This is a genomic window from Algoriphagus sp. (assembly GCF_030694375.1).
GTDB lineage: Bacteria > Bacteroidota > Bacteroidia > Cytophagales > Cyclobacteriaceae > Algoriphagus.
In genome coordinates this window covers 173,015-230,685 of record NZ_JAUXYL010000026.1, presented here as the reverse complement: position 1 = coordinate 230,685, position 57,671 = coordinate 173,015, and the positions used below count along the sequence as shown (strand labels likewise).

42 protein-coding genes and 1 pseudogene (2 of these 43 running past the window's edge) are annotated in these 57,671 nt (G+C 44.4%); 16 read left to right on the top strand and 27 right to left on the bottom strand.

The features are described 5' to 3' along the window. A protein-coding gene (locus Q8M62_RS10400) for a C25 family cysteine peptidase (RefSeq protein ID WP_304902651.1) crosses the window boundary here: on the top strand, positions 1-3,921 show its 3' portion. 1,104 nt of this gene lie to the left of the window's left edge; 3,921 of the gene's 5,025 nt are visible here — the last part of the coding sequence; its start codon lies beyond the left edge, outside the window; its stop codon occupies positions 3,919-3,921. Here the strand turns inward: Q8M62_RS10400 and Q8M62_RS10395 are convergent. Further along, the gene (locus tag Q8M62_RS10395) at positions 3,918-4,613 is read right to left on the bottom strand and encodes a VTT domain-containing protein (RefSeq protein ID WP_304902650.1); all 696 of its coding nucleotides are present in this window, start codon (positions 4,611-4,613) and stop codon (positions 3,918-3,920) included. The two genes, Q8M62_RS10400 and Q8M62_RS10395, sit on opposite strands and share 4 nt — an antisense overlap. A gap of 128 nt (positions 4,614-4,741) precedes the next feature. Between Q8M62_RS10395 and Q8M62_RS10390 the strand changes: the two genes are divergently transcribed. Continuing rightward, positions 4,742-5,887, top strand: a complete 1,146-nt coding sequence (locus Q8M62_RS10390) for a cystathionine gamma-synthase (protein ID WP_304902649.1) — start codon at positions 4,742-4,744, stop codon at positions 5,885-5,887. 1 nt (position 5,888) lies between these two features. Here the strand turns inward: Q8M62_RS10390 and Q8M62_RS10385 are convergent, their stop codons facing one another. The 4 genes from Q8M62_RS10385 to Q8M62_RS10370 are packed head-to-tail and all read right to left on the bottom strand — an operon-like array spanning position 5,889 to position 13,588. Further along, a complete protein-coding gene (locus Q8M62_RS10385) occupies positions 5,889-6,722 on the bottom strand; it encodes a hypothetical protein (RefSeq protein WP_304902648.1) in 834 nt (277 codons plus the stop codon). A gap of 3 nt (positions 6,723-6,725) precedes the next feature. Next, positions 6,726-7,676: a DUF2027 domain-containing protein gene (locus tag Q8M62_RS10380; RefSeq protein ID WP_304902647.1), complete on the bottom strand. Its 951-nt coding sequence runs from the start codon at positions 7,674-7,676 to the stop codon at positions 6,726-6,728. Next, positions 7,673-8,971, bottom strand: a complete 1,299-nt coding sequence (locus Q8M62_RS10375) for a deoxyribodipyrimidine photo-lyase (RefSeq protein ID WP_304902646.1) — start codon at positions 8,969-8,971, stop codon at positions 7,673-7,675. The genes Q8M62_RS10380 and Q8M62_RS10375 overlap by 4 nt, the downstream gene beginning before the upstream one ends. Before the next feature lie 42 nt (positions 8,972-9,013). Then, positions 9,014-13,588: a translocation/assembly module TamB domain-containing protein gene (locus Q8M62_RS10370; RefSeq protein WP_304902645.1), complete on the bottom strand. Its 4,575-nt coding sequence runs from the start codon at positions 13,586-13,588 to the stop codon at positions 9,014-9,016. 29 nt (positions 13,589-13,617) lie between these two features. Between Q8M62_RS10370 and tsaD the strand changes: the two genes are divergently transcribed. The 6 genes and pseudogenes from tsaD (at position 13,618) to Q8M62_RS10345 (ending at position 17,175) form a co-directional block, all read left to right on the top strand. After that, a complete protein-coding gene (gene tsaD, locus Q8M62_RS10365; protein WP_304902644.1) occupies positions 13,618-14,631 on the top strand; it encodes a tRNA (adenosine(37)-N6)-threonylcarbamoyltransferase complex transferase subunit TsaD in 1,014 nt (337 codons plus the stop codon). A 1-nt stretch (position 14,632) separates the two neighbouring features. Next, positions 14,633-15,100, top strand: a complete 468-nt coding sequence (gene smpB, locus Q8M62_RS10360) for an SsrA-binding protein (protein ID WP_092728894.1) — start codon at positions 14,633-14,635, stop codon at positions 15,098-15,100. Beyond that, positions 15,063-15,857, top strand: coding sequence for a hypothetical protein (locus tag Q8M62_RS10355; RefSeq protein WP_304902643.1), 795 nt, complete (start codon positions 15,063-15,065; stop codon positions 15,855-15,857). The genes smpB and Q8M62_RS10355 overlap by 38 nt, the downstream gene beginning before the upstream one ends. Positions 15,858-15,863: 6 nt before the next feature. After that, the gene (locus Q8M62_RS10350) at positions 15,864-16,376 is read left to right on the top strand and encodes an HNH endonuclease (protein WP_304902642.1); all 513 of its coding nucleotides are present in this window, start codon (positions 15,864-15,866) and stop codon (positions 16,374-16,376) included. A gap of 126 nt (positions 16,377-16,502) precedes the next feature. After that, positions 16,503-16,637, top strand: a pseudogene (locus Q8M62_RS21565) (DUF1016 domain-containing protein); the annotation flags it as partial. A 142-nt stretch (positions 16,638-16,779) separates the two neighbouring features. Beyond that, positions 16,780-17,175: a hypothetical protein gene (locus Q8M62_RS10345; protein WP_304902641.1), complete on the top strand. Its 396-nt coding sequence runs from the start codon at positions 16,780-16,782 to the stop codon at positions 17,173-17,175. Between the two features lie 716 nt (positions 17,176-17,891). Here Q8M62_RS10345 and Q8M62_RS10340 read toward each other — a convergent pair. The 12 genes from Q8M62_RS10340 to Q8M62_RS10285 form a co-directional block, all read right to left on the bottom strand. Continuing rightward, positions 17,892-19,370 (bottom strand): sodium:solute symporter, encoded by a 1,479-nt coding sequence (locus Q8M62_RS10340; protein WP_304902640.1) that lies wholly within the window; start codon positions 19,368-19,370, stop codon positions 17,892-17,894. Positions 19,371-19,500: 130 nt separating this feature from the next. Further along, positions 19,501-20,433: a dihydrodipicolinate synthase family protein gene (locus Q8M62_RS10335; RefSeq protein ID WP_304902639.1), complete on the bottom strand. Its 933-nt coding sequence runs from the start codon at positions 20,431-20,433 to the stop codon at positions 19,501-19,503. Positions 20,434-20,457: 24 nt separating this feature from the next. Continuing rightward, a complete protein-coding gene (locus Q8M62_RS10330) occupies positions 20,458-21,459 on the bottom strand; it encodes an exo-alpha-sialidase (RefSeq protein WP_304902638.1) in 1,002 nt (333 codons plus the stop codon). 278 nt (positions 21,460-21,737) lie between these two features. Continuing rightward, positions 21,738-22,925 (bottom strand): acetylxylan esterase, encoded by a 1,188-nt coding sequence (locus Q8M62_RS10325; protein ID WP_304902637.1) that lies wholly within the window; start codon positions 22,923-22,925, stop codon positions 21,738-21,740. 68 nt (positions 22,926-22,993) lie between these two features. Next, on the bottom strand, positions 22,994-24,445 hold the full coding sequence (locus Q8M62_RS10320) for a PhoPQ-activated pathogenicity-related family protein (protein WP_304902636.1): 1,452 nt from the start codon (positions 24,443-24,445) through the stop codon (positions 22,994-22,996). 445 nt (positions 24,446-24,890) lie between these two features. Continuing rightward, a complete protein-coding gene (locus tag Q8M62_RS10315; RefSeq protein WP_304902635.1) occupies positions 24,891-25,502 on the bottom strand; it encodes a chemotaxis protein CheB in 612 nt (203 codons plus the stop codon). 214 nt (positions 25,503-25,716) lie between these two features. Then, entirely contained in the window at positions 25,717-26,094 is a 378-nt protein-coding gene (locus Q8M62_RS10310) for a hypothetical protein (RefSeq protein WP_304902634.1), read from the bottom strand. 141 nt (positions 26,095-26,235) lie between these two features. After that, the gene (locus Q8M62_RS10305) at positions 26,236-27,240 is read right to left on the bottom strand and encodes a Gfo/Idh/MocA family protein (protein ID WP_305668082.1); all 1,005 of its coding nucleotides are present in this window, start codon (positions 27,238-27,240) and stop codon (positions 26,236-26,238) included. Positions 27,241-28,259: 1,019 nt separating this feature from the next. Then, positions 28,260-28,766, bottom strand: a complete 507-nt coding sequence (locus tag Q8M62_RS10300; protein ID WP_304902115.1) for a heme-binding domain-containing protein — start codon at positions 28,764-28,766, stop codon at positions 28,260-28,262. A 402-nt stretch (positions 28,767-29,168) separates the two neighbouring features. After that, complete coding sequence (locus Q8M62_RS10295; RefSeq protein ID WP_304902114.1) at positions 29,169-29,366, bottom strand: hypothetical protein; 198 nt, start codon at positions 29,364-29,366, stop codon at positions 29,169-29,171. Positions 29,367-29,551: 185 nt separating this feature from the next. Beyond that, a complete protein-coding gene (locus tag Q8M62_RS10290) occupies positions 29,552-30,592 on the bottom strand; it encodes a zinc-dependent alcohol dehydrogenase family protein (protein ID WP_304902113.1) in 1,041 nt (346 codons plus the stop codon). Positions 30,593-30,807: 215 nt separating this feature from the next. Further along, on the bottom strand, positions 30,808-32,274 hold the full coding sequence (locus Q8M62_RS10285) for a Gfo/Idh/MocA family protein (RefSeq protein WP_304902112.1): 1,467 nt from the start codon (positions 32,272-32,274) through the stop codon (positions 30,808-30,810). Positions 32,275-32,622: 348 nt separating this feature from the next. Here Q8M62_RS10285 and Q8M62_RS10280 point away from each other — a divergent pair, with 348 nt between their 5' ends. The 4 genes from Q8M62_RS10280 (at position 32,623) to Q8M62_RS10265 (ending at position 36,150) form a co-directional block, all read left to right on the top strand. Then, on the top strand, positions 32,623-33,762 hold the full coding sequence (locus tag Q8M62_RS10280) for a Re/Si-specific NAD(P)(+) transhydrogenase subunit alpha (protein WP_304902111.1): 1,140 nt from the start codon (positions 32,623-32,625) through the stop codon (positions 33,760-33,762). Between the two features lies 1 nt (position 33,763). Further along, positions 33,764-34,051 (top strand): NAD(P) transhydrogenase subunit alpha, encoded by a 288-nt coding sequence (locus tag Q8M62_RS10275; RefSeq protein ID WP_304902110.1) that lies wholly within the window; start codon positions 33,764-33,766, stop codon positions 34,049-34,051. After that, on the top strand, positions 34,048-35,433 hold the full coding sequence (locus tag Q8M62_RS10270) for an NAD(P)(+) transhydrogenase (Re/Si-specific) subunit beta (RefSeq protein WP_304902109.1): 1,386 nt from the start codon (positions 34,048-34,050) through the stop codon (positions 35,431-35,433). Before Q8M62_RS10275 ends, Q8M62_RS10270 begins: the two co-directional genes overlap by 4 nt. A gap of 276 nt (positions 35,434-35,709) precedes the next feature. Then, a complete protein-coding gene (locus Q8M62_RS10265) occupies positions 35,710-36,150 on the top strand; it encodes a hypothetical protein (RefSeq protein ID WP_304902108.1) in 441 nt (146 codons plus the stop codon). Positions 36,151-36,277: 127 nt separating this feature from the next. Here the strand turns inward: Q8M62_RS10265 and Q8M62_RS10260 are convergent, their stop codons facing one another. Both Q8M62_RS10260 and Q8M62_RS10255 read right to left on the bottom strand, forming a co-directional pair. After that, positions 36,278-36,883, bottom strand: a complete 606-nt coding sequence (locus Q8M62_RS10260) for a ribonuclease HII (RefSeq protein ID WP_304902107.1) — start codon at positions 36,881-36,883, stop codon at positions 36,278-36,280. Then, on the bottom strand, positions 36,855-39,527 hold the full coding sequence (locus Q8M62_RS10255; protein WP_304902106.1) for a glucosidase: 2,673 nt from the start codon (positions 39,525-39,527) through the stop codon (positions 36,855-36,857). Before Q8M62_RS10255 ends, Q8M62_RS10260 begins: the two co-directional genes overlap by 29 nt. 339 nt (positions 39,528-39,866) lie before the next feature. Between Q8M62_RS10255 and Q8M62_RS10250 the strand changes: the two genes are divergently transcribed. Both Q8M62_RS10250 and Q8M62_RS10245 read left to right on the top strand, forming a co-directional pair. Then, positions 39,867-40,235 carry a BlaI/MecI/CopY family transcriptional regulator gene (locus Q8M62_RS10250; RefSeq protein ID WP_304902105.1) on the top strand — a complete coding sequence of 123 codons (369 nt, stop codon included), beginning with the start codon at positions 39,867-39,869 and terminating at the stop codon, positions 40,233-40,235. Beyond that, positions 40,232-42,487, top strand: coding sequence for a M56 family metallopeptidase (locus Q8M62_RS10245; protein ID WP_304902104.1), 2,256 nt, complete (start codon positions 40,232-40,234; stop codon positions 42,485-42,487). The genes Q8M62_RS10250 and Q8M62_RS10245 overlap by 4 nt, the downstream gene beginning before the upstream one ends. 7 nt (positions 42,488-42,494) lie before the next feature. Here Q8M62_RS10245 and Q8M62_RS10240 read toward each other — a convergent pair whose 3' ends face one another. The 3 genes from Q8M62_RS10240 to Q8M62_RS10230 form a co-directional block, all read right to left on the bottom strand. After that, positions 42,495-43,634, bottom strand: coding sequence for a glycosyltransferase family protein (locus Q8M62_RS10240; RefSeq protein WP_304902103.1), 1,140 nt, complete (start codon positions 43,632-43,634; stop codon positions 42,495-42,497). Between the two features lies 1 nt (position 43,635). After that, entirely contained in the window at positions 43,636-44,505 is an 870-nt protein-coding gene (locus Q8M62_RS10235) for a UDP-2,3-diacylglucosamine diphosphatase (protein WP_304902102.1), read from the bottom strand. Between the two features lie 235 nt (positions 44,506-44,740). Beyond that, complete coding sequence (locus tag Q8M62_RS10230; protein WP_304902101.1) at positions 44,741-44,965, bottom strand: hypothetical protein; 225 nt, start codon at positions 44,963-44,965, stop codon at positions 44,741-44,743. Positions 44,966-45,167: 202 nt separating this feature from the next. Between Q8M62_RS10230 and Q8M62_RS10225 the strand changes: the two genes are divergently transcribed. Further along, the gene (locus tag Q8M62_RS10225) at positions 45,168-47,642 is read left to right on the top strand and encodes a DPP IV N-terminal domain-containing protein (protein WP_304902100.1); all 2,475 of its coding nucleotides are present in this window, start codon (positions 45,168-45,170) and stop codon (positions 47,640-47,642) included. 870 nt (positions 47,643-48,512) lie between these two features. Continuing rightward, positions 48,513-49,559: a putative zinc-binding metallopeptidase gene (locus tag Q8M62_RS10220; RefSeq protein ID WP_304902099.1), complete on the top strand. Its 1,047-nt coding sequence runs from the start codon at positions 48,513-48,515 to the stop codon at positions 49,557-49,559. 61 nt (positions 49,560-49,620) lie between these two features. Here the strand turns inward: Q8M62_RS10220 and Q8M62_RS10215 are convergent, their stop codons facing one another. The 5 genes from Q8M62_RS10215 to nrfH all read right to left on the bottom strand — a co-directional run. Further along, entirely contained in the window at positions 49,621-51,150 is a 1,530-nt protein-coding gene (locus Q8M62_RS10215; RefSeq protein ID WP_304902098.1) for a glycosyltransferase family 39 protein, read from the bottom strand. Between the two features lie 347 nt (positions 51,151-51,497). Beyond that, positions 51,498-54,599: a cytochrome c biogenesis protein gene (gene ccsA / locus Q8M62_RS10210; protein ID WP_304902097.1), complete on the bottom strand. Its 3,102-nt coding sequence runs from the start codon at positions 54,597-54,599 to the stop codon at positions 51,498-51,500. 23 nt (positions 54,600-54,622) lie between these two features. After that, a complete protein-coding gene (locus tag Q8M62_RS10205; RefSeq protein ID WP_304902096.1) occupies positions 54,623-55,942 on the bottom strand; it encodes an alginate export family protein in 1,320 nt (439 codons plus the stop codon). 12 nt (positions 55,943-55,954) lie between these two features. Continuing rightward, positions 55,955-57,448 carry an ammonia-forming cytochrome c nitrite reductase gene (nrfA, locus tag Q8M62_RS10200; RefSeq protein WP_304902095.1) on the bottom strand — a complete coding sequence of 498 codons (1,494 nt, stop codon included), beginning with the start codon at positions 57,446-57,448 and terminating at the stop codon, positions 55,955-55,957. A 1-nt stretch (position 57,449) separates the two neighbouring features. Further along, positions 57,450-57,671, bottom strand: the final stretch of a protein-coding gene (nrfH, locus tag Q8M62_RS10195; protein ID WP_304902094.1) for a cytochrome c nitrite reductase small subunit. The gene runs 420 nt beyond the window's last position; 222 of the gene's 642 nt are visible here — the last part of the coding sequence; the start codon falls outside the window, past its right edge; it ends in the stop codon at positions 57,450-57,452.

Genomic DNA, 57,671 nt, shown 5'->3' with positions numbered 1-57,671 from the left:
ATCTGGATTCAGCCTGAGGGAACTGTGATCGCTGTGGGGACCATGCAAAAAGTAAAATTTCGAAATTACCTGACCCAAGCCTCGAATTACATCATTGTAGGTCATAGGGAATTGGAAAAGGCAAGTTCAAAATATGCCAATCCATTAAAAATGTATGCCCAGCATCGTGCCTCTGCCTTAGGGGGTGGATTTGATACGCTTACTGTGAGAATGGAGGAGCTCTATGATCAGTTTGGATATGGGGAAAAATCTCCGGTTGCCCTGTACGAATTTCTGAGAGCCTACTATCCTGTCCATAAGCCAACGCATATGTTGTTGGCTGCAAGATCAATTGCTGTTTTTTCCCAGGGTAGACTCAATAATCAGAACGTTTTCTACAGGAAATCTCCGGAGGCCTTTGCCTTCCAGGATCTGGTACCTGTGGGAGGGTATCCCTTTTCTGACAATGTGTATGTCTTAGGCTTAGATGCCGAAAATCCTGAGGTTCCCGCAATGGCAGTAGGCAGGATCCCAGGCAAAAACGCGCAGCAACTCTCCGATTACCTGGACAAAGCAATCGAAAAAGATCAGGTGGGAGTGAGCGAGCCCTGGCAAAAAGAATTGATCCACCTCAGTGGAGGAGTCTCTGAATTTGAATTGGAGCGCTATTTCAGTTTTTTGAATGGTTTTAAAGCCCTGGCTGAGGGGCCATTTTTGGGAGGAAAGGTGACGACCTATCGTAAACGGTCCAATTCAGTAGTGGAAGTGATCGATATCTCAGGGGATCTCAATGAAGGGCGATCCATGTTGACCTTCTTTGGCCATGGTGCACCGACCATCATTGATATTGAGATTGGGTTTGCCTCTGACCCCACCTTAGGCTATGCCAACAAAGGGAAGTATCCTATTATGCTTTTCAATGGCTGTGACTATGGAAGTGCATATTCTACCGTGTATACACAAGGGGAAGATTGGATTATCACACCGAATAAAGGTGGGGCAATTGTTATGGCAAATACCTCAATCGGCGTGGACGTGTACTTGAGAAGGTATTCCGATTTGTTTTACTCATCAGCGTTTGCAGACAGCACGCTCATCTACCGAACCATCGGTGAAGTGAAAATGGAGGCAGAAAAGAACTTTATTAACCTCTATGGCACCAACCCGCTCAACTACTCTCACATGGAGCAGATGGTTATGCTCGGAGATCCTGCAATACGGATTTTCCCTGCCAATAAAGCCGACTACGCCCTCAAAGTGGAGGAAGTAAGTTTAGGTACTTTTGACGACTCTCCCCTTTCTGCAATTTCGGATAGCCTAAAACTTTCTTTCTTGGTCAGAAATCTCGGAATTGTCAATCCGGATTCCCTGAATTTCAAAATTGACAGAAGACTTCCCGATGGGACGATGCTAAGCTTTGATCCGGTCAAAATCTCCTCGATCTCCAGATCTGATACAGTCGTTTTTTCTATTCCAAACTTCCTCCTGGATGCCGCAGGGGAGAATCAGTTTACCATCGCGTTAAATACCGAGCGCACTGTCCCGGAGATGACGTTTGCCAATAATGTCATCACATACACCGCATTCATTCCTTTGAGTGGCACAGTCAATTTGTTTCCGACCGATTTTGGGATTGTCAACCAAAAGGAGCTCAAGCTGATCACTCAGGCACCGGGAAAGCTGACGGAAAGCAGAACCCTGATCGTTCAAATGGATACGACGATTAACTTCAATTCAGCTTTCAGAAAGGAAATCCGATCGACTACCTCGGGGCTTGTGGAGTGGCCTGTCAGCTTGTTGGCGGGAAATGATTCCACCACCTACTATTGGAGATCCCGCTACCAAGATCCAAAAGTGGGAGAAACAGATGCTTGGACAAATTCCAGTTTTTCATTTATCCCGAATACAGGAAACGGCTGGACACAGCGAGTGGAAGATCAGCTCGATCAAAGTCAGCTGGAAAATCTGGAGTTGGACCAGGCGAGGAAGTCATGGCAGTATGTCCAACAGAAATCAAGTATTGAAGTGTTCACGGTAGGCTCAGGTGTCGATTCGCTCAATTTTAGAAACACGCAATTTTATCTTGACAATATCCCGCAGATCATCGACAACGTCAACAATGCCAACAGCCGACTTTGTCCCAATGGATCGATCGGATTAGTGGCGATCGATCAAAAAACCTTGCTTCCATACCTAGCGGTCCCTGTGCCGGGATTTGATATCCTTGATTCCAGAGCTTGCGGTAGGGTGCCTCAAATGATCCAAAGTATCCAAAATGCCTGGATTACAACTCCGGGGAATACCATCCTGCAGGATTATGTCAGAGGGGTGAAAGAGGGTGATTATGTCGTCATTTTCACGGTTGGGAGTGTCAATTTTGATGCTTGGCCTGATCGAGCCTATCAAAGTTTGAGAGCATTTGGGGCAAATGAAGCCACACTCAGAGCACTGAAAACCGGTGATCCGTACATCCTCTATGGACGAAAAGGAATGCGGGCAGGCGAATCTATTGAGATCGTCGGCAACCCAAATTTCACCCAACCTGCCTCCAAGCAGACTCTCAGCTTTACAACAGCCCTTGAAGGCTATTTCACCAATGGCGTGATCCTCTCTCCGAGAATTGGCCCAGCATCATCTTGGGAGCGATTTTTCCAAAATGTAAATGCCAGAAACTGGATCAATGAGGAGGAGTTTACCCGCTTTGATATCCTTGGAGTAGCTGAAGATGGCCAGCAACGGGTGTTGGTGGAAAATACCTTGGATAAAGAAATCGATCTCTCTTTCATCAATCCGCTTAGCTACCCTTATCTGCGGCTGAGGTATTCGATGAAAGATGAGAAATCTACAAAGCCCGCCCAGCTGGATAAGTGGCAGGTCAATTTCGAAGGAGTGCCTGAGGGGGTTCTTTTGGAGAAAAATCCCGGAGATCGAATCCGCCTAAGAGAAGGGCAGAGCGCCAAAATTGATTTTATTTTCAAAAATATCTCCCTGTATAACTTTTCGGATTCAATTCAGGTGGATTGGAAAATGACCAATATAACCACCAAAAAATCGGAAAACTTTACCAAAAAATTCCCTGCGCTGAAAGCCGGCGAGCAGTTTGAATTTACTGTAGAATTTAACAGTATCGGCAGAGCGGGAGAGACCGAATTGGAAGTATTTGCCAACCCAAGAATTCAGCGGGAGCAGACCTTCCGAAATAACATGATTGACCTGGGGGTAGCATTTGTAGTCGAAGGAGATAATTCCACCTCACTTTTGGATGTGAATTTTGATGGGATTTATATCATGGATGGGGATTTAGTGTCACCAAATGTCATGGTCACAGCGCTTCTTAAAAATGATCAGACTCTACTTTATAAGAGGGATACCTTGGGGATGGAAATATTCCTGAAGAAGAACTGTGAGGGTTGTCAGTTTGCCAAAGTCAATTTCTCCAATCCAAATCTTACTTGGTCACCTGCTTCGGCGAGCGAAAGTTTTAGAGTTTCATTTATTCCGGGGCCGCTTGAAGACGGACTTTATACCTTGAGGATCACCAATGAGGATTCTCCTCAACCCTATGAGATTACATTCGAGGTAGTCAATGAGTCTCAGATCACCAACTTCTATCCGTACCCAAATCCATTCAGTACTTCAGTCCGCTTTGTCTTTACCTTGACGGGTGCGGAGATTCCTGATGAGATCAAAATTCAAATTATGACCGTCACCGGCAAAGTCGTCAGAGAAATTCTTCAAAATGAATTGGGGCCTATCCGTATAGGCAACAACATCACCGAATATGCTTGGGACGGAAAAGATGAGTTTGGTGATCAGCTGGCCAATGGCGTTTACATTTATCGGGTTTTGATTCGTAAGAATGGGCAGTTTATGGAGCATCGACCGACTGCGGGAGATCGGGGATTCACCAAAGGCTACGGCAAAATGTATTTGCTTCGCTAGGCCTTGGAAGTTTTCCAACTGCGATAAAGTCCCCAAAAACTAACCAAAAACAAGAAAGCCAGAATTCCCAATTGGATGGGATCATTCATGGCTTTTTTTGCATCCATAAAAGAGCTTGCCAAAAGGCCAGTTCCAAAAGCGATCAGGGTCCGGGGAAGCATACCAGGAATCCCGAAAAGCAGGACTTTTTTCAGATCGATTTTTAGCGAAGCAAAAAGGAAATTGGAAATCGCAAAAGGGATAACCGGACTGATTCGAATAAAAAATATCAGACTTTGCGGGCGTTCAATTCTGCTTTCAATCGCTTGTCTTATTTCAGGTTTCCGTTGGTAAAGCAGACCAAGAAAATTAGTGTTCAGTACTTTTCCGAGCGCATACCCGATCACATTAGCGAATAAGTAACCAAGGAATAATCCCGGAAAGCCGATCCAACCGAAAAAATAACCGGTTGCAAGGGCGGTGAGCGTGGTAGGTAAAAGGGCAAATCCGAGTAAAAGAGCGATCAATCCAGTAAAAAGGATGTGATGAAATACCAGATCAAGTGGAAAATTTCCGGTAAGGCCGGCATTTGACACTAAGACCAAACTTCCGATTGCCGGCATTACCATCACCCAAAGCCACCCAAATGCAGCGCTTGGGTGATCCCTAAAGTACTCTCTTAAAGTTTTGAAAATACTGTCCTTTTTTGTCATCTTTGACGGGCTAATGAGGGTTCTTTTTAGGAATTCCCCGGCAAGTTTAGCACGCAAAATCGGATTTTCACCGAAAATCACCCGCTCCCCATAAATTCTCTACGTCAAGAATATAAACTCAAAGAATAATGAAATTTGGTACCAAAGCCATTCATGCCGGCGTAAGCCCTGACCCCTCTACGGGGGCCATCATGACTCCGATCTATCAGACATCGACTTATGTCCAAAAATCTCCCGGAGATCATCAGGGCTACGAGTACAGCCGTACACACAACCCTACCCGTACAGCGCTTCAAAATAGCTTAGCTGCTTTGGAAAACGGGAAGCATGGAATCTGCTTTTCCTCCGGTCTCGGGGCGATTGATTCGGTGGTGAAATTGTTCAATCCCGGAGATGAAATCATTTCCACCAATGACCTTTACGGCGGGACCTATCGGCTTTTCACCAAAGTTTTCGAGCGGTATGGGATTAAGTTCCACTTCGTGCCGATGTCCGACCCGGCCTCACTTTCTTCCTATGTGAATGAGAATACCAAAATGGTATGGGTGGAGACTCCTACCAATCCGATGATGAATATTATTGATTTGGAGGCTGTGGCTGCATTTTCCAAAAAACACAATTTGCTCTTGGCAGTGGATAATACATTTGCCTCTCCATACCTTCAAAACCCGCTCGACTTCGGTGCAGACATTGTTATGCACTCCGTCACCAAGTATCTCGGAGGACATTCAGACGTAGTGATGGGTGCCTTGGTGGTGAATGATGATGAGCTTGCGTCCCGGTTGGTTTTTTTGCAAAATGCCTGCGGGGCGACTCCCGGACCGCAAGATTGCTTTTTGGTATTGCGAGGAATTAAGACCCTTCACCTGAGAATGGAGCGCCACTGTCAGAATGGAAAGACGATCGCAGCCTATCTTAAAAATCACCCAAAAGTGGAAAAAGTCTATTGGCCTGGATTTGAAGATCACCCAAATCACCAAGTAGCCAAAAGACAAATGCGAGACTTTGGGGGGATGATTTCTTTTACCCTGAAGGGAAACCGGATCGAAGATGCCAAGACGGTGATGGAAAATCTTGAGTTATTTGCCCTTGCGGAGTCTTTAGGAGGGGTAGAATCCCTATGCGGTCATCCTGCCTCCATGACGCATGCCTCGATACCAAAGGAGGAAAGAGAAAAAGTCGGCTTGGTAGATTCCTTGATCCGATTGAGTGTTGGCGTGGAGGATGCCGAAGATCTGAAAAATGACATTTTGCAGGCCTTGGCCAAAATTTAATTTATATCAATACTTTTTTGAGTAGGACAAAAGCCTGTTTTTCGATTTCGGAAGACAGGCTTTTCTTTTCTTCCTTGAGTTCTTTGATCCAATCCATGTACTTTTTGGATATACTGGTCTTCTCTGCAAGGAACCCTGAAAGTGTTTGAAATGCCAAATGGTTGGAATACCAAGGTTTTAGATTGTCTTTGACTTGGGCGATTTCCTCATGGATTGAGGAGACAAAAATGGGGTTGAAGCCAAGTTGAATAAGCAGGTTTTCCAACATGATTATTTTGCGTAGGCTTTCAAACAAATCGCGGAAACCTTGACTGCTGATCGGAGCTTTGAGTTCACGGTGCAGGAATATCAGCTCGTCCTGAAAGAGCTGATTGATTGCGGTATTAATGGTTAGAGGTTTGATCCCACGGCTGGACTTTTGGGCATTTTCCCTAAAATCATCCCAGGTTTTCAGGGTGCTGCCCACTACCAGATCGAAAGCTTCTTTTTGAATTTTCTTTTTTTGGATCAAAAGGTAATCCCTGTAGCTATCGAATTGGAGACCAGATTTTTCTTCTTTTGACTTGAGGTTTCGCTCGACCAGTTTCAGATGATGGGTTTTGCGTAGTGACTTTTTCAGGGGTTTGAAAGGTAGAAAAAGTTCATTGCTCAGGCTTTGATTTTCGAAGTGGATCTTTTCCATCAATTCGGTAAAGAGTTCCAAAAATTCGAGTTTGGTCTGCAACTCGATTGCTTTCTTTGACTTAATCTGCTTACCAAGGGCCAAAAAAAGGATTTTAGCTTCCTGGTGTTGCTGTTCAAAAATCAGAAAAACTGGAGAAGTTTTGACTTGCATGGATTAGGAAATTCGAACCAATGTGGCCCCGTAACCCCATTGGTCTTTCTGGGTGTCCTGAAAGTACTTAATATTTCCTAATTGGCTGAGGCGCTTGTGAATTTCTTTTCTAAGCACCCCATTCCCCAAGCCATGAATGAAAGTGATCTCATCCATACCTGAGGCCAAGGCCTGATTGAGATTTTTCTCAAAGGCTTCAAGTTGGAGGCGCATCTTTTCAGAATTGCTGAGCTTATCCGGATCCGAATGAAGCTCTTCGATGTGCAGGTCGATGGATCGGGCAGGTTTTAGGGCTTTGGTTTGTTCCGGTTTTGGCGTGATTTGGTTCAGTTCAGCATTCAGACTTCGGATGTCCAGTTCTTTGGTCGTCTGCTCCATGGCAAAGAGGTAGACACTTTTTCCCAAGATCGGTGCTTTGCTCAGATGCTTGAAAAACTGCGTCGCCTTCATTTTGAGCTGTCGCTCAAAGGCAGGAATAGCCTTTTCCAATCTGTTTTGGATAGGGATGAAGCGGATCAAAAATGCCGGCCATTCGTCCATTTCCTTCATCAGGCGGTCATCAATTTTTTTACTCTCTCCGGGATTTAACGTTCCGGCAAAAAGTGTCCGGTGATTGCTTCCATATACCTCCGAGCTGTGGGCAAGGTAGGGTTGATGGCTGTCATTGATGAGATAGAGACTCAGGTTTTGATCATTGATCGGGAGGAAAGCCAGGTAAAGTCCCTGATCTTTTGGTGCTGAAATCGGAAGTGGAGCCTCGGATTCTTTGGTGACTCCTGCATTTTCACCGAAATAATTTTTTTCTGCCTCTGCTACAATGACTACTTCGGATTTCATGGCCGGAATAAGAAAGCCGTCCTCTATTTCTATTTCGAGTCGGCCACTTGAGGAGATTTTGCGTATGATTCCTTCTTCTGTTCCGTGCAGTAATCTTACTTTGTCTCCGATGTTCATGGATTGAGGGCTTGTTTGTAGGTGTCTATTGCTCTTACCCTTGCAAATTTATGATCTACAATGGGTTTTGGGTACTTATCTGTTCCTATTTCAGGAATCCATTTTTTGATATACTTCAGGTCCTTGTCAAATTTCTCGGTCTGGGAATCAGGATTGAATACCCGAAAGTAGGGCTGTGCATCTGTGCCGGTGCCTGCCGCCCATTGCCAGCCCCCATTGTTGGCAGAGAGATCGAAGTCCAGGAGCTTTTTGGCAAAATAGGCCTCACCCCACCTCCAGTCGATCAGCAGATGCTTGGTAAGAAACGAAGCCACCACCATGCGGACTCGATTATGCATGTAGCCTGTGGTATTGAGTTCACGCATCCCCGCATCTACTATGGGGTAGCCTGTCAGGCCCTCACACCAAGCCTGAAATTCCATTTCATTGTTTCTCCAGGGAATGTGATCATAGGATGGCTTGAATGCCCGCTCTGTCACTTGCGGGTTATAAGCCAAAATCATCATATAAAATTCCCGCCAGATCAATTCGTTGAGGTATGTTTCATTCAACCGAGCGGCAACCTGTGCCAATTTCCGTACAGAGATGGTTCCAAAACGCAGATGGATTCCAAGTCTTGTGGTGCCATTTTGTGCCGGAAAATTCCGGGTCTTATCGTAATGACTGATCAGGTCCTCGTCCGTTACTTTTGGAGGGATACTGATGCTGGTTTTCTCAAATCCCATTTCCGCTAAAGAAATCATATCCAATGGAGAAATGGAGTAAAGGTTTTTCCAGTTGGGAGCATCCAGTGTCTGCACTTTTGTGCTTTTGTACTTCTCCAGCCAATTGCGGGAAAATGGCGTGAACACTTTATAAAACTCTCCCGAACCATTCAGAATTTCCCCCGGCTCGAAGATTACCTGATCTTTAAAACTCAAAAAAGTAACTCCTTTTTCTTTCAGGAGGCTTTCCACTTTAGCATCTCTTTCCTTGGCGTAGGGCTCGTAATCCCGATTGGTATAAACGGACTGAATGTCAAACTCCTGCAAAAGCTCGAGGTAAATATCCTCCGGCTTGCCGTATTTAATCAGTAGGGAACTGCCTTTCTGCTCCAGTTTAGTTTTGATTTCCAAAAGTTGGGAATGGATAAATTCCACTCTTGCGTCTGCCTTGTCCTCCAGTCGATCCAGAATATTCCGATCAAAAAGAAAGAGCGGTAGGATGTTTTTTTCTTGCTGAAGTGCGTAAAAAAGCCCGGTATTATCTTCCAATCGAAGGTCTCTGCGAAACCAAAACAAGGTTATTTTTTCCATAAGTTCTTTTTTGAAGGAAAGTGTACTATCCCAAGAAATGTTTTAAAAATCTTCTTTTGAAGGGATAATCACTTTCCTTTCTGGAAGAGGAGGGTCTTTTCTCGGTGGAATATCTTCCAGATTCAAGGGCTTCCAATTTTCTTCATCCTGGTATTCTTCCCTGAGAAAATCATCGGAATCGATGATATTTAGTTTCTCGGAATTTCTGCCGGTTAACTTTTTGAACAGCTCAGAGAATGAGTTGAAGGACACATTTTGAGTGATGGAGGCACCGTAAGTAAGGACGTTTTGAGTTAGGGAAAGTGAAGTGAAGGTATTGTAATTATTTCGGTTGAAAATTCGGAGTCGATATACCCCGTCCCCGGTGAGTAAGTATTCGGCCTGCCAGTCCCCGATGATGGAAGCGGCACTGGCATTCCCCTGATTATCTGTAAATCCGCCGTCCCGGGAGACTCTTAGCCTGCCATCCAAAAAGGTATAAGCGACACTTAACTGAAAATTTTCCAGCGTGTTTTGGTCCAGGGTAGCGAGATCAATATTGACTTCGAGATTTTTGTCCACTTGTCCCAAAAAGCTGTTCAGTTGTGAGGAAAGCAGGTTTCCCAAACTTGAGGAAATAGTAGCTACTCCCGAAAACTGCCCCTCCGGAGAGAAATTTCGTGTCATGATGACTGAGAATACCTGCCGGTTCATCTCCTGTTCATCCGCTGCCACCCTACCCTGGAAGGCCGATATGGTAGTCTGCACGTCTCCGCTTGATGGGAATTGGCCGAAGTCAAACCCAAACTTGATATTTGGTGAAAGCAGTTCTCCCTGCAGGTCCATCAAAACTTTAAGCGGATAGCGTCGCCGCATTTGGCTGTTTTCGGATGCTGATGAAGAAGAAAGTAGGGGCTGGAGCGATATATTTTCCTCATACACAGCCTTGAGATTCATGACTCCCTGATACGGATCACCAAACCACGTAATCCTTCCTCCGGGCTGTATGGCGAATTCCCGTTTGACGACATTGTAAAGTGAGAAATTGTACTGCCCCTGCGTGATTTCATAATTACCCGTGAGGTTAAAATTGCCCTGGGTATCGATGTTCATGGTCAGGATTCCGCGCCCTCGGGCTTCCAGGCTTTCTTCGGTTTTCGGGTCAATGATGATTTGGGCAAAAGCATCCGGAGTGATATCCAGAATGAAGTTCATCCTCACATTTTCAATATCCAGCCTATTGATATCTGTTGCCAATTGATTGATCCGCACGGTGTCCTGAATGTTGATGATCTGGATAAACTCCTCCTGATATTGCGAATTGCTGCTGGTGAGAGGGATGTAGATTCGTGTATTAGGCTGAGTGGTAGCTCTGGCGGTGACATCCAGATTGGTAGTGCTGCCGCGAATGGACAAGGTTCCCGTGGCGAAGGCAGTTCCGTAAAAGACTTCATTGTCTCTTGCGGTCGTATTTAATACCTGGAAATTGCTCAGCGTGGAGTTTATATCCAGAAAGATGTTGTTAAATCCAGTATGGTTGAGTCCACCGGTGAATGTTGCCCGATTTCCGTTCAAATCTCTAAAAATCAAATCTTTGAAGCTGACCTGCTTGGGTTGGAAAAGAATACTTCCGTCTAGGATATAGCTGGTATTGAGAAAGTTTACCCTAATTTTTCCCCGGTCGATTCTACCGCTTCCCAAAACCTCCGGGGAATCTACTGTGCCTCTGATTTGAAGGTTTCCGCTTACTGTACCATCCAGATTGGAAATGTAATTGGAAAGAAATGGTTCAAGAATCACCAAGTTTGCCTCTGTGAGGACAGCGTCAAGATCAAGATTTTGAAATTCCAGACCAAGGATTCCATTGATGTCAATTTTCTTTTGACCGTTGATTTCATTTTCGAGATCAAGAATCAATTCATTGTCTTGAAGTTTTGCAGAAGCAAAGATGTTCCCTATCGGGAATCGGTTGATCTCTGCCTTATCGATAGACATTTCACCTTCGAAGCGCGGTTGATCTAAAAGATTTTTCAATTGAAAAGATCCGTTGGCTGAGCCCAGAAATTCCAGCGTGGTGATGGTATTCAGAATGTCTAATTCAACATTTTCGAAAAACAAATCAAGAATTTCCTCAGGGTCTTGACTGATGCGACCGTCGACGCCGATAAACTGCCCGTCTTTGAGGACACGAAGTTTTTTGAAATCAATATTTCCTTCGGAAATCAGGATCTGATTTTCCGGGTCAAAATTCCAATCCCTATCCAAGACTTTCAGTAATGAGGGTTGGAAATGTATTTCCGTTCCCAAGACAGAGAATTTAGTCTCAGCAGAAATTCTGGCCTTACTTTGCGTGGTTAATTGGTCGAGGCTGAACTGGATGCCCAAGTTGTTTTGATCCCAAATCGCCTCTAGTCCCAAGTTTTCAAATCCAAGTGCGGTGCCAACTTTTTGTTCCTTGGAATACACGTAAAATGAGGCTAAGATATCAGCGCTGTTGATGATTTTGGAAGTATTAAAGTCGATGTTTACCCCAAAAGCGGAGTTTCCTTGGTAGGAAAGGGTATCAATACTGGTGAAGAAATTGAATATGGTGTTTTCAGGGGTTTGATAGAAAGCCCCTTCGAGAATGGTGTTTTTGGAAATGGAAATATTGGGCTGAAAGAGCTGGATCAAAGGGTTTACATCATGAAGCCGCACGTTGAGGTCCAAATTGTAGGTTTCTGAAAAATTTTCCTCTAGGCTGGCGATGGGTTGTTCTTCATTCAGGAGGATTGAGATATACTGCCGGCTGAGTATGTCCAAGTCACGGGACATCTGGTCCAGGTTAAATTGTCCCGAGGCTGCCGCCACGAGGTAATCCGAGTTGATTGAAAGCGTTCGCGTGCCTCCTGCAAAAAGCGACTGAAAAAAGAAATCACCTACATCCAGAAAGCGTTCTTCGTAACCCACTTTGATGTCAGAAAACCTGCCAATCCCCTGAATATCGTCCAATTTGATGCCCTTGGTATCAATGTCCAATTTGCCACTGATGAAAGTTGGTTTTTCCACCAAATTAATCTTATCTAAAAATGCGGTGTCAATCTGGACCAACATCCTTACCGAATCCACAGACTCATTCAGGTTAACATAACCTTTTGCCTGCCCTTTGAGGTTGGGGTCGTCAATAGCCAAATTTCCTCTAAACAAATTCAAACCATAAGTAGCATCCGTTCGAATGTTGGTGAAATTATAATTATTCAGTCCAATCTGTGAAATATTGGCATTGAGGTCAATCAAGATGTTTTCCAATGAATTCCCTTTAAGGTTCACATTGCCGTCCAGACTTACCTTTTGGAATAATTCTCGGTCTCCTGCCAAAATCCCCATGTCGAGGTTCTGGATTCTTACCCTGGAAACTATGGATGGTACCCCATTGACCAAATCGTAATTTACCCGCCCTGATATATTGCCTATGCTGGTTCGAAAATTTCCATTCGTAGTAAAGCGGGTGATAAGTCCTGCAAAATCCGCATCCAACCGGATCAGGTTGAATTTGTTGACTTCCTTTTCGAGTTGAGGCGTAAGATAGGGCGCGAGATCTCTTGCAGAAATGACAGAATTTTTGAGGGAAAGGTTGAGGTAAGTCTTATTGATATCCGGCAATCCGTCCAATTCCAGAGCTCCGAAAATGGCGGTTTTCTGTCCCAGTCGAATCAAAAATTCTTTGGATTTAATATCTGAAACAGGTCCGATTAACTCCCCGCTCAGGAATATTTCATCTTCAAACTCCGGTAAGGAGGGAGCGAAAATCCGAAGTTCGCTGAGCCTGATTTTGGTTTCATCCAATCGCGCATTCAGCTTCACTTGATGGAGGAAATCCGAAAACCCATCCGGACCAATGAGATCCATCCGAAGGTAATTTTTGATATGACTCCCTTCTGATTTCAGGCTTAGCTTGTCCAGTTCAAGGTATGTGGGAGCATAGGTCAAGTTGGTCTTTAACTCATGAATTCTTACTCCCGAGGTTTGTTCAATTCCACTTAAGAGTTTGATATCAATCCCGATTACTCCCTTTTTCATTCGGAAATTGTCTGCATTGGCAGTGATGTCCCTAAACCGGATCTTGGTGTAATCAAACCCGGAGCTGACAGGTTCTGCATTGAAATTGACCAATGAAAACTTCGCCTGCCTCAATTCGATAGAAGTAATCGAGAAGTTAACCGGAACTTTTGCGGTGGTGTCAACCGAACCAAATATGGATCCCAGCTCGGTGATCCAGCGATTGATATTCAAAGTCGAATCTCCCTGATGGGTGTAGAAATTTAATTCTGCACGTTCTAGTCGAACCGCATCCACCACAAAATCCCCCGGAGGAATTAAGGAAAGAAGGGAGAAATCAGCGTAAGCCTTATCTGCGCCAAGCATCAGGCTGTCTTTGTGATCACGGATAGAAACATTTTCCATTTCCAAAGCATCCCACCAGGATATCCGGATTCGGCCGATTTCAGTTTGAAAATTGGAGTTTTTATTAAGGTAGGTGGTGACCTTGTCGATCAACCAATTTTGGACACTCGTGACTTGTAGCGCCAGTCCAATAAAAATCAGCAAAAGAGTAGTCGAAAAGACAAGCCAAAGGATTACCCGGAAAGCTTTGTGCAAAAAATCCGTAACTTTCGAGTTCTTTTCCAATGGGTAACAAGGATATTTCTATACTAGCAATTGAATCATCGTGCGACGAGACTTCAGCGTCCATTATAGTAAATGGCAAAGTACTCAATAATATTGTCGCAACGCAATCCGTACACGAAAAATACGGGGGAGTAGTTCCCGAGTTAGCCTCGAGAGCGCATCAGGAAAACCTTATTCCTGTGATTCAGGAGGCCATTTTATCTTCCGGCATTTCCAAAGAACAATTATCGGCAGTGGCATTTACCCGCGGCCCCGGATTGATGGGTTCGCTCTTGGTGGGCGTGAGTTTTGCCAAGGCATTTGCGACAGCCTTGAAGATTCCTTTGATTGATATCAACCACATGCAGGCGCATATTTTGGCGCATTTTATCGATGATCCCAAGCCGGTCTTTCCGTTTATCTGCCTTACTGTGAGTGGAGGGCATACCCAGCTGGTATTGGTCAAAGATTACCTGAAAATGGAAGTCATCGGCGAGACGCAGGATGATGCCGTCGGTGAGGCTTTTGACAAGACGGCCAAACTCCTCGGATTGCCTTATCCAGGAGGTCCTTTGATCGATCGGTATGCGAAGGAGGGAAATCCCAAAGCGTTCAAATTTCCCGTGACCCGAATGCCGGGATTGAATTATTCTTTTTCAGGAATAAAAACTGCCGTGCTTTATTTTCTCAGAGATCAGCTCAAAGAGAACCCGAACTTTATTTCCGAAAACCTTCCGGACCTTTGCGCAAGCATCCAATACACGCTGATCGAAATGCTCCTGATCAAACTCAAGGAAGCGGCCAAGCTGTATGGAGTCAAAGAAATTGCGATTGCAGGTGGTGTATCCGCAAATTCAGGTTTGCGGGAAACCTTGGCAGAACTCGCCCGGAGAAAAGGCTGGAACCTCTACGTCCCAAAATTCGAATACTGTACGGACAACGCCGCCATGATTGCCATGGCAGCACACTACAAATACCTCAAAGGCGAATTCGTCGGACTCGACGTGACACCTTTGGCCAAAATGAAACTCTGATATGGCTAAGTCCAACCGCTTCGAAAAATTTGTCAACATTAAAAATAAGAAAGCAAACTTCCAGTTTGAGTTTATTGATACCTACGTGACCGGAATTATGCTGACAGGAACGGAGATTAAGTCGATCCGTGAAAGCAAAGTGTCCCTGACCGAAGCCTTTTGCATTTTTTTGGACGGGGAACTCTACATTCGTCAGATGCACATTTCACCTTACAGTATGGCCGCGAGTTACAATCATTTGGCGGTACGGGATCGAAAGCTCCTTTTGAAGAAAAAAGAATTGGAAAAGCTTGAAACTAAGTCGGCTGAAAAAGGGCTGGCAATCATTCCGGTTCGTATATTTATCAATGACCGTGGATTGGCAAAATTGGAAATTGCGCTGGCACGGGGAAAGAAAACTCATGATAAACGACAGGACCTGAAAGAAAAAGATGCAAAAAGAGAGCTCCAGCGAATGGCCTTTGATTGATGCATATGGGATATGTCGTCAGACCATCCTTCCACTTTACCGCCAACCCACTTTTGATTCCGCGCTGGTCACTCAGCTGCTTTTTGGGGAATGCTATCAGATCAATGGTCTGACCTCAGACCGTCAATGGTTTAGGGTGTATCACGAAGACACCGGCATGGGCGGATGGGTATGGGCCAAGCTGATCAAAGAAATTACAGGCGAAGAATATCAGAAATTCCTCAATCAGGACTTTCAGATCGTCACCAGTCCGATAGCCGCCATTGAATACCTCGGTACCAACCTGTACTTGCTTCCCGGTAGTCGGCTACATTTTAGCGAACTCGAACTTTTCAACTGGCAGGATCACATCGGATTTACCGGGAATTATCGGCCCCATGCGCTCAAAGCCAATCGCGAAGAATTGATCGAAATAGGACTTCGCTACCTCAATGCGCCCTTTCAGGCGGGGGGAAGAAGTATTTTTGGTTTGGATGAAGAGCTGGGATTTGCGCTGATTTTTGCGATAGCGGGCTATTCTTGGATTTCAGGAAAGACTCCGGGCAAAAGCGTAACTCCTGAAGAGGCTATTCCGGGTGATTTATTTGTTTTCAGAGACTTGGAGAAGAAAGAGTCCCATTTTGGCTTGTTTTTGGGAGCTGAAGAAATCCTCTGGATGGACAACAAAATGAAAGTTTCCGATCTGGATGAGTGGGAGGATTTTTTGAGAAACAATACGGGTGAACAGGTCGTTTTTGACGCAAGATCGATAGTGTGATAAGGTATGGAAAAGCGGGTATTGGTGCTGAACTTAGATCATTCACCGGTGGCGGTAGTGCCGGTACAGAAAGCCATTGTGCTTTGTCTTTTGGAGAAAGCCAATGTTCTCTCCACATACGAATTATTGAAAATCCGTACCGTGGATCGAAGCTTTGAATATCCCGCTGTCATCCGTCTGACCCATTACAAAAACATTCCATTTCGAGGAGTATTACTTAATCGAAACAATCTCTTCAAGCGTGACAACGGAGAATGCCAATATTGCGGCAGCAGAAAGCATCTGACTATCGATCATATCATTCCCAAATCAAAAGGAGGCAAGACCAACTGGACCAACCTGATCACCGCATGCAATCGCTGCAATGTGAATAAAGGCGACAAAACTCCCGAACAGGCAGGCTTGGTCCTCAAATCAGAACCATTCAAGCCATCATTATCCTATTTTTTGGCCGAATATGCCGAACGGCAGGCGGAGGAATGGTTGCCGTTTTTGTCCAGCCGGATCATGAATTCCTGAGTTTCTTCGTTATTCGGTGTTCGATATTTTGACTTAATACGAGAGTAACAATTACTATTGAATCAAAAACTCTCAGCACTGCTGAGAGAAAGTGAAGCTGATCTTATAAGCACTTTTTAAGGCAGTGAAGTGGTGGAATATGCTTTAAGCAGGAGCCTTTCCCCAACGATGGTTGCAGAATATAAAACTCAACTCCCTGACAAAAAACTTCTACAGCAGAAACTTCAGGAGCTGTTTGGTAATGATTCTGGAGTGAATTAGTATAAATCTCTACAACTATGAGTTTTGAAAAAGAAGCGGCTAAATTGATTATTGAAAACTACAATTAATGGAATTTGGTTTAGCTTAGGGTTCAAAGCACCTAAGACTAATTGAAATCAAAGATTCCTCAATCTTTTCCAAGATGAAACAAGCATTTATTCTGATTTTTTTAGGAGTATTCATAGGTTGTACAGATACCTCCGATCAACCTCTTCCACTATCCTTGGAAGGAAAGTGGGTCGATCAACTGACTAAAACCGATACCTTGGAATTTTTGAGATTGGAGGATGGAAGTTCGCTTTTAAATCTGTCAAGAGGCAGAGAAATGAGAAACGGCAATAATTTACCGAAAATAGGGTCAGGCTTATACACTTTTTCGCTGGACAAAAACAGCATCACCCTGCAATATTCCTTGTCAAGCTTTTATAATCCAACAGAATACTACTTTAAGCAAAACCAGTTGGAATTGAAGGTTGGAAGATTTTTTGACTCGGAGAATTCTTCTGACATACTGACTTTTAGGAAAATAAGGCAGTGACAATTTAATACAGATTGCCCCTTCAGGGCTCGGATTAAGAGATTAATTTGGTCACCCCAAATTGTATTTGGGGCTATCACAGTACGCGCCATCAGCGCTCTTATCCCGAAACCATTTGGTTCTTCTAAGTGCCAACGGCACGTTCTTTACCAGCCCAGAATTCGATTCTGGGTATATAGTAGAAACTATAGGTTTCAGAGTGCTGAATGCTCGATTTTTGAGACAAATCATATTCAGACACAGATCGCCCCTTCAGGGCTCGGATTAAGAGGTTAATTTGGTCACCCCAAATTGTTTTTGGGGCTATCACAGTACGCGCCATCAGCGCTATTATCCCGAAACCGTATGGTATTTCTAAGTGCCAACGGCACGTTCTGTACTAGCCCAGAATTCAATTCTGGGTATATAGTAGAAACTATAGGTTTCAGAGTGCTGAATGCTCGATTTGTGCGACAAATCATATTCAGACACAGATCGCCCCTTCAGGGCTCGGATTAAGAGGTTAATTTGGTCACCCCAAATTGTATTTGGGGCTTTCACAGTACGCGCCATCAGCGCTCTTATCCCGAAACCATTTGGTTCTTCTAAGTGCCAACGGCACGTTCTTTAGCAGCCCAGAATTCAATTCTGGGTATATAAAATCCCGATGGATATCAGAGTGCTGAAGGCACGACCTGTATTGAAAATCCAATATAATTAACTGGCAAATGCCCAAATTATTCTCTGCCTATATCTTTTCTTTTCCCCACCCAAGTCAACCCAAATCCCACCAAGAATATCGTCAGCGTTCCCATCACGATGGTCATATTCGTGTGAAGTGGATTTGCGAAGGTTTTGGACATTCCATTTTGGATTAGAATCGTCGATAAACTCATCCAACCGATGACCAAAACACCGAGAATCACAGCGAAAACGGCCTGTGGATTTTTGGCTTTTGACAGTAATCCCAAAAGGAAAAGTCCCAAAATCCCCCCGCTGAAAATTGAAGAAAGTGCCCACCATGCTTCCAAGGCACTGTTGACTCCATTGAATGCCAAGCCGACCACGATGCTCAGCAAACCCATGGTCAGGGACGCAAGCCGCAAAACTCGAAGTGAAAGCTTTTCAGAAGGATTGGGATGGATGTATTTGCTGAAATGGTCGGATAGAATTACCGTCGCCGAACTGTTGATGCTTGTGGATACGGTGCTCATACCCGCTGCAAAGATCGAAGCAATCAGTAAACCTGTGACGCCCACCGGAAGTTGATTGACGATGAAATAGGGGAATACTTTATCTCCTGCAAGTCCCGCAGGAAGCAAGTCGGGCAAGGACTGATAGTAGGCGAATAGGGCAGTGCCGATAAAGAAGAAAATCAGGGAAACGGGCACATAAAGCAAGCTTCCAAGCCAAGTGGATTTCTTGGCTTCTGCCTCGGTTTTGGCGGTCAAGTAGCGCTGCACATAGCTTTGATCAATGCCGAAATTCTGCAGATTGATAAACAGGCCATAGACCAAAATCATCCAAAAAGTGGAAGTAGTGAAATCCAGCTTAAAACTCCCCAGGCTGAATTTATCTGCCTCTCCCGCAATCCGGAATACGGCCGACGGTCCCTCCGGAATGCCGAAGAAAATTACCCCTAAGCATGCCAAAGCACCACCGATCAGAATGATTCCCTGCACAGCATCTGTCCAGATCACGGCTTCGATTCCTCCCCACATGGCATAGATCACCACGCTGACGCCTGTCACGATGATGATGCTTGGTATACTCCAGCCCAGCAGGGCATTCATAGGCAAAGCGAGTAGATACATGATGGCTCCCATGCGGGCAAGCTGGGTCAGGAGATAACAACAGGATGCGTAGATTCTTGCCCAGGCGCCAAAGCGCTGCTCGAGGTAGAAATAGGCAGATTCACTTTTGAGTCGGCGATAGAGTGGGACGAAGTATTTCACTGCAATCCAAGCCGCCAAGGGAATCGAAAGGCTGAAGACAAACCCATTCCAATTACCGGAATAAGCATTTCCGGGCAAAGCCAAAAAGCTGATGCTACTCACAAAGGTGGCGAAGATCGACATTCCGATGGCCCAAGCCGGAAGTCGGCCTCCTCCGGTCGTGAAGTCGCTTGCTGTCCGCTTTCGGAAAGAAAAAGAAACGCCAAACCCGACAATTGCCAACATGTATATTAGGAATATGACGAGGTCTAGGATAGGCATTTTGGGAAGCTAGGAGGTGTGTAGGTAGGGAAGAATGGAAGTTAGGAAGTAGGAGGATTGGAAGTTAGGATTGTTTTCTCACAGATGACCACAGAAAAAATCACAGATTTTCACAGATCAATTCCGTTTATCATGAAATCAAAGATTTCTGAACCTGGTCTTTCACCTTGAGAAATTTTTCATGCAACTCCGCTTTTTCGGCTTCAGAATATGGAAAAAGAGGCGGTGCAAAATTTCCCTGACAAAGGCCCTCAAAAGCCATCGAGGCTTTCAATCCTTTGAGATAACTCGACTGATAAGTTCCGTTTTGATACAGGTTTTTGCTCAGGAAGAGAATGATCTCCTGAAGCTCTTTGACGGTATCGTATTCCTTTTTTTGGAATGCTTCATAAAGTGCGACATACAGTTTTGGGAAAAGATTTCCTCCCCCGGTCACTCCGCCATGACCGCCCATTTCCAAGGTTTCAGCCAATATTTCTTCCGGTCCCACAAAGATTTTGAACTCGGGCTGATTTTTAAACGCTTCGCAAAGAGCCCTGAAGTTTTCCGAATTTCCGGAGCTGTCCTTGATTCCTATGATATTGGGATGTGCGGAGAGTTTGACCGCCGTTTCTACCTTGATATTGATCTTGGTATGAGAAGGCATATCGTAGAGGAAAAGTGGCAGTTCCACCGAATCGGCCAATTTTTGATAGTAAAAGATCAATTCTTCCTGTCCGATATTCATGTAAAATGGCGGAGCTGCAACCAAGGCTTTTGCGCCGGACTCCTGTGCGATGGATGCCAAATCCAAGCTTTCTACATACGAGCAATCCGTCACTCCTACCAAAACGGGAACTCGTCCCTTGACTTGCCGGCAGGTCAGTCGGATCAGGTCGCTTTTCACGTCTGAACTCAATCCGGCAAATTCCCCGGTGGTTCCGAGGATAAATAGCCCATGAACACCTCCTGCGATCAGGTGCTCGATGAGTATTTCGGTATGGGCAATGTCCAGTGAAAAGTCGGGATTTAATGGGGTGATCATGGGAGGGAAAATCCCCCGAAATGATGCAGTTTGGTTCATAGGCTTAAGGTTTTCAAAAAAAAATCAAAGGCTAAGGTGGACATATTTGATCTTTTCCCGATTGTAAGTGTAACTGATGTGAAGCGTACCGTCTTTGGCTTGAATGATTGCCGGATAGCTGAATTCTCCCCGCTCTTCATTTTCCAAAATCAGCAGCTCTTCCCAGCTAATACCATCACTTGAGCCTAAAAGGACTAATTTGTTTCGACCTTTTTTTAGTGGGTTTACCACCAAAAGATGGTATCCATTGGAAAGTGTCACACCATCGATTCCTGAGTTGTTATTTTCCAGCTTGGTAGCCACCAGTGGAGTCCAGGTTTTGCCCTGATCAGAGGACCAAGATTCTGCCACTACGCCTTCCTGCGTTCGGCACAGGAGTTGGATTTTTCCGTCGGGATGAAAAAGAGCAGTCGGTTGAATGGCATTGAAAGGGCCCTTCAAGTCCACTTTTTCCCAACCCGTCAAGTCAGGATTGGATATTTCAACATGTGATGTCCAAACGTTGTTGGTTTCAAAGCTGCTTGGATGGAGTAGTTTTCCGTTGGAAAGTTCGACGGATTTGTTTCGCACTGGCCCGAGAAATCCCGGGGGAAGTTGGGTTTCCTTAGACCAGGTTTTACCCTCGTCTTCCGATACTTTATAGTGTCCCCACCATTCCCTTGGATTGGGGCCTTCCTTGTAGAAAAGGACGATTTTCCCGTCGTTTTTACGGTGGAGAACCGGGTTCCAGGTAGGATTTCTGAACACCTCATTTTCTATCCCATCTGCAGCTAATGCCGGGATAGACCACTCCCCATTTTTCCTGTGAGAAGTGTAAATACTGACATCGGGATGGCGTTCATAAGTGCCTCCAAACCATGCCGCCATGACACCATCGGGTGTTTCCAGTAGGGTAGAGGCATGGCATGAAGGAAATGAGGCAGTTTCGTAGATGAATCCTGAAAAGAGAATTTTTGGAGGGGATTCTTTTTTCTGAGAAAAAGAAAAGAGGCCCAAGAGGCTTAAAAAAGAAATATAAGACAGCATAGGTCAATTGGGTTGAGGTACAAACTGAGTGTTTAACCTAACAAAAAAGCCGGACTTTTCCTTGAAACCGTCCGGCTGTGACCTGTTTGGGATGGTAGAATTGCTTTTTAAAGTTTACTTTAATGTGTTTGTCGGGTAAGGGTTCCACTTTGTTTAGTGGAAAGAAAGACCGGAGACCGAAGATGGAAGTATATTTCTTCGGTTTCTGGTCTTCGGTCTTCCAACCCTATCCCACTAGGTATGGACCTTTCCGATTAAAAAATTACCTCAAGTGCAGACTAAATATTCTTCTCAACAAAGTCCAAAAATAAGCTCCAATCCTCCCAAGTCAAGTCGTGCTTTCCTTCGCGAATGTGATATCCTACTGACTCCAGATGAATAGGTCCTTCTAAGTCTTCAAAACCTTGATCGAAAACTGCCTTTTTTCCATAAATCTCCGCAGCAACCCGACTTCCCAACTGGAGACCCAAATATTCCCCTTTGGGATCGGCCCATTGGTCACCTTTGGCACTGGAATAATACACACTTCTTGGTGCAATCAAGCCCGGTAGGAGATGTTGATCAATTGGAAGGTCCTCTTCTTTTTCGTTGTATTGATTGAAATTATCGGCAAACCAGTGCGGAAATCGTCGGTTGATGGCACCGACAGTTTCTCCAAATTTCCGCTTTGAAAGAGCCGCACCCCCACAGCCTGATTCATTGGCGTAAGTAAATGCCCATCGGGGATCGTTGGCTGAAGCCCAAAGGGCTGCTTTACCGGTTCGGGAGTGGCCGACCAAAACGGATATTTTTGAATCTACTTTGCTATGCTTTTCAAAATAATCCATGGCCCGCATCGCTCCCCAACCCCAGGCACCCAAGGCTTTCATGCCGTTGGATTGGCCGATTTGCTCAGAGTAAAGAGTGGAAATGACACCATCCTGAAAGGTTTCAGCGATATCCGGAGCGACTGTTTCGACATGAAAGGAAGCCGTGGCAAAACCGCGTCGAATAAGTTTCTCCACCGGCCAAAAGGCCTCGTCGACCAATGTCCCATCCGCATATTTCGGGAGGTAATTGATCAATAGTATTACCGGAAAAGGGCCCTTCCCATCTTTTGGAAGGAAAAAATTAATCCGCATCGTATGACTTTTCCCGTTTCGTTTCACGGTGATATTGACTTCCTCCAGGTCCGCTAGTTCGGGGTAAGGGTTTGCTGTTTCATTGACTTTTTCGAATGAAATTGCTTCAAAATTTGAGGGGATTTGACCATATACCTCATCCTGAAAGAGTCGAACTATCTCCGGCCTCCGAATCTTTTCCCAGTCTGTGATGGATTGGATCAGCCTGCCTTTTTCGCTCACAAAAGGATCAGAAAGGATCAAGGCCGGAACCTTGTCTTCATCGTAGTTTGCCGGGATTTGAGACATGCCATTGATTGGGGAAAGGAGTGGGAAAACAGAGAAAATCAGGAGTAGCTTCTTCATGGTCAGTTTTGAAAATGGTAAAGCGTAAGCGGTAGGCAGCACCTACCACTTACATTTTTTACAATTGGTTAATTCGAGGAAACCGCAGCAGATTTTTTTGGAACAAAGGGCTCAAACGGATAATCCCGGGGCAGTACCTCTATTCCGCTGGTTACTTTAAGTGGGCTTGTGCCTTCATAGGTGAGTTCCACAAAATAACCTCTAAATCCTTCCTCAGGAGTTTTCATCAACACATCCAGTTGTCCGTTTTCTGGTAAAGTAATTTCCTCAGCAACCCAATTTGGACCAAAGACATCGATTCGGAAGTCTCGAGAAAGCGGATTGTAGGCGGACCAGAGTTTAACTGAAGCCGGTCGATTTTTCGGATCGGTTTTCACTTGGATTTTATCTCCCTCAATTTTCCATTCGTATGTAGGCCTTGGAGCCTTGTTTAAAACCGACTCATAAAAGGATATCAGATTGGGTATCGCATCCGAATCTCCCACATCATGCCCGGAATTGGGGACGTACATCACGTGCTTTTCACCCGGAAGCGCATCCCAGTAAAACTTCCAGCTGTCAGGTTGGAAAAACTCATCTCCGGCGGCATTGATCAGTAGCTTGGGCATATCGTACGTTGCCAAAAAGGAATAAGGCTCTGTGATCTCCATCATTCGGTCAAACTCCGGTGTTCCCACCCAGTCCATCACCCCTTCACGGACGTAATCTCCCACCGCAGGAGCCCAAAATCCGTAATTTCTCCAGTGGTGTTCAAACGAAGGCACGAGGTTCAACAAGTCAATCACCACCGGGATGATGCCTACTACGCGATCATCGACAGCCGCAGTGGTCCAGGTAGTCCAACCTCTTTTGGATGCGCCGCCGACTACAAAGTGCTTCAGTTCCTTGTTGTACTTTTCTTTGACCAAGGCGGTCATGGCATCCATGGCCAGTTTGGCGGCTTTTGTCATGGGCAGGCGTGCCAGCCAGATTGCATCCTCATCTTTTGCACCACCTTCGAGGAATTTTCTCCAACCATAAGAGATGATTTCATCCTCGTATCGCTCTCCAAAAGTATCATTGGCAAAGGTGATCGGCTGAAATGGCACATTGTGAATCTGTGCGACAATCGAATTAGTTTGGGTGGAAGCGGCTAAAATCAGGGGATTTGGTTGATCAGGCATTTTAGAATTGGTGCTTCCGCCACCGATCCAAAGCATGCCTGTATCGTGTGGACTGTCTTTCGGGACGATAATCGACACCCAGTGCCACCATTCGGTCTTGTCCACGACATCGGGAGTTAGCCAATGCTGCGAGTACATTTTCAAAACATAATAGTCCGTTTTCTCTCCCGGTGCTGAGTGTACAATTTCGTAGCGAAAGGTAGAGTCCGGCGCGTGTACATAATCCTTGAGCAAGGAGGTACTGGGTGCCTTGACTTCACTAAGCGTCTCAGCGTTTTTTTGACAGGAAAAAAAGGAAAAGACACTAAAAAGCAGGAGTCCCCAATTCATCATGGGTCGAAGAGATTGGTGATTCATAGGAAATTGGGTTTAGAATATGGATGCTAAAAGCTAAAAAATAAATAGGGGAGTGCCAAAAATAAACCGTAAAGCAGGAATTGATCGAGCAGTTTATTGTTTCCTGACGATTGACCGATCCGGTCCTGTCGGGAGGTTAAAAAATTCAATGAAACTGTCATTTTCAATTTTACTTACCATTTGGGGAGAAACAGAATATTCGGCCAAGGTCAGCATTAATTTTTCATCCTTATGATTACATCTGCCCCAAATCTTCCACCGGTTTTAGATTTACCAGAAATGAGGGTTTTGTCAGCCGGATGAGCCCTTAGTTGATTTTCTAATGAATATTTTGGGTTTAATCACAAAACTGACTTCGGAGTACGCCACTGCATTGACTTCAAATTTGCAGCCACCTTCATTTATTTGTCATCTTAGGGGTCTGCGATCAATTTTTCAACTATTTCTAATCCGTAATTTCTTTTCGTGCAAGCTTGATGATCTTTTTCGCAATGTCTTCCGGTGAAAGGATAAAATCAATGCAGCCACTATCTATTGCAGTGTTGGGCATATCCGGTTTTTGGGCTGTTTCGGGTTTCTGCGCAATGGTAGTTCCGCAAACTTCCTTGATCCCGCATAAAGCTTCGGCACCATCCCCGTCAAGTCCGGATACGATGACGGCGATCAGCTTACCTTCCCAATTTTCCGTGATGGATTTTAAAAAAACCGTAATTACATCGGGCCATCCCCATGGTTTTGAGATAGGTCTTAATCGAAATTCATTGTTTATCACATGCAGGTCCCTCTTTTCGGGAATTATAAAAATATGGTTGGGTTTGATGATTAGTCTGTCAGTGATAAGTTCTACCGGCATCGTTGTATATGTGGGAAGGATCTCGTGCAGGTGAGTTGCTACTTGTCTGAGATGGTTGACAATTACGATTGCCACCCCCATTTTGTCAGGCATATTACTCAGTAATCGAATATAGGCATCCAGCCCCCCCGCAGAGCCTCCTATACAAACGATAGGAAAGTCTCTTCCGGGAGTCTCGGATGATTGGATTAATTCAGTTTTCATTAAAAATCAAATTTGAAGGAATAAAAGACAATATTTCCAAACCTGGGCCGGTTCCTTCAATCATACGGCAATTAGCAGGAAGTGTCCGATATTATTTTTGAAATCCCAAGTGGGCTGTTAACTATGTTTTGTAAAAGAAAGAGACTGCAAACATGATTGCTCGCAGTCTCTTTTGTAAAATTTACAGATATCCGAAATCCTGAAAGTTACTTTATCATTTGAATTGATTCATAATAAACTCAGCAATATTCCCATCACTCATTTTATTGGAAGTACTTTCGGAGAATAATGCATTTTTATAGTGTGGTGTCTCGCTCAGAAAATTTATGAATTGTGCCTGAACTATACCTGTCCCCGTCACATGAATTTCATCAACATTAGGCATAAGGCTGGCAATTTCCTTAAAGAACTTATTTGTCAAAGCAATATCCTGGTTATTTGAAGTTTTCTCATTTGAATTATTGTCCGCTCCTTGATTTATTACATGTCCAAGGATCAGAAAATCTTCAGTTTCAAAATCCGCTTTCCCTACTACCGTCGCGTGGTGTGAATCCATCCAAACACCGAACTGCTTTTTGTTTTTATTTGACATTTTAACTTTTTCTTCAAGGTAACCCTTTTAAAAAGGAAAATAGACCATATACTGATTGGGTTTGGATCCTCTCTGATTTTGTTTGACCCTCTGTTTTTGCTTGAATTAAACTGTCAGGCTGGATTGTGGAGATTTTTTCCGCTACCCAATCCTATTTTTCACCAATTCGCCCATCGCCCAATTTGTCCGGGCACCGGAAATTCCTTTGCTTGGACATGTTCCTTTTCCAAGGAGCTCGTCCACGATGCTATGGATTAAGGGCTGCTGGATATGTTTGGGGAGCGGCAGGTCATGGAATTGTGTTTCCTGACTATCTTGGATCAGCTTGAATTCTCCTTTTCCGAAGGTAGGAAAGCGGATCTGCCCCATGTTTCCATCGATGATGATTTCATCTTTTCTGGCAGAATGGGAGGAAGTAAAACACCAATTGCCAGTACCGAGTACCCCGTTTTCGAAAGCAAAACTACCGGCCACCATATCTTCAGCTTCGTAAGCTTTGGCCTGATTGGCTGAAAAGCCGGAAGCATGTGTGATTTTCCCGAAAAAGAAATCCAACAAATCGAGTTGATGGGAGGCAAGGTCAAAGAAGTATCCCCCTCCGGCGATTTCAGGATTTATACGCCAGTTGTCTGCCAGTTTGGTGATCAGGTCAGCTTCCACTTCCTGTTTGAGATTGATGTGGACTGTGCGGATTTCTCCTATGGCCCCTGCGTCAAGGAGTTCTTTGATGCGGACAAAGTGGGGAAGGGCACGGCGGTAGTAGGCCACAAAAAGTGGTACACCTGCTTTCACACAGACATCGATCATTTCCAGACATTCAGCATGTGTTCTTGCCATTGGTTTTTCTACATAGACAGGTTTACCGACGGAAGCGGCAAGGCGGCTGAGTTCAAGGTGGGCATTGGGAGGAGTTGCGATGTAGATGGCGTTTACCTCGGGATCATTAACGAGTGCTTCTGCGGAAGTGTACCACTTGGGCACTCCATGTCGTGCTGCGTAGTCTTTGACTTTGGCTTCGTCCCGGCGCATGACTGCCACGAGTTTGCTGTTTGGGATGAGATTCATGGCTGGTGCGGACTTGACCTCGCAGACATTACCCACACCCAGGATACCCCAACGAACTTCCGAATCGGTGAATTTTTGCATTGCGGAAAGTAGGAAATGATTTTAGGTTTTGGAAATAGTTGGTGCTTTCAGTGTTTCTGTGAAAAAAAATCACCGCGAAGTTCGCAAAGGCACGCAAAGACCAAGTGGTTCAAGACTTCAGTCTTGGACCCATCATTATGCAGTCTTCAGACTGCTTTGTGACCGGAGTTCTGCTCAAAGTCTGAAAGCCTTCAATCTCTTTTTTTTTTAGGTCTGAGGTATAAAAAACTCTGCGTTCACTGCGCCTCCGCGGTGAATTATTTTTTTTAACCGCGAAGTTCGCAAAGGCACGCAAAAGATTTTTACCACAGAGTGCTCAGAGAAAAAGAGATTTAGGGAGCAGCCCTTAAATTGATCCTCAGAACTTTTCGAATTGACGGGCCTTTTTCAAGGTCACGGAGGATATACGCTTCGCTTTTTGGTCGTTTTTGCTTGGGTTCGGGAGTAGCATTTTAAGTTGAATTTCAGTGAGTAATTCTCACAACTCTGCGTTCACTGCGCCCCCACGGTGAATGATTTTTTTTTAATCGCGAAGTTCGCAATGGCACGCAAAGGGTTTTTACCACAGAGTGCTCAGAGAAAAAGAGATTGGGGGTTCAGTCCTTGAATTGATCTTCAGAACTTTTCGGCTCGACTGGCCTTTTTCAAAGTCACAAAGGATATATGCTTCGCTTTTTGGTCGTTTTTGCTTGGGTCCGGGAGCAGCATTTTAAGTTGAATTTCAACGAGCAATTCTCACAACTCTGCGTTCCTCGGCGTCCTCTTTGTGGTAAAAATTTAAAACTTTCGAGGTGCCAAAAACCTCAAAGGTTTGCGGTAAAAAGCTTTAGCTTTTCTCTATGCTCTCAAAAAGGATAGTAAGAGGAATAGGGGATTGGAGTTCTGCTCAAAGTCTGAAAGCCTTCAATCTCTTTTTTTTTTAGGTCTGAGGTATAAAAAACTCTGCGTTCACTGCGCCTCTGCGGTGAGCCAAAAAAAGACCCGAATTTCCATCCGGGTCTAAGTTTATTCACTGTGTACTAGTTGGCAGGTGTTGGTCTTGGTTTCATTTTCAGGCTGTCGGCAGGATAGGTGGCCGCGAGCATAGCCATTTGGTCTTTGGCCCAATCAACGAGTATTTTTCGTTCCTCATCAGTTAGTTTTGCCTCGGGGTGAAGTCCTAGATAGGTGTAGGACGGGAGCGGCATCTCCTTTTCTTCGACCATTTGGACGACCTCTTCAAACTTATGATTTTGAACGGCGAGGGGGAGTTTGGTGAAGGTGGATAGATTCCATTTTCGCTTGCCTTCATTCACATGATCTGCCAGCATGTATTTGACAGGTTGGATGTTGGAATACCAAGGGTAGCGGGTGAGATTGGTGTGACAATCGTTGCAGGCTCCTTTGAGAATCATTGCGACGTTGTCCGGCACGTCGTAGCTTTTGGTGATGTCAAATTCGGTGTCGTTGCTTTCATTTCTCTCTGCCGGAATAAACTGGATGAGAACGAGCAGGACAATAATTCCAAGGGTGATTTTCTTGATCATAGTGGCTAAGGTTAATGGGGCTTTGACCAGAATATTTTTATTTGGTTTAATTGGGGGTTGACGGATTACGTAATTAAAGTTCAGATCTTTTTCCAAACATTAGCTTAAGAAAATCTTAATATTCTCTTAAATATTTGGTGGTCAAAAAAATCAACCCTCTTGATTTAGGTTAGAAAATTTACTTCTCTTTTTCTATGCCAATATGGAGCAGAAATACGGAGGATTTTTGAAAAAGGCGAGCCAGAATTTGTTCTTGTCTTGGTGACTTAACTGATTTTATTCTGACTTCATAGCAATAAAAATCGCTGCCCAATGAGTAGTATTAAAATTGATTTTTAATGTTTCTGTAACCTATCCCGTATTGTTACCAATCAATTCCAGTGTCTTTGGTTTTCATTCGCATTACTTTAATCGGTATTGAGCCGCATCGATCAATAGGCAAAGTCCGGCTTGAAATATAACCAAGGCGACAGTTCCATACCAAAACCACTCTCCACCGGCAAATCGACTAAATCCAGCATCTATAGACATGGAAAGCCCTGTTCCTGTCAATAGCAATCCCAAAACAGATTGCACAAACCAGCGAGTTTTTGATTTCATAGCTTAGTGATTAATGGTGTAATCTAAAATTAGGGTAATTCGATCGTTAGTAGTTTTTCTCACAGATAACTCAGATGAGCACAGATTTGACTTGTAAGATTAATGAGTGAAAATCCGTTGAAATTTGTTGTGATTTTTTTTTTTAGAAAAGGTATTAGAGTGTGGCTAGTCAATCCTCAGAAAGATTAAAACCTATCAATCATTACGATTCCGTTTTCCCGAAACTCATCCATCGCGGGCAATTCTTTTGTGGCCTCTTCAAGGCTGATTCTGCGACCGATCAACTTTTGCGGCGCGAGTTTCCCTTCCTGAATCATCCGCATCATTTCAGGGTAAGCGTGGGCCTGCATACCATGACTTCCCAGGATTTCCAGTTCCTTGGCAATCACCAAATGCATGGGAATCGGAGGGTTTGATTCATTTCCCGCCATCAGACCTATTTGGATGTGTTTGCCTCTTTTTCGTAATGAAGCAATGGAATTGTAGCAGGTGATTTTACTTCCCAGAGCGTCCACAGATACGTGAGCGCCTCCTTTGGTCAATTCTATAATAGTAGAAGGAATGTCTTCGGAAGTTTTTCCATTAATCAGGAAACTTGCTCCGGCGGCTTTGGCAAGGGCCAACTTTTGCTCTGAAATATCCACTGCAATCACGGAGGCTCCCAGCGCCGCTGCAATCATAATCGCAGAAAGCCCCACACCACCACAGCCGTGAACTGCGACCCATTGACCACCGTTGACTTTGCCCTGAGCGACAATCCCTCGGAATGAAGTCGCAAACCTACAGCCTAAACTTGCAGCTGCTTCAAAACTCACTGAATCCGGAAGGCGTACCAGATTAGTCTCTGCCCGATGGACAGCCACATACTCGGCAAATGATCCCCAATGCGTAAATCCTGGCTGAAACTGATCCTCGCAAATTTGCTGATTGCCGGAGTGACAGGTCGGGCAAATTCCGCAGGCACAGACGAAAGGCACTGTGACGCGATCACCGGTTTTCCAGTTTTTCACCCCTTTTCCCACTTCCCGTATTACTCCGGAAAACTCATGCCCCGGTACATGCGGCAGTCGGATGTCCGAATCATGCCCCATCCAGCCATGCCAGTCACTTCTGCAAAGTCCGGTTGCTTTGACTTCGATCACAACTCCATCCTGAGGGGAAGTCGGGTCAGGGACGGTTTGAATTGATGGATGTTTTTGGAAATGCTCGACAATAAGGGCTTTCATTTAATTAAGAATCATGGGTGAAAAACAGGAATTGCAATTTGGTCGAAGAATTTGAGATTTTACTTTTAAAAAAGAAAAAAACCGTGAGTATCTCCACCCACGGTTTTCTATTCATTTTTTTTGATTATTCGAAACTGGCTTCGACTCCCCGCCACGGCGGGCAAGCTGCTCACCCTGACAGGACTGGCAATTGATCACTGCGACTGCCCACTGAATTAAACTTCGAATCCAGGCCGATAGGTTCTTCCGACAAACTGATTGGCTTCTTCCAAGTTGGTGATGCGCATGTTCTCACCGTCCCATAGGAGCTTTTTACGCCCGAAGAATTCTTGCTGTCCTTTGCCATTGTCTCTTCTGAGCATATAGCTACGGATAGCCAGATTTCCCATCAAAACAGTCTCTGTCATTGGGCCCGCGTAGTCGAAGGATGAAGTCAGACCTTTGTGTTCCGCCGAACCAAAGCCAGCTTTGCAGGCGTCTACCCACTTGCGCTGATGTCCATATTCCGGCTCGGTACCTTCGATTCGGTCCGGACCAAAATCCTGAGTACCATCGTAGAGGTACAGCTTGGGCATTAAAGGGGAGCTGTCATTGATGTTATGAGAGATGATTCCCTTTTCACCGATCAGTAAAACGCCGTTAGCTGAATTAGCACCTCCGATGTCGTGATCAGCAGGAATGATATCCGGATGAGAAGGACGGAGACCACCATCGCTCCAAGTCATTTCCAGCGGAACCGGATTTTTCGCCGTAGGCGCATAATGTAAAGTAATGAATGATGAAGCTGGGCAACCCTCTGGATTGTAATCTGCGGTCCACATGCCGGAATAAACTGATCCGACAGAGCACTCAGCATCTTTTGGGTAATGAAGTCCAAGCGTACGGAAAGGGATATCCATCAAGTGGCATCCCACATCACCCAAAGCGCCTGTTCCGTAATCCCACCAGCCTCTCCAGCTGAAAGGATGCATCCCCGGAGTGTAAGGCTTGAAACTTGCCGGGCCTAACCAAAGATCCCAATCAAGATCCGCAGGTTTTTGGCTTGGGTCTGGTGCTGGAAGTGGCCCTCCCTGAGGCCAAACTGGCCGGTTGGTCCAGACTTGGACTTTGGAGACATTTCCGATTTTACCCGAGTCAATCCAGCCTTTGACCATGTCAAGCAGTGGATTGGAGGCGCCTTGATTCCCCATTTGGGTAACGACTTTTTTGTCTCGTGCCATTTCCGTCAGCATTCTGGCTTCTCGGATATTGTGAGTCATGGGCTTTTGCACATAGACATGCTTGCCGCGTTCCATGCAGAATTTAGCGGCAGGACCGTGCACGTGATCCGGTGTGGAGATGGTGACAGCGTCAATATCCTTTTGTTCTTCCAGCATTTTACGGTAATCCGCGTAGAGCTTGGCATTGGGGAATTTTGTTACGGAATCTTTCGCCGTTCCGGAAAAGTCCACATCGCAGAGGGCGACTACGCGCTCTCGGCCATTGACAGATGCAAGCAAGATGTCACTTCGGCCTTTTCCTCCGGCACCGATGGCGGCGATGTTTAGCTGGTCAGAGGGGGCAGTGAAACCTACGCCTCCCAATACATGCCGTGGTACGATGAAAAATGAAGAGGCAATTGCCGCGTTTTTGATAAAGTCCCTCCGGGTTTGTCCCGAAGAAGTGTGATCAGGTTTTTTCATGGGCTGTTGTTAATTCTGGTTTAATAGTAAGACAAAATAAGAATTATTGCATCCCGTGGGAAGCGGTTTTTTAAAAGGATTGAATTATTGGGATCAACGGCGCGGCATATAAAATAAATATTCTGTTAAAATTAAACCTGTCAAAATTAAACTGTTTAATAAAGTCAATAAGCCAAAATAATATTTGTAAAAGGCTGGTAAAAATTAAAAAAACTGTAATGAAATATCGATTGCGTAAAAAAATCTTCAATTTTTAAAAATCAGGACGGGCAAATAATTGTTAGGGATTTACTTTCGAGAATATTTTGGAGTAAATTATTTCCCCGTACCCTGTTTAAATCTCTAAAAATGAAGATTGGAGTAATTAAAGAAACGAAGGAATTTGAGAAAAGAGTGGCACTCAGTCCTGATGTAGTCAAGCTGCTTAAGAAAAAGGAATTTGAAGTAATCATTGAGTCAGGAGCTGGAGAAGGTTCTTATTTCTCCGATCAGGACTACCGGGATGCAGGAGCGGAAGTTTCTGATCTTTCGGGAGTTTTCTCTTCGGACGTGATTCTCAAAGTCAATATTCCTTCCCTTGAGGAAATCGCTCAAATGAAGCAAGGCTCTGCCTGTATTTCCTACATGTATGCCTATCAGCATCCGGAGATTATCGAAGCCCTGAATAAAAAGTCCATTTCTTCCTTTTCCATGGATGCTGTGCCCAGGATCTCCCGTGCCCAAAAGATGGACGCCCTTTCCTCCCAAGCCAACCTTGCCGGATATAAATCGGTGATTTTGGGGGCCAATTATCTAGGGAAAATCTTCCCCTTGATGATGACTGCTTCCGGTACGATTACGCCAGCCAAAGTCCTGATTTTTGGAGCTGGAGTAGCAGGATTGCAAGCAGTGGCTACTGCCAAAAGGCTTGGAGCTATAGTCGAAGTGTCTGACGTAAGGCCAGAGACCAAAGAGCAGGTGGAATCTCTTGGAGGGCGGTTTTTGACTGTGGAAGGTGCTGAGGCTGTTAAAATCGAGGGTGGATATGCGAAGGAGGTTTCTGCGGAATTCTTGGAAAAGCAGCAGAAGCTCATTCAGGATAAAATCAAAGATGCCGATTTGGTGATCACCACGGCTTTGGTGATGGGTAGGAAGTCCCCGATTTTGGTTACAGAAGAAATGGTAAAAAGCATGAAAACCGGTTCTGTAATCGTGGATATGGCCGTAGAATCTGGGGGCAATTGTGCTATCTCTGAAAAAGACAAAACTGTCGTAAAGTACGGTGTTACCTTGGTTGGGGAGTCAAATCTGCCTTCCCTTTTGCCTGTCAATGCCAGTCAGCTCTATGCGACGAATATCAGCACCCTGTTTTTGCATCTTTTCAATTCTTTTGGGCTTATTCCAAATTTAGAGGAAGAGATCACCAAGGGGGTGTTGATTACACATGAAGGTCAACTCGTACATGAGTTCACTAAAAATATTTTGAATTCACACCCAAAAAACTCTTGATATGACCCTGGAGTCCTTAATTATTCTCATTTATGTATTGGTCCTGGCCAGTTATCTGGGTTTTGAACTGATCACCAAAGTGCCACCCACTTTACACACGCCACTGATGTCCGGGTCCAATGCGATTTCGGGTATTACCATTGTCGGTGCCCTCATTGCTACAAGTGAACTGGGATATAGTACCCTCAGCAAATGGTTGGGGATGATGGCCTTGATCCTCGCCACGATCAATGTGGTCGGAGGATATGCGGTGACAGATCGGATGCTCAAAATGTTTAAGAAGAAATGACGATAGCTATACAACTCGCTTACTTGCTTGCCTCGATCTTGTTTATCATGGGGATCAAGCTATTGGGTAAAACCAAAGATGCCAGAAAAGGCAATATGCTTTCTGCCATAGGGATGCTGGTAGCAATTGTAGCTACCTTGATTACCCTTGATATTCTTTCCTTTGTGGAGATTTTCAGCTGCATGCTGATAGGCGGAGCTATTGGACTTTACTATGCCAAGAAAGTTGAAATGACCCAAATCCCGGAAATGGTTGCCCTTTTTAACGGATTTGGTGGTCTGGCTTCCTTAGGTGTTGCCCTTTCGGATCATTTTCTGAAAACAGCAGTCCTAGCAGTCGAAATCGACCCGGTCAATTCCATAAGTATCATCGCCAGTGTATTGATAGGCGGGGTGACTTTTACAGGTTCGATGGTGGCATGGCTTAAGCTTAATGGTAAAGTGTCGGGTCAACCGATCACTTTCAAAGGACAGCATGTTCTTAACCTAGCCCTTTTGATTTCATTTTTGGTGATTTCAGTATTCACTTTTCTCTACCAAAGTGATCCTATGTATATCACCATCCTTGTAGTAATGGCTTTGCTTGTGGGGATCTTAATTGTGATTCCAATCGGTGGAGCGGATATGCCGGTGGTGATTTCTCTCCTAAATTCCTACTCAGGGATGGCCGCCTGTGCTACAGGTTTTATCCTAAACAATAATGTGTTGATCGTTGCGGGATCGCTGGTTGGAGCTTCGGGACTTATTCTTACACAGATCATGTGCAAGGCGATGAACAGATCTTTGACCAATGTGCTTTTGGGGGGCTTCGGTCAAACTGTGGCTTCTGGAGCTCAGGATGGGCCGTCGATAGTGATTAAGGAAATCGGAGTAGAAGAGACGGCCATGCTGTTTGATTCCGTTTCTTCTGTAATCGTAGTTCCAGGCTATGGAATGGCTGTAGCACAGGCTCAGCATGTGATCCGTGAATTGATGGAGCAATGCGAAAAACGGGGAATTGACTTCAAATTTGCCATTCACCCGGTTGCCGGTCGTATGCCTGGCCACATGAATGTACTGCTTGCGGAGGCGAACATCAGCTACGACAAGCTGATCGAAATGGAAGCGATCAACGATGAATTTCCCAATACTGACTTGGTGCTGATTGTCGGTGCAAATGACGTGGTCAATCCGGCTGCCCGCACCAATCCTCAAAGCCCTATCTATGGGATGCCGATCCTGAATGCCGACAAAGCCAAAACTGTTATTGTCAGTAAACGAAGTATGGGCAAAGGCTACGCAGGCGTGGAAAATGAGCTTTTCGGCTACCCTAACTGCCTGATGCTCTTCGGCGATGCCAAGCAGACGATCACCAAAGTGGTGAGTGAGATGAAGGAGATGTGATTAGTCTTTAAACCTCAATAAGAAAAGTCCTCCTTTGGTTTCCGAAGGAGGACTTTTTTATCGGGGGAATCTTATCTAAGTTTAAATAAGTTTGAATTTATAGTCCATAGTTTTTTTAAAGTCGAGTCCTTGAATTTCATGGTCTTGGTTTACTTAATTTGACAAATTTTTTTGGTCCAGGTAATTTTCAGCTTCCTTTGGAGAAAAAACAGCTGCTTAAGATCTAAATGACTGTGAGCGGAGATTTTTGGCAGAAAAATTGTAATCCGAAGGATCATGAATCTATCACTCATCACTTCCCTTTTCCTAAGTCTGTTGCTTTACTGGAATCAGATTCAATACAGTCAACTCATCGGAAGCTGGCAATTGGTGCACTTTGGTGGAATGGAGAAAATCGTAAAATCTCCACAATACCAAAATGCAAATGCTTTGGAAAAGGCCGGTATGGATGCCAGAATAAATTACCGATTGGAAAACACAGTTTACAAGTTTGAAGAAGGAGATTTACTGAAGTTTACCGATTTTGAAAATCAGACGGTTGTGCAAAAAGAAGCGAAGATTGAGCTGATGCCAGGAAACATATTATTGATCCATGATGAAAAAGGCGATCGATTAGCTCAAATTGTTGAATTTTCAGAAGACAGAATGGTCCTCCAGCCGATAAGTAAAAGTTCAGCTACAGGTCAATTGATCTTCGAACGGATCAAGAAGAAGTAGGTAGTTTTCAGTGGTCAGGGAGAGTGCCTTCGAAAGAGATTTCAAGCTCATCACAAAATCAATCAAAAAAGAAATTAAACACCCTTAAAATAAACAGAAAGCCGCTGAAGTTTCTTTAGCGGCTTTTTTATTTCAGTGCTAATTCCAGTTGCCTCGGCAACAGCTGAAAACTCTTTCGGTGCCAGATTGTACTTCCGAATTTTTCAATTCCCTCACGATGCGCTTTGGTCGGATAGCCGGCATTTCGCTCCCAAGAAAAATGAGGGAATTCTATCGCCAACTTTTCCATCAAATCATCCCGATAAACTTTTGCCAGAATCGAAGCCGCTGCGATGCTTGCGAATTTTCCATCTCCTTTGATCACACAGGTAAAAGGGAAAGTCAGGTCAGATTTCCATCTATTTCCATCGATCAGCAGGTGTTCGGGCTTTATTTCCAGTTTTACCACAGCGCGTTTCATTGCCAAAAAAGAAGCATTGAGAATATTGATTTGGTCGATTTCTTCCACACTAGCTTCTGCAATTGCCCAAGCCATAGACTTACTTTTGATTTCCCCGATGAGGTCTTCCCGCTGAGTTTTCCCCAGCTTTTTGGAGTCATTGATCAAGGGGTTGTGGTAGGAAAAAGGAAGAATGACGGCCGCCGCAACAACCGGCCCCGCCAGGCAACCGCGTCCTACCTCGTCGCATCCAGCTTCGATTCGATTAGCTTCTAAATAGGGGAGTAGTGACATCGTGATGCACTTCGCTGATTTTGTAATACTTGTGAATCATCTCTGCAACCAAGGCTGTCCAACCCGTCTGATGGGAAGCCCCAAGACCCTTACCCGAATCCCCATGGAAATACTCGTAAAAAAGGATGTAGTCCTTAAAGTGCGGGTCTTCCTGAAATTTCTTATTCTTTCCATAGACCGGTCGATGACCGTTTTTGTCCTTCATGAAAATCCGCATACAGCGAAGCGAAAGCTCCTTTGCGATGATGTCCATCGTCAGGAAATTACCCGATCCGGTCGGGTATTCAATAGAGAAGTCGCCCCCATAGTAGAAGTCAAACTTCTTCAGGGATTCGATGATCAGGAAGTTGATCGGAAACCAAATCGGGCCACGCCAGTTGGAATTGCCTCCAAACATTCTGGTGTCAGACTCTCCCGGAGTGTATTTGATGGAAAGCGTGTCCCCGTTGATTTTCATCCCGTAGGGATTCTTCTCATAATATTTTGAAAGCGATCGAATTCCGTAGTCACTTAGGAATTCGTCGGAATCCAGCATTTTGTGGAGGACACTTTTCATTCGATGTCCTCTCAGCAGGGAGAAAAGCCGACGTTTGTCATATCCGGGCTGAATCCAGCTGGACACCAAGGCGGCCAATTTTGGCTTTTCACTGAGGAAAAAGTCCAGACGCTTTTTAAATTCAGGCAGGTCGTCAAACAAGTCCTCTCTGATCGGTTCTACTGCAAAAAGAGGTATGAGACCCACAATTGACCTTACCTTCAGTTTTTTCGGTTCTTTTCCCTTAAGGTGAAAAACATCATAGAAGAAGCTGTCCTCATCATCCCACAGGGAAATGTGCTCCTGTGAAATGTTATTCATCGCACCTGCGATGTAGAGAAAATGTTCAAGAAACTTAGTGGCAGTGAATTGGTAGACTTTGTTGAACTCGCAGAGATCCAATGAAATTCTCAAAAGGTTCAATGAAAACATGGCCATCCAGGAAGTGCCATCTGCCTGTTCAAGTTTTCCCTGATAATGGCTGGCATGACTCCGGTCAAACAGGGAAATATTATCCAGTCCAAGGAATCCTCCTTCAAAGATGTTTTTGCCATCACTATCCTTCTGATTGACCCACCAAGTGAAGTTGAGCATCAGTTTGTGCATTGCCCGCTCCAGAAACTCCTGATCGCCCTTGCCCCCGTTGAGTTTCTTATCGATCTGATAGACTCGCTGAATAGCATAGGCGTGCACAGGAGGATTCACATCCGAGAAGTTCCATTCGTATGCAGGTATCTGCCCATTGGGATGCATATACCATTCATTGAGCAGGAGTTGGAGTTGATCCTTTGCAAATTCCGGATCTATTCGCGCAATCGGAATGCAGTGAAAAGCCAAATCCCATGCCGCATACCAGGGGTATTCCCACTTATCCGGCATGGAGATGATGTCGTAATTTTGCAGGTGACGCCAGTTGTTATTTCTTCCTTTTTTTCGCTGTTCCGGAGGAGTATATCTTCCTGCATCACCCTCCAACCAGCGATTGACGTCGTAGTAATAAAACTGCTTGGACCACATCAGCCCGGCAAATGCTTGCCTTTGAATGGATTTTAGGTCAGCGTCTGTGACTCGGTCTTGAATTGTGTCGTAGAATTCGTCCGCTTCTTTTTTGCGTAGCTCGACACTTTCTTTACAGGATTCGAGTGGTTTTTCCTCAATCTGATGCTGCATACGCATTTTGATCGACTTGCTACCACCTGCGGGAATCTCCAGTTCAAAAATAGCCGCGGCTTTTGTCCCCATGTTTTGAGGATTCAAGCCTCTCCGATCTCCCGAAACAATGAAATCATTGATTCCATCTTTGCAAAAAATTTGGTCTTTTGGGATACCGTACAATTTTTCACGGTTGGTTTCATTATTGCAGAAAACAAGGTCGGTATTACTGCAAAACGTGAAAATGTAATTTCCCGACTTTGGATTGAATGCTTTGATCGAATGGTCATCCAGCTTGCTGATAGTTGGCATGAATGGTTCATGTCCGGTAAACCAGGTTTTGCGGAACCATACCGTTGGCATCACTATTAGCTTTGCGTCCTCAGGACCTCTGTTGTGTACGGTGACAATGGAGAAGATGTCTTCCACGTCATTTTTCGCGTACTCTATGAAAATATCAAAGTAGCGATCTTCGTCAAAAACTCCGGTATCGATCAGTTCGTACTCATCCTGAAGCTTACCCGCTTTTCTGTTTTCGTCAATGAGCTTTTGATAAGGATATTCAGCCTGAGGATACTTGTACAGCATCTTCATGTAGCTGTGGGTAGGTGTAGAGTCCAGGTAATAATAGATTTCCTTGACATCTTCTCCGTGATTTCCCTGATTTCCGGTCAGACCAAAAAGCCGCTCTTTGATAAAAGGGTCCTTCCCGTTCCAAAATCCCCAAGCCAAGCAGAGCTTTTGCTTGTGATCCGAAATTCCGGCGATCCCTTCCTCACCCCAGCGGTAGGCTTTGCTTCTGGCATCGTCATGGGTTACATTTTCCCATGCTGCCCCATCCGGGCTGTAATCTTCGCGAACAGTCCCCCATTGCCTCTCAGTGAGGTATGGTCCCCACTTTTTCCAATGTTTCTTCCGTTCCTTATCTTCCTGTAATCGTATATGTTCAGCTGACATGCACTATGTTCTCCTTTGAGCAAGTTTCGAAATTATCAATTTCTGAGTATTAAAATCCAAAATGGAGCGATCTGTTTACGAACTGCATTCTAATTTTTTTTCAGTTGTTGAGGGGTATTAGTTGGGAAGTGAAGTTGGCATTGGTTGCTTTTTCCAAAAAAAGCCTTCAGAAATCGGTTTCCAAACTTGCTTTTTGCGAAGCGCATTTTTTGCAAGAGGCATGCAGTCAGGTGATTTTGAATTATTTATCGCTAGAATTAAAATGAAATAAATTTTGATCTACACTTGTAGAGTTGATTTATTGCTCTACATTTGTAGAGAACGATGCTATTTCTGAACATGAAACTTACTCCGACCGAAGAAGAACTGATGAATCACCTGTGGAAGCTCAAGCGTGCTTTTATGAAAGATCTACTGGAATCGTATTCTGAACCCAAGCCTGCAACTACCACGATCTCCACCCTTCTGACCCGGATGCAGGAGAAGAACTTTGTCGGATACGATACGGCAGGCAAGCTGCGGGAATATTATCCCTTGGTGAGTAAGGAAAGCTACTTTTCCAAGCACCTCAACGGATTGATCAAGAACTTTTTCAATGACTCTCCGGCTCAATTCGCCTCGTTTTTTACGAAAAAAACCGAGCTGACTCAGGAGGAACTCCTTCAACTCAAAGAAATTATAGATGACCAATTAAACAGCAAAAAATGATAGCCTATCTCCTCAAGTCCTCAATTTGTCTGGTTATTTTGCTGTTGGTTCACCGCCTGCTTTTGCAGCGGGAGGCGATTTATCAGTTCAACCGATTTTTCCTTTTGGCTGCGGTGATGGGATCTTTTTTGATTCCTTTGATCGAGTTGGAAGTAGCTGCTGAAGTACCAATTGTTTTTTCTGAGGATGCACTTCAGGAAGTGGAATTTTCTTCTGATTTTAAATTGCATACTGATCTTGCTTTGGCATCCGATTTTGTCCCGGAACCTGAGTTGGCGGCTAAGTCTTTTGATTGGAATTTGCTTTTTTGGTCGCTTTATGGATTGATCACCTTGGTTTTTATGATTCGATTCATTCGAAATATCAAGTTGCTACTGAACAAAATCAACCAAAACATCCATGTTCAATTTCGGGGAGAAACTCTGGTTTTGCTCAGTGAAAAGAGCCTTCCCTTTTCTTTTTTGAGCTACATTTTTGTTTCCAGGGACTATTTCGAGTCTGATCAACTCAGTGATGCGATTTTTGCACATGAGCAAGCCCACGTTCGAGGTCGACATACTTGGGACAACTTGTTGATCGAGGCCTTGCTAGTTCCGCTTTGGTTTCATCCCGGACTCTATCTGGCCAGACAAGCTATTAAGCTAAACCACGAATTTATTGCAGACGAGGCTGCGCTACAGGTCACGCCACTGGATCAATACAAAACTTTCCTGCTTGCCATGATGAGTCCAAGACAAAGTACAGGATTGGCCAGTAGCTTGAATTTTTCCCTCACCAAAAAACGATTTGAAATGATGAAACGAAGCACAGCAAATTCGACCAAATGGGTCAAAATCCTTTTTATCCTGCCAGTTTTTGCAGTTTTGGTTTACTTTTTTAGTGAAAAGGTAACAGCGCAAGCGGAAGAAGGTGGAAACTTCGAATCCGGAGAAGTCCAGGCTAACCAAAAAGATATTGAAATCGGAATTCTCCTTAGAGCAGATAACAAAATTGAAGTGGATGGGCAAATCATTGTGATCCAAGAATTGGCTGAGTTGGTCAAATCAAAAAATCCCGAGAATACGCTTGTACGGTTTTCAGCTGCGCCTGATGTGGATATGGGCTTTTTGTCAGATGTTCAGAAGGTTTTGAGGAAAAATGACCTTAGAAGGGTGATTTATGAGGATGTTAAAGTTCAAAAAGTAAATCAGGTTGATACTGTCTACACAATTGTCTACGGTCGTCCTCCTTTTCAAATGCTCACCAAAGCAGAATATTACAGCGAAACCAAGTTTCAGATTAAATATTCAGACGGGGAAATTAAAGAATTCAGCTACGAGAATTTACCAAACGAGTACAAAAAAGAATTGCCAAATCCACCAGGTACAATCAAGAAAAATGTGCCGAGTCAAGCCCTTTTTGAAAGTTGGAAAAGCGAAAAGGAGTTTGCCATTTGGATTGATGGAAAAGTGGCTCCCAATTCAAAATTGGAGGAGATGAAAGTTACCGATATTGCACATCATTCCTCTAGCTATGTTCATTCCAATGCGCGATCGGAGCGTTTTCCTCAGAAGAATCAAGTTAATATTTATACTTTTTCAGGATTTGAGAACGTCTATGGGTCAAATTCAAGTTTCGGGAAGATACCGATTGGAGGTACAATAACTTTCAATTTTGAAAATCCACAAAATCAGAGGCATACGCTGAATGGCTATCCGGTTTCTTTATTTCAAGGCGAATACATTCAATATCTTGAAAAGCTCAATTCAGGAGCTTCATTCATGGAAAAATCAAAAAATGAACGAGAGGAATTAGTCAAGTTATTCAATGATTTACATAGCAAATACCTTTCACTAAGGTCAGTAGATAAACGCAAGGTTCAAGCACCGGTAAATCCTCATTTACAACACGACAGAATAGAAAAAGATGGAGGAATTAGTAAGAAAGTACAAAGTCCTTTTTCTAAAGTTCCTCAAATTTCATCGGTCAATAACAACATTGAAACTGTTTCCAGTTATCAAAAGCAAGTCTTAGAATTTGAATTTCGAATTAACAAAACCCGACTTTTTGAACAACTATCCAATCAAGAATTTGAAGAACTTCAGGAGCAATACAGGGCTCTGGATGCGAGTTATGTTAAACTCCCGATGGAAGAACGAAGAAAAATACAGCGGGCGAGTTTTCCCTACGCCAAAATTGAAAAGGACGGTCAGATTACCTATAAAAAGTTTGAACTCCTGACTCTGGAAGAGCGGAATGCACTGGGGTGCTAAGCCTGGATCAGCCCAGTGCCGGAATTGATTCCTTAGGGAAAATTGATTGGCCTTCCTGCTCTTGAGCAAAAGCTTCTAAACTCATTTCCCGGAATACCATTGGCCAGAAATCAACCCAATTTTTGTACAGTAAGGATGCTTCGGCATCCTTTTTTTGTAGGCTCTCCAGCTTGGCGAAATCAAAGTTTTCCGAAGTGATTCCCACACCCGAAGCTTCCGCATCCAAGGCATTGCAGGCCTGTTCGTACTGCCCTGCCACGGGAATCATCATCACAGGCTTTCCTAGATATTTGGCTTCACATACCGATTCAAATCCTGCGGTACACACCAATCCTTTGCAATTGGCCATGTCCTGAAGGAAGTTTTTGTCATGAACTCGATGAAAGCTCAGATTTGAAAGCGGAAACTCGGTTTCGGCAGCTTCTTTTTTATCCCAATAGGCTTTGATCTGAAGGTGAGGATTTGCTTCCGCAAAATAAATAACCTCTTCTGCATACCCTGGATTGACCATGTACGCCAAATAAAAATCTCCTTGTTTTGAATCCAGAAGCTTCACTTCAGGCCTAAGCAGCGGCGGAACGACCCTCAGGTTTTGATTTGCATAGCGGATTTGGGGCAAAAAGCTAAGTGCTAAGCGTTCATCCGCACCCAAACTTGTCAATGCAGTGTTGAGTCGAAAAAGAAATTTGTCAAACGGTCTGTTCGGAGCAAATTGGAAGCTTGGATGATCGATCAAGTATTGATGTCCTATTACCCAAAACTTGGCTTTTGGACGGTAAATAAAATTGTAAAGTCCACCCAACAGGTCGTAAAAATTCAGAATAACATCCGGGTTTTTGGCTTCAACAATTTGGTCGATCGCTCTTAGACTTTTGTGAAAAGTCTTCAGCTTCAGACTGTTTTTCAGAATGGTTTTTTGGATCGAAACTTTCTTTTGATTCCCGTCAGTTTCGAAGTTTGGGCTATCTATCAAATAGATCGGAGCGCTGATTTCCCGCTCAAAAAACTCCGGTACTGCCCTTCGTTTGCTTTTCCCCAAAATCACTCCAACCAGTCTGTGACCATTCGTTTCCAATAGTTTGCCAAATGCAATCGCCTGGGTCATGTGACCTCTGCCTTCTCCCTGAACTATAAAAAGGAAATTCATTTTATAGACGGTAAGAAGGTGGATTGACGTCTTCTTTGAATGATTCGAAGGAAACTTTGCGCAGCGGAATCACAGGTCGCTCTTCCTCAATAATGCTAAGGCTAGTTTGTGCTTCAATCTGAATGCTTTTGAAATCAATTTCATTGTAATAGATCAGTTGCCAATTGCCTTCGTGATCTTCGGCCAAGGCGCTCATCGTTTCCACCCAATCGCCTGAATTCATGTATTCGATGCCATCGATAATTCGATTTTCTGCTTGGTGAATATGACCGCAAATAATACCGTCACAGCCTTTTACTCGCGCCATTTTTGCCAGTTCGCTCTCGTATTGATCCACGTAGGATACGGCAGATTTTACTTTTCCCTTGATGTACTGAGAAAGCGAGAAGTAGGGCAGTCCGCTCTTTCTCCGGTAGTGATTTACTACCCGATTGAGCCAAAGTAAAAAAGTATAGCCGATATCGCCTACATAGGCAATCCACCGCAGATTGGTCGTCACACTGTCAAAAACATCGCCATGCGTGATGAAGTATTTTTTTCCAAAAGACTCGTAGATCATGTCAGTTTGGATGCGGAGTTTTCCGATTTGTAAGGGCAGAATTTGCTCCAGAAAGTCGTCATGATTTCCTCGAAGGTAGAATACATTCGTACTGTGATTTTCGATCATTTTTAGGATCCGGTTAAAAAAACGGGTGTGCTTTCTTTTCCAGCTTCCGGATTTTTTGAGTTGCCAACCGTCGATGATGTCGCCGTTGAGGATGAGGTTCTCGCAGCGGTACTGTTTCAGAAATCGGGCAATTTCCTTGGCTTTGGAGCCTTTGGTGCCTAAGTGAACGTCAGAGATGACGATGGTTTTGTAATCAGTCTTCACACTATTGGTTTTGATCGAAAGCTACCGTAGCGACATGAATCCATAATGTTTAGGTTGTTAACAAATTGCTATGAATTCGAAATTTTATTCTGTAAAAATGAAGATAGTGTTAAAGGAACGTGAAAAAGGGAGGTATGGAGGAAAGGAGGTTGGGAAGTAAGGATGTTAGGAAGTATGGATATTTGAGACTGAGCGGAAAAGCAGTTGAAAATAAAATAATTAGATTATTTCCTTCTCAAAAAAAACCAGATGGACTCAAAATTTCTTGCGTAAGTCCTCTTGATTCCAATTTCGAACGAAGTTCCTCAAGATATTCCAATACTTTTTCTTTATCCCCTCGACCGAGTGCCTGCTTAATTTGACTTTCAATTAATTCGGAAATTTCTTTTTTAAAATCAGCAGAAGCATCCTCCCATGCCTTTGCCAAATCAGCATTAACTTCAATACTTATCTTTTCCATATATATTTTTTTTTAAGCAATTTAACGAAAAAGGAGCAGTTATGATTCTTTGAAAAACTTGAAGTTTGAACCCCCTCCTAGAACAAACCCAGGTCGACGGTCACCGGACATCGGACACCGAGACATTGAAATCTTTTACTCAAGCGGTTAAAAATTTTGGAGTTGACTTTTTAGTTTCGAGACTGAAACTAAAATCACCACGATGAGAAAAATTTTACTGTTGTGTGGGCTCATTCTGATTAATCTATCAGTTCTGGCTCAGGAGACCGTTTACAAGGGGAATTATGAGCTTGCTGCCCGCTTCTCGCCCGAAAAAATGAGAAAAATGCTCTTTTCTACCAGTGTGGATCCCCATTGGATGAAGAAGTCCGATCGCTTTTGGTATGAATATGAGACTTCAGACGGCAAAAACTGGTACGTAGTAGATCCAGTCAGAAAGACTAAAACTCAACTTTTTGACAAGGACAAACTGGCTGCTGAAATCACCAAAGTGGTCAAAGACCCTTTTGACGGGCAGCATCTCAAGCTCGACGACATGAAGCTTTTGGAAGATGAAAACACCATCCGGTTCAAAGTGAAAAGCTCGCAGGATGTATTGAAAAAAGACTGGGCTGAGATCAAAGCTAAAAACAAGAATTCGAAAGACTCACTGGAAAAAAAGGTTCACACCTTCCTGTATAACATCAGCACGCAGCAGCTTTCTGAAATAGAAACTGAAAAAGACCCAAAGCGCCTTGCCTGGGCAAATATTGCTCCGGACTCTTCCAAGGTGGTTTTTGTGAAGGAATACAACCTGTACTGGATGGATAAAGCCAACTTTCTGAAGGCTGTAAAGGATGAAAAAGACTCCACCATTGTCGAAAATCAACTCACTGCTGATGGCGAGGAGGATTATGAATACGGTTTTGGTGACCGGGGCGACGACAACGAAGAAGTCGAGAAGAAAAAGAAAGACCGCAAGCGCGCCGGAATCCTTTGGAGTGCTGACAGTAAGCAGTTTATCCTCACCCGAACCGATCAGCGCAAAGTCAAAAACCTCTGGGTGATTCACAATACACGTGACCCACGTCCGACACTGGAAACATACAAGTATGCAATGCCGGGTGAGAAAGCACAACCACAGACTGAGCTTTTGCACTTCTCATTCGATTCCAACAAACTGAGCAAATTACCAATCGCCACGTTCAAAGATCAAACCGTAAGCCTTTGGTCCAAAACACCTCCAGCCAATACTCGGGATGATGATTTCCGTCCCACACTTTGGTTGGGAAATTTGAATGAATTCTACTTTGCAATCACTTCCCGTGATTTGAAAAAAGTAGATGTAATTCGATGGAATATTGCCTCCAATCAAAAGGAGTTGGTCATCGAGGAGCGAAGCAATACCTACATCGACTTTGAAAAGCTTGAAATCGCCGGAAATGACCTGATCTGGTGGTCAGAGCGTGATGGTTGGGGGCATTTTTACCTTTATGGCAAAGACGGTTTGCTTAAGCGTCAATTAACCTCCGGCCCTTACCACACCGCAGGTGCCGCAAGATTGGATGAGAAATCACGCAGACTATTCTTCACTGCCAACGGCCGTGAAAAAGCCGAAGATCCTTACTATGAGCACATGTACAGCGTGAGTTTGGATGGCGGGGCAGTGACTTTGCTCAATAAGGGCGATTTCAACCACGACATCAGCATCAATGATAATGCGACTTTTTTTGTGAATAATTATTCAAGAGTAAATACCGCTCCGGTTTCGGCACTGATGGACAAAACAGGAGCCAAGGTGATGGACTTGGAGACTGCCGATCTCAGTCAGCTATTTGCCGCAGGCTACAAGTTTCCCGAGCCGTTTAAATTTAAGGCAGACGATGGAGTCACCGACTTGTATGGCGTGATGTACAAGCCATTCGATTTTGATTCCACGAGAAAGTACCCGATCATCCAGTATGTATATCCTGGACCTCAGACCGAAGCAGTCAATAAGGCTTTTGGAAGAGGATTGGACAGAACAGATCGTTTGGCACAGTTTGGATTTGTGGTCGTGACCTTGGGTAATCGCGGAGGACATCCTGCCCGCTCGAAGTGGTATCACAATTACGGCTATGGATCATTGAGAGATTATGGTTTGGCAGATAAGAAAGCGGCAGTGGAGCAATTGGCAGATCGTCACCCGTTTATTGACCGAAACAAAGTCGGAATTCACGGGCACTCGGGAGGTGGATTTATGTCCACGGCAGCGATGCTGGTCTATCCGGATGTGTTTAAGGTTGCAGTTTCCTCAGCGGGAAATCATGAAAACAACATCTACAACCGCTGGTGGTCTGAGAAGCATCATGGTGTACAGGAACGAATCCTTCCAAGCGGAGACACAACTTTTGTCTACCAGATTGAGAAAAATCCGGATTTGGCCAAAAACCTAAAAGGACATCTGATGCTCAGCACCGGTGATGTGGACAACAATGTTCATCCTGCCGGGACGATCCGCATGGTAAATGCCTTGATCAAAGCCGGAAAACGGTTTGAATTGGTGATGCTTCCCGGTCAGCGACATGGCTACGGGGATATGACGGAATATTTCTTCTGGAAAATGGGAGACTATTTCGTGCAGCATCTGTTGGGAGATAATACTCCTCCACCGGTCGATATGATCGAGATGCAGCGGGATAAGCCGAAGGATAAGTGAGTTGTAAACGGTAAAAAGTAAGTAGTAAAAAGTGCTTAAACCTTTGATCCTGATGTTTTCGGGATCGAAGGTTTTTTTGTACCCCATTTTTTTACCACAGAGTTCACGGAGAAAAGAGATTTTGGGATTAAGCTTTAAAATGAACTATTAAACTTTTCGGCTCAATTTGGCTTTTTCAAGGTCACAGAGGGGAAAAGCTGAAGCTTTTCTTGGGTTAACCTGTGAGGTTTTTCTATCCTTGAAGGTTTTCTTTTTTTTGCCGCAAAGGGCGCAAAGGAGCGCAAAGGTTTTTTTACCACGGAGTTCACGGAGAAAAGAGATTTTGGGATTAAGCTTTAAAATGGACTTTTAACTTTTTGACGCATTTATTTTTTTTCAAAGTCACAGAGAAAGCTAAAGTTTTTTGAATTTTGCCCCAAAGTCCAGTATGGGCGACCGATAAATAGCCAGGGGTTTTAACCCCTGGATAGTAGAATTCCATTCACCCCCGCGCTGGCGCACAATTATTATTAGGAATAGGAATGCAGATGCCAGCGCAATACGATAATTTTTTTTTGCCACGAACGCTAAGTAGCGCAAAGGTTTTACACCAAAAGTTCATAGGAAACAAGGAAATAAAATATCTCTGCTTTTTCCGCGCCTATGTGGTGAATTTCTAGACCGGGAATATGAAATCAGATTTACCTATCCTTTGGCATGTTTAGTAAGTACCTTTGAATCCAAATCATGCATCAATGCAATGAAATCAAGCCTGCCTGTGGCAGACAGGCATGACGAGAACGTCACACAATGGGATAGTTATCGAACATGCGAAGATTCCCTGTCCGACTACAGGCGGGCATGTGGCTTTATTAAATCAATTATAAACACATGAAAATTTTTGAATGCGATCACTGTCGTCATGCCCTATTTTTTGAAAATCAACGCTGTGAAAAGTGCGGATACCTGACCGGATATTCACCGGACGATCAGGATATGTTGTCATTCGATCCATCAGTTTTGACCTTGGTTTCGGATAAAGACGGAAAGGAATTCCGCTATTGTGCTAACAGGGAATTTGGAGTTTGCAACTGGTTGATACCGATCGAAAAGAACGGGAAGTTTTGCCCTGCCTGCCAATTGAACCGGATCATTCCAAACCTTTCCGATAATGAAAAATTCCAAAAATGGAAAAAATTGGAAGTGGCCAAACATCGCCTGATCTACCAATTGGAGCGATTGAACTTGTCATATATCAGCAAGCTGAAAGACCTCAATCAAGGAGTTTGCTTTGATTTTTTATCCCGAAATCCAACACATAACCGGATGACCGGACATTCGAGCGGAGTGATTACTATTTTGCTGGAGGAGGCTGACACAGTTCATCTGGAAAAGATGAAGACGCAACTGTTGGAACCATACCGAACGCTTATCGGGCACTTTAGGCATGAGGTGGGGCATTATTTTTGGGATAGGCTGGTGGCGACGGACCCTGTTATACTGGAGGAATTCAGAGGGATTTTTGGAGATGAACGTGCGGATTATGGCCAAGCCTTGCTTCGGTATTACCAGTCCAAATACAATATGGATTGGAAGGGGAATTACATCAGTCAATATGCGGGCTCGCATCCTTGGGAAGATTGGGCGGAAACCTGGGCGCATTACCTGCATATCATGGATATGGCTGAGACCTCTTTTTCTTTTGGGCTCTCTGTAAATCCCAATTTGAATGAGCAATCCCTTGTTGGGGAATTTGATTTTGATCCCTATCAAAACCATGATTTTGGCCAGATCTTCAAGGCTTGGTTCCCCATTTCCTTTGCCATCAACAGCCTTAATCGCTCCATGGGGATTCCGGATGCCTATCCCTTTGTCATCAATGGGGAAGTGATGAAGAAAATGAAGTTCATTCACCAACTGCTTTTTGGGATGAGGTAGGTTTTCCTTATTGCAAGTATGCTTAGGATCATAATTGCACTTTTTGAATTTTTGGGTAATACTATTCCCGACCTTCCCAAACCTTCTTTTCCTCCGCCACTTCGTCTTTCAAAATCGCATTGATGTCGGCTTTTGCACCGCGGAGAAAATGGACTGTAGTGCCCTTTTCCCTTGCTAATGGATAGGTGATTTTACCGATTTCCTGATATTCCTCGAAGAAGTTCAGCTCCCGATCCGTGATTTTTTCGTCTTTTTCCCAAACCAGAATAAGGTTGTCCACCTTCTCCTTCAGGTCAAACCAATACAGGTAGTCGGCATTCATAGTCAAGGCCCGGAGTCCAGGAATTTTCGAGTAGTAATTGATCGCGCCAGCCTGTCCATAATTGTCGCAGATGATCAGGGTGCGGCCAGTTTTGGGCATCATGAGATAAGCAGAATCAACCAAATTCGCCAAATCGCTCCATCCCACCATATCCGCAAAATCCTGTGGGATAGGATGCTCTTCCCCATCCTCCCAGCGATTGAGTCCAAGCAGGGAGTAGGGAGGAGGATTTTCCAGAATTCGATTCGGGGAATAAAAAGGATGAATCAAGGGCAAAGCCGGAAGGAAAAGTGCGGGTGGAATTAGCAATAAAATAGGCTTTAGCTTCTTCTTCCAGCCTGTTTCAAAGAACTCGGAAAGCCAAACGGACCCCAAACCGATCAGAATCGGATAAAGTCCAATGGCATAATAGGCCTTGGCTTGGAAGTATGTAAAAATCCCCAGCGTAAACATAAATGTCCAAAAGATGAACCTGAAATCCCTAAATCGCCTTGAGGTAACCAATGCGAACAAGCCCGTGACCCAGATAAAAATCGAAGGATAGAAAAACAACAGTTGCTCGGTCAGAAAACCCGCCCGGCTGTTATTCACCAGCTGGAATTTGCTCAATAGTCGCATGTGCGTAAGAGCCGGAAAGCCGTTTTGATACTGCCAGATCAGATTTGGGGCGACTATCACTACTGCAAGCAACAGGGAAAAATAGAGGTGCTTGTCCCGGAAAATGCTTCGCTTATCGGTCACTAACAACGCGGGGAAAAGCCCCAAAGCCAGGAAGATGATGTTGTATTTGTTGAGAAATCCGAAGGCAAAACTTAGTGCGAGGAAATAGAGCCATTTGGAGTTTTTGGTTTGGAAAAACCAGACCAGCGTGTAAAAAACCAAGCTCCAACAAAGGATGTCGATGGAATTGGGCTGAAAGAGGATATTCAGCCGGATCAAAGCCGAACAAAGCAAAGCGACCGCCGCCAGACTTTGGGCGAATAGGTTTCCACCCAACCTTTTCACCAAATCCCAAACCACCACAATCGTCACCGCCCCGATCAAAGCGGGGAAAAAGCGAACCCAAAACTCCCCATTTCCCAACCAACGGATCAACACTGAAATCCAGGAGGTGAGAGGAGGTACGGATAAATATCCCCAAGCCAAATGATCGGCCTGATCCAGATGCAGGAATTCATCCCGATGCAAGTCAAAATCCGGGTGAACTACAGCGTATTGAATGGCGAATTTGAGAAGGATAAAAAAGAGGAGGAGGTAACCGGGTTTCATAATCGAAAATAATCGAATTATTAAAATTCTTCGCTATGAATGCTAAGCTTGACCCGAGTGAATAATCACCTAGCGATACTCTTTTTTCAGAATGGTATAATTCACCGAGTCATCAAATCTGTAGATTGGCATTCGGCTCTGGGTGAAAATACAGATACTTTTATTAGGCTGGCAGATAGTTACTTCCCAAACCAAAAAAAGTTCGACAACTCCTATAAACGCTGTGCACATCTATCGATGGATTCAGGTGCCTTGGATTGGTTCCTTTTTTTGTTGTCCATGGGTTTCATCCTTGGCTCTTCCACGGCGGATCTGGTCTTGAGAGGGTTGAGCCTGTCGGCCGCATATTAAATCATTAGATCTTGCTTTTCCTGAAAAGTGAGTTTTCGGTAGCGAAAAACAGCTATTACTGAAATCACCAATAAGATTCCTGTCAAAACAAAGACCCATTGAGGTACGGGGACGGGATCACCTTTGGCATAGGAATGAAGACCAGACAGGTAATAATTCACTCCAAAAGAGGTCATAATGATGGACGAAAATCCCCAAAGACTGGCCAAACTGAAGGTGATAGCAGAGCGGGTCCCAGGTATTAACCTAAGGTGTAAAATGATGGCGTAAACTAAAATAGAGATAAGTGCCCAAGTTTCCTTTGGATCCCAAGCCCAGTACCTTCCCCAGCTTTCATTAGCCCATACTCCACCCAAAAATGTACCTACTGTCAATAAATAGAGGCCGATTGTAATTGACAATTCATTGACTGCGATGAGTTCTTTTTGGGCCTTCCACCAATTGGAAGTTGGATTGGCAGGTTTGAAGATCAGCAGGAATAGACTAAGTAATCCAATGATGGCAGAAAGCCCCAAAGGAGCATATCCGCTTACTATGATGGCCACATGTATTTTGAGCCAGTAAGAATTCAAGACTGGCATCAGGTTGGTGATTTCCGGATTGAGCCAGTCCAGAAAGCTTACGAAAAGCAAGGTGCCCGAAAACAGAAGCGATAAGGGAACGGTCAGTTTGGACTTTCCGGAGAATGCCAATCCAGACAGGAGTACTCCCCAAGCTACGAAAACAAGCATTTCAAAACCGTCGCTCCAAGGTGGATGTTTGGCAATAAACCAACGCATTCCTAAATGGATCGTGAAGGCAAGCCAGCCTATCCATGCTAGGACAGTCCCTGATTTCCAGATGATTTGGAGAGTTTTTCCCTGGTAGAAAAGAAATAAAATTCCTGTGAAAAGCATGATTACTCCCAGAAGCCAAAAGACACCAAACAGCCTATTTCCCAGATTGATCTGAGTGTAGAGCAATTCAGTATCGATGAGGATTTGGTCGGGGTAAACTTCTGAACCGGCTTTTCGCTGGTACAAGTCCATGTATCCCAATGCTTCATCCGCCTCTGACCAATCCCCTGTACTGAGGGCGGATTTGAGAGAATTGAGATACATCCCACCGATATTTTTTACAAAAATCGCATCCTCCTCCTCAAATCCCTGGGTAAATTGCTGGCTTGTGAACCAGGTATTGTTCCCGTCGAGTCGGTTAGGGTAAAGTTTTAAAAAATCTCCTGTTAGCAGACCATAGAATATATTAAATCGCTCATCGACTTTGAGCAGTTCATTGTGGCCTTCAGTACGTTGTGAAGGTTTGAGTTTATTGGCTTCCTCTACTTGATTGCTGAGTTTATAGTCACCATCCTCAGTCACAAAATCCAAAAAGCTCAGGTATGATGAGGAAGGTTTTCCAAGGTATTGAAAGATTTCAGCAGATTTTTTCTGATCGATTTTAATCAGAGGAAGCTTGCTCCACCCTTCAGGATCAAGCTGTGCAGCGAGTAAAAATTGTTCCGGATTGAGTTGGGTATTCCCAGTTGGAAGGTCAAGTTCGATGCGGGACTTTCCGTAGATTTTGCGGACGATCTCATGAGATAGAGTATTGAGTGGCTTCATCCTTCCATCCAGATCCTGGACGATTAAGCGCCCGTATGCAGCGGCTTTTTCTTCAGGAACTACCCATACTCCTGTGGAGTCCTTTGCGGCCACAGTGAGTGAAGCAAAAGCAAAAATTCCGATTAGAATTCCCACTTTATTCAATTTTCCCAGTTTGAGAAGGATCAGGCTAAATCTACTCCCTTTTATAAAGAGTGCCCAAAACATCGCTATTGTCAAAAGGGAGTAGCCAAAGTATGTAATGTAAGTTCCAGGTCGATCCTGATTGATGGAAAGCACGGTTCCACCTTCATCCGAATCATAGGAGGACTGATAGAAACGATAGCCTTTGTGATCCAAGACATTGTTCATATAGATTCGAAATGGCCATTCTTCTCCTTTATCCTGTACCATTACCTCACTGGCATAGCTGGAAGGACTGCTTGAGCCTGGATACCGCTCTAACTGAAAATCATTCAGGTAAATCGAAAAGGGGAGTTGCTGGGCCTTTGGGCCATAGGTAAATCGGAATGATTTTTCTCCATAAGTAAAATTCACCCAGTCCGGGTTTCGGTTGACCTTCAGGAAATACCCTGTTTTGAGGACTTTCTGGTCTGGACCAAGCACTGAAATTTTTACCCCGTCGAGGTAATCTTTGGCTATTTTTTCATTGGGCTCGGGCACCAAAATTTGCCTGACATTTTCTCTGATGGAGCGGATGACCAAGGCACCGGTTTCCCATTGGTATAGGGTACGAAGTTTCAGTGTGCCCAGACTGTCTGCTTCCATGGTTCCCATTTGCTGCGTACTCATCTCCATCAGCTGGAGTGGAAATTTACTCAGGAGTTGCCAATCAGGCTGGCCTGGGATCAATTGAATCTGAGCTTTCGGATTGGCAGAAGTACTGAGCAGAAGTTTTCCCACCTGGAGGTTTTGCCCTTTTTTGAGCGTGAAATCCTGACGGTTTCCTTTGTCCAAAACTGATATTTCAAGAAGCGTTTCCTCTCCGGCGGCAAATTCCTGCCTTGCACCTTTGATGTATTCCTCGGCTTTGAGCTCAAATTTTATTCCGTCCAGAGTCATCGGATAGCTTTTGACCTCGAATATTTTGGGAATAAATTCCTGATTGCTGAGAATCAACTGATCTGAATCGTCTGCGAGTTGCAGGTAATTTTCGGCACTATAGAAGGTGTTTTGAGACTGTCCTTCGCGGATATGCATTACCCCTTCCCGGCTGAAAAACCGAGTGACTCCAGCTCCGATTACAATGATGATAAAAGCTATGTGAAACAGTCCTACGGCCAGTTTTTCTTTGGAGAGCAAACGGTATTTTCCTATATGAAAAATAAAATTCACCGCTAGCCAAGCCATCATCAGCTCAAACCACCAAGCTTCATAGACCAATTCTCTGGCTACCAGTGTTCCATTATCGTTTTCTATAAAAGTAGCCACTCCCATAGAAATTGCGAGTGTGAGTAATAAGACAAGGCTGATTTTAGTGGAAAAAAGAAACTTCATAGTTTGTTTTTGGTATTAGAGGCTTATTGAAGCACTCCGATGAATTTTGCCTTGCTGGTAGGTCTGAAGACAAACATAAGGTAGGCCCAGTTTTGCTGATTTTTCAAATTAACTGGTTGGATTGCCTCCAGCGTTTCTGTGAAGAAGAATTGGCTATAACCACCCTGAAGGGAGACTGATTCGTTTAGAATCCATCCAAAAGTGAAATCAAGTTCAGATCCCAATTTATTTTCACCCAGTGCTCTAAATTCCCGATCTACAGCTTGGGAGTAGGTGGAAAAAAGATGGAAATCAGTCTGGACCCAGAATTTGGGATTGAATTCATACCGGCTTCGAAGGTAATAATTTTTAAGCCCTACGCTGTTTTCCCAGGCGTTTGCGACATAAAACCAATCCATATATCCGTTGAAAAGGTGGTTGGTTCCATATTGCAGCGCATAGGAGGTGTTTTTTTCCTGACCGCTTGCATCGCTTCCGCTGATGAATTCAAACCCCACAGTGGCCCTTAATTTTTTTCCGGATTCTACTTGATTGATCAACAGTCTGCTGAATTGGGCCGAAGTGTTGAATGCTGAGACTGTTTTCCCGGTAATATCCTCTCCAAATTGGTAATAGAAGTAGCCACTCAGGGTGGATTTACCAAGATTTGTTCGGAGTGTTGGGATTCCTAAAGTTTGACGGAAGCGTGTACCTTGTGCCACTACTGTCCCGGTGGAATTTTTAGTTGACCACTGTCTGCCTTCATTCCAAAATAACAAGGAGTAATCTATTTTACCCAAGATATTTTCATATCGAATCAGCTGTGCAGCACGATATTGGTTGGGGATAGTATAGAGGTTTCCGCTCAGTTTTTGACTGTCTTGATTGAAGCCTCCACCAAAGTGAAACTTAGCTTTTTCTTTTTCATATTTCATCAACGCAAAATCATGGGATCGAGCCTGAAGGGCCCAGTCAAGATTGCCAAGAAAGCGGGCATTATCGTAGTTGAGTTCCTGTCGTCCTAATTTCAATTTCCAGTTTTCTCCGAATGAAGTTTCTGCATACGCTTCGTGAACAGAAAGAAAGTCGTCCGAAATATTAGCCTGACCGGTACTCCCCCAAGTACGGATATCCTGGATACTCATGTAAAAGTTCAACCGATCCAATTTGTACCCAGCTTGAATTCTGGCTCGATGGGCAATGAAACCTGCCGGATCCAAGCTTTCTGCAATCGGCTTATTGTATCCTTTTCTGAATTCGCTGCGGACGATAAGTTGGCCATCCACCGTAAATTGGGCAGAGCTGTGCAGTGGAACCAGCAACATTAGGGTTGCCAGTCCGAATAAGATTTTTGAAAGATTCATAAAATGGGTAGATTATCTGCTGCTCACAATTTTCGCTGGCTTTTGGGCTTCTCTAGCTTTTCCTTCCTTGAGCCATTGCGGAATTACTTGATCCATAAAAGTGACCTTGGCCGCTTTTTCTTTTGGAATATCCAACCCGATATAGGCCTGAAGGGCTTCTTTACTGGTGAAATCCGGCATGGGTACAGGTTGATTATAACCCAAAGTGGCCAGTAAGCGAGCGAGTTCAATTCTGGCTTCCTGAATGATTGCTGTAGCAGAGGAGACGATTCGGCTGGTCTCTAGAGGTGCGTGAAAAGCCGCCCCGTGAGAGGCTACGGAATAGTCCCATCTCCATTGAGCATGACGAATTTTCTGTTGAATTCCTTTCATCTGTACTTCTGTTGCTCCGAGTTCTAAGGCTTTAGCTGCTTCGATATGTGCCATGGCAATCTGTCTTTGTACCGCATTGGTACCCTCCTTGATTTTTCGTTGCCTGTCATAGACATCAGTGATCAGGTCCTGAACTTTTTCCCTGTGGCAGACAAAGCAGGAGTTTTCAATATTTGCCAAAGGAGAGCCGATTTGGTGATTGGTGAATTTTTGACCTCCCTCAGTCTGATAGGGCATATGACAATCGGCACAACTGACTCCCCGCTTGGCGTGAACTCCCATTTGGTAGATTTCATAGTCCGGATGTTGTGCTTTGACCATTGGAGTTTTGCTCAAAGCATGAGTAAAATCAGAAAATTCGATTTTGTCGTAGTAGGCTTCTACATTTTCTACTTCCATACCGTCTTTCCATGGAAAAGTGAGGTAAGCGGCTTTTTCCTGACCAGGACGCGTCTTGTCAAAATAGTATTCGACATGGCATTGGGCACATACCAAAGAACGCATTTCTTGATGCGAGGCTTTATTGATGTCTTTTCCCATTGCTTCAAAAGCCTCAATCAAGGCCGGGCGGGTGATGGTTAGTTGCATCGTCTCGGGATTGTGACAGTCTGCACATCCAATAGGATTGATGGCTTGAGTGCCCATATCCGAGAATTTCTGGCTGTAATATTCTGTCACTCCCATTTCACTCATGAGTCGGGGGACGTCTGTACTTTTACAAGTCCAGCAAGTAGAAGGCTGAGGTCCCTCCCCGGGCGCCATTGGAGAGCCTACTCGTAGCGTTTTGTGGATATCTTCGATTGCCCATGCGTGACCTTTGGGTGCATTGTAATCCTTGGAAAACCCATACCCAGCCCACAGGATTACCAGATCAGGTTCAGAAGCCAATACGTCCTTGTGACCTGATGTTCCAAACATGCTTTTAAACGTAGTGTCCTGAGTTTTTCTGTAAGACTGGTACTGTCGGGGGTAGTTGAGTCCCCAAATGGAATCGCGGGGTTCGATTCCTTCCAGTTTGACTTTTGGCTGATAGCTGTATTTGGCCTCGGACCTACGTTCGAAGATATTGGCTGCCAAGATTGCCAGTAGAAAAACAATGACAGCCGTGCTGATAAAAAGGATCCAATTTTTCATATTACTTGGGGGTGGATTTGACCGTATTCATGGATTCTTTCAACCATTTTGGGATGATTGAGAGATCCTCTGGAGTATATTCTTTAATGGGTTCTATTTGTGAGCCAACAGCCGAAAGGCTTCTGACCCTACCATGAGGCACATCGCGGTGGCATTCCCAGCAGGTACGGTCAGTGCGGTTAGCAGTATGGTCAGTCACAAAGGCTTCCAGTTTTGCATCGGT

What these genes read in the sequence shown, in the direction of transcription:
- Q8M62_RS10375 (WP_304902646.1), bottom strand. Translation starts at nt 8,971, where the DNA reads ATGGAAAAAATAACCTTGTTTTGGTTTCGCAGAGACCTTCGATTGGAA.
- Q8M62_RS10250 (WP_304902105.1), top strand. Translation starts at nt 39,867, where the DNA reads ATGAAACTTACTCCGACCGAAGAAGAACTGATGAATCACCTGTGGAAG.
- Q8M62_RS10290 (WP_304902113.1), bottom strand. Translation starts at nt 30,592, where the DNA reads ATGAAAGCCCTTATTGTCGAGCATTTCCAAAAACATCCATCAATTCAA.
- tsaD (WP_304902644.1), top strand. Translation starts at nt 13,618, where the DNA reads ATGGGTAACAAGGATATTTCTATACTAGCAATTGAATCATCGTGCGAC.
- Q8M62_RS10265 (WP_304902108.1), top strand. Translation starts at nt 35,710, where the DNA reads ATGAATCTATCACTCATCACTTCCCTTTTCCTAAGTCTGTTGCTTTAC.
- smpB (WP_092728894.1), top strand. Translation starts at nt 14,633, where the DNA reads ATGGCTAAGTCCAACCGCTTCGAAAAATTTGTCAACATTAAAAATAAG.
- Q8M62_RS10340 (WP_304902640.1), bottom strand. Translation starts at nt 19,370, where the DNA reads ATGCCTATCCTAGACCTCGTCATATTCCTAATATACATGTTGGCAATT.
- Q8M62_RS10255 (WP_304902106.1), bottom strand. Translation starts at nt 39,527, where the DNA reads ATGTCAGCTGAACATATACGATTACAGGAAGATAAGGAACGGAAGAAA.
- Q8M62_RS10305 (WP_305668082.1), bottom strand. Translation starts at nt 27,240, where the DNA reads ATGCAAAAATTCACCGATTCGGAAGTTCGTTGGGGTATCCTGGGTGTG.
- nrfA (WP_304902095.1), bottom strand. Translation starts at nt 57,448, where the DNA reads ATGAAAAATTGGATCCTTTTTATCAGCACGGCTGTCATTGTTTTTCTA.
- Q8M62_RS10380 (WP_304902647.1), bottom strand. Translation starts at nt 7,676, where the DNA reads ATGAACATCGGAGACAAAGTAAGATTACTGCACGGAACAGAAGAAGGA.
- Q8M62_RS10270 (WP_304902109.1), top strand. Translation starts at nt 34,048, where the DNA reads ATGACGATAGCTATACAACTCGCTTACTTGCTTGCCTCGATCTTGTTT.
- Q8M62_RS10325 (WP_304902637.1), bottom strand. Translation starts at nt 22,925, where the DNA reads ATGAAGAAGCTACTCCTGATTTTCTCTGTTTTCCCACTCCTTTCCCCA.
- Q8M62_RS10245 (WP_304902104.1), top strand. Translation starts at nt 40,232, where the DNA reads ATGATAGCCTATCTCCTCAAGTCCTCAATTTGTCTGGTTATTTTGCTG.
- Q8M62_RS10295 (WP_304902114.1), bottom strand. Translation starts at nt 29,366, where the DNA reads ATGAAATCAAAAACTCGCTGGTTTGTGCAATCTGTTTTGGGATTGCTA.
- Q8M62_RS10330 (WP_304902638.1), bottom strand. Translation starts at nt 21,459, where the DNA reads ATGCTGTCTTATATTTCTTTTTTAAGCCTCTTGGGCCTCTTTTCTTTT.
- Q8M62_RS10310 (WP_304902634.1), bottom strand. Translation starts at nt 26,094, where the DNA reads ATGTCAAATAAAAACAAAAAGCAGTTCGGTGTTTGGATGGATTCACAC.
- Q8M62_RS10390 (WP_304902649.1), top strand. Translation starts at nt 4,742, where the DNA reads ATGAAATTTGGTACCAAAGCCATTCATGCCGGCGTAAGCCCTGACCCC.
- Q8M62_RS10385 (WP_304902648.1), bottom strand. Translation starts at nt 6,722, where the DNA reads ATGCAAGTCAAAACTTCTCCAGTTTTTCTGATTTTTGAACAGCAACAC.
- Q8M62_RS10355 (WP_304902643.1), top strand. Translation starts at nt 15,063, where the DNA reads ATGCAAAAAGAGAGCTCCAGCGAATGGCCTTTGATTGATGCATATGGG.
- Q8M62_RS10335 (WP_304902639.1), bottom strand. Translation starts at nt 20,433, where the DNA reads ATGAACCAAACTGCATCATTTCGGGGGATTTTCCCTCCCATGATCACC.
- Q8M62_RS10285 (WP_304902112.1), bottom strand. Translation starts at nt 32,274, where the DNA reads ATGAAAAAACCTGATCACACTTCTTCGGGACAAACCCGGAGGGACTTT.
- Q8M62_RS10205 (WP_304902096.1), bottom strand. Translation starts at nt 55,942, where the DNA reads ATGAATCTTTCAAAAATCTTATTCGGACTGGCAACCCTAATGTTGCTG.
- ccsA (WP_304902097.1), bottom strand. Translation starts at nt 54,599, where the DNA reads ATGAAGTTTCTTTTTTCCACTAAAATCAGCCTTGTCTTATTACTCACA.
- Q8M62_RS10300 (WP_304902115.1), bottom strand. Translation starts at nt 28,766, where the DNA reads ATGATCAAGAAAATCACCCTTGGAATTATTGTCCTGCTCGTTCTCATC.
- Q8M62_RS10215 (WP_304902098.1), bottom strand. Translation starts at nt 51,150, where the DNA reads ATGAAACCCGGTTACCTCCTCCTCTTTTTTATCCTTCTCAAATTCGCC.
- Q8M62_RS10315 (WP_304902635.1), bottom strand. Translation starts at nt 25,502, where the DNA reads ATGAAAACTGAATTAATCCAATCATCCGAGACTCCCGGAAGAGACTTT.
- Q8M62_RS10260 (WP_304902107.1), bottom strand. Translation starts at nt 36,883, where the DNA reads ATGTCACTACTCCCCTATTTAGAAGCTAATCGAATCGAAGCTGGATGC.
- Q8M62_RS10280 (WP_304902111.1), top strand. Translation starts at nt 32,623, where the DNA reads ATGAAGATTGGAGTAATTAAAGAAACGAAGGAATTTGAGAAAAGAGTG.
- Q8M62_RS10275 (WP_304902110.1), top strand. Translation starts at nt 33,764, where the DNA reads ATGACCCTGGAGTCCTTAATTATTCTCATTTATGTATTGGTCCTGGCC.
- Q8M62_RS10220 (WP_304902099.1), top strand. Translation starts at nt 48,513, where the DNA reads ATGAAAATTTTTGAATGCGATCACTGTCGTCATGCCCTATTTTTTGAA.
- Q8M62_RS10240 (WP_304902103.1), bottom strand. Translation starts at nt 43,634, where the DNA reads ATGAATTTCCTTTTTATAGTTCAGGGAGAAGGCAGAGGTCACATGACC.
- Q8M62_RS10395 (WP_304902650.1), bottom strand. Translation starts at nt 4,613, where the DNA reads ATGACAAAAAAGGACAGTATTTTCAAAACTTTAAGAGAGTACTTTAGG.
- Q8M62_RS10230 (WP_304902101.1), bottom strand. Translation starts at nt 44,965, where the DNA reads ATGGAAAAGATAAGTATTGAAGTTAATGCTGATTTGGCAAAGGCATGG.
- Q8M62_RS10225 (WP_304902100.1), top strand. Translation starts at nt 45,168, where the DNA reads ATGAGAAAAATTTTACTGTTGTGTGGGCTCATTCTGATTAATCTATCA.
- Q8M62_RS10345 (WP_304902641.1), top strand. Translation starts at nt 16,780, where the DNA reads ATGAAACAAGCATTTATTCTGATTTTTTTAGGAGTATTCATAGGTTGT.
- Q8M62_RS10320 (WP_304902636.1), bottom strand. Translation starts at nt 24,445, where the DNA reads ATGAATCACCAATCTCTTCGACCCATGATGAATTGGGGACTCCTGCTT.
- Q8M62_RS10350 (WP_304902642.1), top strand. Translation starts at nt 15,864, where the DNA reads ATGGAAAAGCGGGTATTGGTGCTGAACTTAGATCATTCACCGGTGGCG.